Here is a 57671-nt window from a genome sequence, read left to right as displayed (position 1 = left end):
GTCGTCGCGCTCGTCGATCCGGGCCTGCTGCCCGGGACGCTGATCATGACGGCAACGGTCGTCACGATGATGGTGGTGTGGCGGGAACGCGACGCCCTCGATCTGTCGGGCACCGGGTGGGCGCTGGCCGGCCGGGTGCCGGGCACGATCGCGGGTGCGTTGCTGCTGGTGGTGCTGCCGGAACGGGGGTTGTCGCTGCTGCTCGCGGCCGTGGTGCTGTCCGGGGTCGTCTTCGCGACACTGGGCTGGGCACCGCCGCCGCGGCGCCGGAACCTCGCCGTCGCCGGCGCCGCGTCGGGTCTGCTCGGCACGGCCACCTCGATCGGCGGACCGCCGATGGCCCTGGTGATGCAGGGGTCGAAGGGGGCGCAGCTGCGCGGCAACATGAGCGCGTTCTTCCTGGTGGGCTCCACGCTGTCGGTCGCCGTGCTCGCCGCGACGGGGTCGGTGCACCGCGAGTCGGCGGTGATGTTCCTGCTGCTGATCCCGGCGACGGTGCTCGGCTACGTGGCGTCGAGGTTCGTGAACCGCCACCTGGACGCGGCACGCCTGCGCCGGGCGTCGATCACGGTCTCCTGTGTCGGTGCGTTGATGCTGATCGGACAGCAGCTTCTCTGATGCAGTGTCTGCATCGTTCGATGCTCAACAAGTCTTGGACATGTATCGATCGGGCCACTTAGAGTTTGGGTTGTGAGGCGCCTCACGGGCGTCGCTGCGCTGTGAAGGAAGGTTTCGGAAGATGAGTACAACAAGCACCCCGGTCGTCACCGACATGCGAGTGGTCCCGATCGCGGGCCACGACAGCATGCTCCTGAACCTGTCCGGCGCGCATGCCCCGTACTTCACCCGGAACCTGGTGATCCTCACCGATTCCGACGGCAACACCGGTGTCGGCGAGGTGCCCGGCGGTGAACCGATCCGCCGTACCCTCGAAGACGCCCGTGCGATCGTGACGGGACGCAGCATCGGCGAGTACAACGGCGTTCTCGCCGATCTGCGGCGCACGTTCGCCGACCGCGACGCCGCGGGCCGCGGCAACCAGACGTTCGACCTCCGTGTCGCGATCCACGCCGTCACCGCCGTCGAGTCGGCACTCCTCGACGTCCTCGGGCAGCACCTCGGCGTTCCCGTCGCGGCCCTGCTCGGCGAGGGCCAGCAGCGCGAGAAGGTGCAGGCGCTCGGCTATCTCTTCTTCGTCGGCGACCGCAACAAGACCGACCTCGAGTACCAGTCGGGTGCGGCGGAGTCCGACGACTGGCTGCGTCTGCGGCACGAGGAGGCGTTGACACCGGACGCGGTCGTGCGGCTCGCCGAGGCGGCCCAGGCGCGGTACGGTTTCGCCGACTTCAAGCTCAAGGGCGGTGTCCTCGCACCCCACGAGGAGGCGGCGGCCGTCACGGCGCTCGCCGAGCGGTTCCCCGACGCCCGGATCACCCTCGACCCCAACGGCGGTTGGCTGCTGTCGGAGGCGATCGAGACCTGCCGCGGGCTGAAAGACGTTCTCGCGTATGCCGAGGACCCGGTCGGCCCCGAGGGCAGCTTCTCCGGTCGCGAGGTGATGAGCGAATTCAAGCGCGCCACCGGACTGCCGACGGCCACCAACATGATTGCCACCGACTGGCGCGAGATGGGGCACACCATCCGCTCCGGCGCCGTCGACATCCCGCTCGCCGACCCGCACTTCTGGACGATGAACGGGTCCGTCCGCGTCGCCCAGCTCTGCGATGCGTGGGGCCTCACGTGGGGTTCGCATTCCAACAACCACTTCGACGTGTCGCTCGCCATGTTCACCCACGTCGCGGCCGCGGCTCCGGGCGACATCACCGCCATCGACACCCACTGGATCTGGCAGGACGGTCAGCGGATCACCAAGGACCCGTACGAGATCGAAGACGGCTACCTCACCGTGCCGTCGACTCCCGGTCTCGGTGTCGAACTCGACATGGACCGCGTCGAGGCCGCCCACGAGCTGTACCGGCAGAAGGGGCTCGGCGCGCGCGACGACTCGATCGGCATGCAGTTCCTGGTGCCGAACTGGACATTCGACAGCAAGCGCCCGGCGTTGGTGCGCGCCTGATGAAGGTCGTCGTCGGCGACCGGAACCTGCTGCCGCATCGCGAACTGTTCGAGTCGGGACTGCCGTCCGGCGCGACGGTGTCGTGGCATCGGACGTTCGACGAGCCGGCGATCGCCGCCGACCTCGCCGACGCCGACGTGTACGTGGGCGGCCGGTTCACCGCCGCAATGGCGGCCGCAGCGCCGAAACTGCGCCTGCTGCACGTCGCAGGCGCGGGCACCGACAACGTGGCGTTCGCCGCGCTGCCCGCGGACACCCTGGTGGCCAACACCTTCCACCACGAGGACTCGATCGCCGAGTACATCGTGTCGGCGGCGCTGATGCTGAGACGCGGATTCCTCCGTCACGACCGCGCACTCCGCGGCGACGTGTGGGCCACATCCGTCTACGACGACGCCATCGCGCAGTCCCGGTCGATGCGGGGCGCGCGGGTCGGATTCGTCGGCTTCGGTCACATCGGCCGGCGCTCGTGGAATGTGCTGCGCGCGTTCGGCGCCGAGGGCTGCGCAGTGACCGGGCGGGGAAATCTCGACGCCGCCGCGGAAGGCCTCGGATGGGCAGGCGACAACACGTCGCTGCTCCGGCTCCTGACGGAGTCCGACGTCGTGGTGGTGTCCGCGCCGCTGAACGATCACACCCGCGGCATGATCGGCGGCGCGGAACTCGACGCGCTCGGCCCCGACGGCATCCTGATCAACGTCGGGCGCGGCCCCCTCGTCCAGGAACAACCGCTGTACGACGCGCTCGCGTCGCACCGGATCGCGGCCGCGGCGATCGACGTCTGGTACACCTACCCCGACGCCGGCGGTCACGGCGCCCCGAGCGCGCTGCCGTTCCGCGACCTGCCGAACATCCTGATGACCCCGCACTCGTCCGGCGTCACCGACCACACGTTCGTCGGTCGCGTCCGCGACATCATCGACAACATCCGCCGGCTGGACACGGGGCAGACGGTCCTGCGCACCGTCCGCCCCGCCTAGCGTGCGTCAGTAGTTACCGCAGGTCTCGGCGATCGTCAGCGCCTTCGCGCGCCACTCGACTGCCGGTCCCTCGGTGGGCACGGTGTCCAGTCGGCTCTTCAGCTGCGGGTGCGCGTCGAGGACGGCCTGGCGGTCGGCCGGGGACTTCGAGAAGAAGTCGGCCAGCTGAGCCTTGCGCTCGGGGGCCTGGTCGAGGCGTGCGGCGAGCTGCGGAGTCACGTCGTGCATCGCCGCATCGATCTGCGCGAAGCTGCAGGTGGAGTTCACGAGGCGGGCGGAGTCGGAGTCGACCGGATCGGCGGAGGCGATGCCCGGGATCACGAGGGCGGCGGAGATCGCGCCCACGGCGGCGATACCGAAGTGCAGACGTGCTCGTGAAACATTCATGACGAGTCCTCCCATGTCGGTTGGTTTGCCGGGGCAACGATAGGGGCCCGAATTGTGACTTTTCTGAGGACCGTCTGAGAATTGGTGCGGCGAAGATGGTGCGCAACGCGAAGGCTGCACGTCAGCAGCCCACCGATCAGCGTTCGGCGTTCGACAGGTTCGTCGAGCAGATCGAACTCCGGGTCAGCCAGGCGCCGTTCCAGCTGTGTGGGGTCGTCCACAGCCCGTGGACGAGGTCGAGGGTGTCGGGCGCTGCGGTGTGACTGTTCATGACTGTGATCCTTTTGTCTCGGGTGAGGGGATGCCACGAGGTGTAGGTATCGAGAAAGGGTGAGCAGGTCCTTGCCGAGCTCGACGTTGTGTGTGTCGGTGATGCCGTGCGGGCACCCGGGTAGACCCCGAGCGCGGCGCCGTCGACCTTGTCGACGTCAGCTCGGACGCCGCGAGGTCGGTCCTGCGCTTCCCAGCTGTCCGCATTGAGCGGCCACCCGTGGCTCAGGACTACGGGCGGCCGGCACCCCAGTTCTTGTAGAGGATGTCGGTGCCGTCGAGAGTGGTGACTGCCGGTATGCCGTACTCCTCATGAAGACTCCCCGATGAAGAGTGAGTGGTAATGGGAGCGACGGTCCCATCGTCGAGCTTTCGGACCTGCGAACCGGCTCAGCGTGCACGCTTCTGATCTGACGGTGTACGCCGGGAGGAATGGCAGATCCGGCGGATTCCAGCGTGCGAATCCCCGCGACCAGGCGATTTGGAATATCGCGTGCGGTTCGCGTAACTTATTCCAAGTCAGAGCGACACGGACACCGACATTCACCACCTGGTGATGCAACGAGGTTGTACGAAGTGCCTGACCAATCCGAAGTTCACCATCGTGTATGGTTGCGCTTCAACCCCGGAATGTCTTCAGCGGGTGCCGGTTTGCGCCGGTCAACCCGATGAGATAAGCTGGAAAAGTTGCCCCGGAGCGGCTGGCAAGTGTGCCAGGAGTGATGGTGTGTGCGTGTTCTTTGAGAACTCAACAGTGTGTCGATGAATGTCAGTGCCAAATGTTTTTGGTACTCCGCATCACGGATTGCTTTCGGGGCCTTCGGGTTTCGGGGTGTTGGTGGTGTGGGTATTTGCTGGCTCTTCTCCTTCTTCCGTCGGAGGGGGGTCAGTGTTTGAAATGCTAGTTTGAGTTTTTGATTGCTAGTGATTTGACTCGATGTCTATGACTGATTGGCAGGTTCGCCTGTGAAATCTAGAGTCTTCAACGGAGAGTTTGATCCTGGCTCAGGACGAACGCTGGCGGCGTGCTTAACACATGCAAGTCGAGCGGTAAGGCCCTTCGGGGTACACGAGCGGCGAACGGGTGAGTAACACGTGGGTGATCTGCCCTGCACTTCGGGATAAGCCTGGGAAACTGGGTCTAATACCGGATATGACCTTCGGCTGCATGGCTGAGGGTGGAAAGGTTTACTGGTGCAGGATGGGCCCGCGGCCTATCAGCTTGTTGGTGGGGTAATGGCCTACCAAGGCGACGACGGGTAGCCGACCTGAGAGGGTGACCGGCCACACTGGGACTGAGACACGGCCCAGACTCCTACGGGAGGCAGCAGTGGGGAATATTGCACAATGGGCGAAAGCCTGATGCAGCGACGCCGCGTGAGGGATGACGGCCTTCGGGTTGTAAACCTCTTTCAGCAGGGACGAAGCGAAAGTGACGGTACCTGCAGAAGAAGCACCGGCCAACTACGTGCCAGCAGCCGCGGTAATACGTAGGGTGCAAGCGTTGTCCGGAATTACTGGGCGTAAAGAGCTCGTAGGCGGTTTGTCGCGTCGTCTGTGAAAACTCGAGGCTCAACCTCGAGCTTGCAGGCGATACGGGCAGACTTGAGTACTGCAGGGGAGACTGGAATTCCTGGTGTAGCGGTGAAATGCGCAGATATCAGGAGGAACACCGGTGGCGAAGGCGGGTCTCTGGGCAGTAACTGACGCTGAGGAGCGAAAGCGTGGGTAGCGAACAGGATTAGATACCCTGGTAGTCCACGCCGTAAACGGTGGGCGCTAGGTGTGGGTTTCCTTCCACGGGATCCGTGCCGTAGCTAACGCATTAAGCGCCCCGCCTGGGGAGTACGGCCGCAAGGCTAAAACTCAAAGGAATTGACGGGGGCCCGCACAAGCGGCGGAGCATGTGGATTAATTCGATGCAACGCGAAGAACCTTACCTGGGTTTGACATATACCGGAAAGCCGTAGAGATACGGCCCCCCTTGTGGTCGGTATACAGGTGGTGCATGGCTGTCGTCAGCTCGTGTCGTGAGATGTTGGGTTAAGTCCCGCAACGAGCGCAACCCTTGTCTTATGTTGCCAGCACGTAATGGTGGGGACTCGTAAGAGACTGCCGGGGTCAACTCGGAGGAAGGTGGGGACGACGTCAAGTCATCATGCCCCTTATGTCCAGGGCTTCACACATGCTACAATGGCCGGTACAGAGGGCTGCGATACCGTGAGGTGGAGCGAATCCCTTAAAGCCGGTCTCAGTTCGGATCGGGGTCTGCAACTCGACCCCGTGAAGTCGGAGTCGCTAGTAATCGCAGATCAGCAACGCTGCGGTGAATACGTTCCCGGGCCTTGTACACACCGCCCGTCACGTCATGAAAGTCGGTAACACCCGAAGCCGGTGGCCTAACCCCTTGTGGGAGGGAGCCGTCGAAGGTGGGATCGGCGATTGGGACGAAGTCGTAACAAGGTAGCCGTACCGGAAGGTGCGGCTGGATCACCTCCTTTCTAAGGAGCACATCTCCAGCAGGGGATCAACACAGGTTGATTTCTCCTCTGGCAGAGACTGTTTCGTTCCCACATGTGGAACGGCAGACGCTCATGGGTGGAACACTGACACACATTCTTTTCACTGCTGCCGGCCCGAGTGCCGGTGGGAGAAGAGTTATATCGATGCACTGTTGGGTCCTGAGAGAACACGTAAGTGTTTTTTCCAGGTAAGAACGATCCGGTTCGAATGTCAGGCAGACCGCATCATTTCGGTGGTGGGCATGGTGCTGGCGGGAGTTCGAGCGGGGTGTGTTGTTTGAGAACTGCACAGTGGACGCGAGCATCTTTGTTGTAAGTAATGAAGAGCGTACGGTGGATGCCTTGGCACCAGGAGCCGATGAAGGACGTAGGAGGCTGCGATAAGCCTCGGGGAGCTGTCAACCGAGCTGAGATCCGAGGATGTCCGAATGGGGAAACCCAGCACGAGTGATGTCGTGTTACCCGCACCTGAATATATAGGGTGTGTGGAGGGAACGTGGGGAAGTGAAACATCTCAGTACCCACAGGAAGAGAAAACAATAGTGATTCCGTGAGTAGTGGCGAGCGAAAGCGGAAGAGGCTAAACCATGGATGTGTGATAGCCGGCAGGTGTTGCATTCGTGGGGTTGTGGGGTTCATCTTGTCAATGCTGCCGTGTTGGCCGACAGTAAGAAATCATTGTGTTAGTGGAAGTGGTCTGGAACGGCCTGTCGTAGAGGGTGAGAGTCCCGTACACGAAAACATGATGACTGTCGTGATGGAAACCCAAGTAGCACCGGGCCCGTGAAATCTGGTGTGAATCTGTCGGGACCACCCGATAAGCCTGAATACTCCCTGGTGACCGATAGCGGACTAGTACCGTGAGGGAAAGGTGAAAAGTACCCCGGGAGGGGAGTGAAATAGTACCTGAAACCGTGCGCTTACAATCCGTCAAAGCCTTCGAGCAGCTTGCTGCTGGGGGTGATGGCGTGCCTTTTGAAGAATGAGCCTGCGAGTTAGTGGCATGTCGCGAGGTTAACCCGTGTGGGGTAGCCGTAGCGAAAGCGAGTCCGAATAGGGCGTTGTAGTGGCATGTTCTAGACCCGAAGCGGAGTGATCTACCCATGGCCAGGTTGAAGCGACGGTAAGACGTCGTGGAGGACCGAACCCACTTAGGTTGAAAACTGAGGGGATGAGCTGTGGGTAGGGGTGAAAGGCCAATCAAACTCCGTGATAGCTGGTTCTCCCCGAAATGCATTTAGGTGCAGCGTCGCGTGTTTCTCACCGGAGGTAGAGCTACTGGATGGTCTAGGGGGCCCACAAGCTTACCGAAATCAGCCAAACTCCGAATGCCGGTGAGTGAGAGCGCGGCAGTGAGACTGCGGGCGATAAGGTTCGTAGTCGAGAGGGAAACAGCCCAGATCGCCAGCTAAGGTCCCTAAGCGTGTACTAAGTGGAAAAGGATGTGGGGTCGCGAAGACAACCAGGAGGTTGGCTTAGAAGCAGCCACCCTTGAAAGAGTGCGTAATAGCTCACTGGTCAAGTGATCCTGCGCCGACAATGTAGCGGGGCTCAAGTACACCACCGAAGCTGCGGCATTCACACAATGCACCCCCTTGATTCTGCGGAGTCTTGGGCAGTGGTGTGGATGGGTAGGGGAGCGTCGTGTGGCCATGGAAGCGGCGGGGTGACCCAGCCGTGGAGGCCACACGAGTGAGAATGCAGGCATGAGTAGCGAAAGACGAGTGAGAAACTCGTCCGCCGAATGACCAAGGGTTCCTGGGCCAGGTTAATCCGCCCAGGGTGAGTCGGGACCTAAGACGAGGCCGACAGGCGTAGCCGATGGACAACGGGTTGATATTCCCGTACCCGTGTGAACGCGCCCCTGGTGAATCAGTGATACTAACCATCCTGAAGCGTCCTTACGCCCCTTCGGGGGCCCTGGATGTGGATGCATGGGACCTGATCTGGTAGTAGCCAAGCGATGGGGTGACGCAGGAAGGTAGCTGAGCCAGTCAGTGGTAATACTGGTGTAAGCCTGTAGGGCGAATGGTAGGCAAATCCGCCATTCATTAAGCCTGAGAGGTGACGCATAGCCGAATGAGGCGAATTCAGTGATCCTATGCTGCCGAGAAAAGCCTCTAGCGAGCTTTCACACGGCCCGTACCCCAAACCGACACAGGTGGTCAGGTAGAGAATACTAAGGCGATCGAGATAACTATGGTTAAGGAACTCGGCAAAATGCCCCCGTAACTTCGGGAGAAGGGGGGCCTCGTCCGGTGATCACTCTTGCAGTGTGAGCTGGGTGGGGCCGCAGAGACCAGTGAGAAGCGACTGTTTACTAAAAACACAGGTCCGTGCGAAGTCGTAAGACGATGTATACGGACTGACGCCTGCCCGGTGCTGGAAGGTTAAGAGGACCGGTTAGCCACTTCGGTGGCGAAGCTGAGAATTTAAGCCCCAGTAAACGGCGGTGGTAACTATAACCATCCTAAGGTAGCGAAATTCCTTGTCGGGTAAGTTCCGACCTGCACGAATGGCGTAACGACTTCTCAGCTGTCTCAACCATAGACTCGGCGAAATTGCATTACGAGTAAAGATGCTCGTTACGCGCGGCAGGACGAAAAGACCCCGGGACCTTCACTACAGCTTGGTATTGGTGTTCGGTTCGGTTTGTGTAGGATAGGTGGGAGACTGTGAAGCGCTCACGCCAGTGAGTGTGGAGTCGTTGTTGAAATACCACTCTGATCGTATTGGACCTCTAACCTCGGACCATGATCTGGTTCAGGGACAGTGCCTGGTGGGTAGTTTAACTGGGGCGGTTGCCTCCCAAAATGTAACGGAGGCGCCCAAAGGTTCCCTCAGCCTGGTTGGCAATCAGGTGTCGAGTGCAAGTGCACAAGGGAGCTTGACTGTGAGACTGACAGGTCGAGCAGGGACGAAAGTCGGGACTAGTGATCCGGCACCGGCAAGTGGAAGCGGTGTCGCTCAACGGATAAAAGGTACCCCGGGGATAACAGGCTGATCTTCCCCAAGAGTCCATATCGACGGGATGGTTTGGCACCTCGATGTCGGCTCGTCGCATCCTGGGGCTGGAGTAGGTCCCAAGGGTTGGGCTGTTCGCCCATTAAAGCGGCACGCGAGCTGGGTTTAGAACGTCGTGAGACAGTTCGGTCTCTATCCGCCGCGCGCGTTAGAAACTTGAGGAAGGCTGTCCCTAGTACGAGAGGACCGGGACGGACGAACCTCTGGTGTGCCAGTTGTTCCACCAGGAGCACCGCTGGTTAGCTACGTTCGGAAGGGATAACCGCTGAAAGCATCTAAGCGGGAAGCCTGTTCCAAGATGAGGTTTCTCACCCCCTCGAGGGAAGGCCCCCGGCAGACCACCGGGTTGATAGGCCAGAACTGGAAGTCCGGTAACGGATGCAGGTGACTGGTACTAATAGGCCGAGGACTTACCACAAAGAAGCTACGCGTCCACTGTGCAGTATCTGAAACAACACACACGTTTCAGAACAGAAGAAGAAGAACACCCACCACCGATGGTGATGGGATGTTTCTTCGCTGATGTTCCGTGTGACAGTTTCATAGAGTTACGGCGGCCATAGCGGAGGGGAAACGCCCGGTCCCATTCCGAACCCGGAAGCTAAGCCCTCCAGCGCCGATGGTACTGCACCCGACAGGGTGTGGGAGAGTAGGACACCGCCGAACATCCGTTACCGAAAGCCCCCCAACATTGTTGGGGGGCTTTCGGCATTCCCAGGCACGAACACCGATGCCGCACATGCCTTTTCACCCCGGCGCACCGCCGGCAGACGGTCGATCGGTCGGTCGGTTCCGGCAGCCACCGCCAATCGCGTGAAGTCATGCCGACGCGTCGCGGAATCGACGCGTGAAATGCGTTCGGAGACCACAGCCGAGGCGCCGGCTGGCGACAGCGAGGGATCTGTGAGGTTCGACTCGAGCCGGACCATCCCCTTGCTTTGGGGCCGATCGACGCGCGTGATCGTCGCATTTTCGGACTTGGCCGCTGGTGGCCCTGTCGATGCCCGCCCGGTCGTCGCGCTGAGGGGGACGCACGCCACGAGAATCGCCGCGACCGACAACCACCTGCCGACGCAGAAAGCCCATTAGAGGCGCACCCCACCGAGGACGAGCATGAACAAGCCGATCCACGGGGCGCCGGTACCCCCCGCGATCGCCATCAAGAGTAGGAAGCTAGCCAGGACGGGTGCCGACGAATCGCCACGGTTCGGATCGCTAATGGAGGTGAACGCGTCCATCTCGGGCGCGGAGGCAGGCTGCCAGGGTGAGGTCGGATCGGCAGCGCGATAGCGGCCGGGGCTCGGTACTCGGCGGAACGAGGCTTGGTACTCGGTGGAGACCGCGCCGAGCGCGGCCCGGATGGCGCTCCCACCGCGACGGCTGGGGAGTCGTCTCGCTACTTCGGACGGAGAGCACGGTGCGGCATCAGGTGGCCGCGTCAGGTCCGACACGCGGCGGGGTGGCGAAATGATGCGCGGACTGTCCAACGCATCTTTTTGTGTCGATCGTTCAGCGCTGCGTGAAGAGTGCCTCGACGAGCGCGGTGGCCGATGCGGTCTTCGCCGCGGTTTTCGTGGTCGCGTCGGCGGTGGCGGTGTGGCCGGCGAGGTGCACGGTGGCGGTGAACCGGGGTGCGTGTGCGGGCCCGTCGGTGCAGAATTTCCATACGGGTGGGGGCTGGTTGTTGTTCTGGGCGAGGCTCATCAGCCAGGCGGTGGGGTTGGAGAGTGCCTTGGACTTCTTTGCCCCGTCCAGGTTCAGTGCGGTCCGGTGCGGTCCGGTGCGGTCCGGTGCGGGACCTCGGAGGGATCGGGAGCGGAAATCATCGGCGCCGACGGGGGAGTCGTGGGCTGCGGGGATGGTTCGGTGGTGGGCCAGTCCGGTTCTCCGTCGGGGTGGTCGGTTCCGGTCAGCTGCGCGCGCATTGCCGCCCAGATAGCGGCCTGTTCGGCCGGCTTCTTCGCAGCCGCGGTGGCCCACGGCCCGCGAATGCCCAGATGGGTGGCGCGGGTGGCGAACAGTGGATTGTGGTCGGCACCGTTCCGCTGAATCTCGAGATCGGTGGGCGGTTGATCGGGGTGAGCCTGCCGCCACACCGACACCACGCTGGGTCCCATCTCCGGGTGGCTGTCGGCGAGGGTGTCCAGGACCCGGAGCTGTATGGGAAGCCACGTGGGGTCGTCGGCGTCGATCAGGACCGCGACGTCCGGGGCGGTCATCAGGTCGGCGTCGACGCGGCGCGCGAGCTCGGCGGCGAGTGATGCTGGGCACCTCGGCGTGGTCGACCGCCACGCACCGGCCCGCCGGGATGTCTCCGCGGCCGACGGTGACGTCGACCAGTCGACCGTCGGTCGTGATAGTGCCGGTGACCCGCAGGCTGGTCCGCGCGGCTTCGGAGGTCAGGGTGGCGGCCTGCTCGGCCGTGTCGCCGAGCATCGCAATGGTTCGGCCCGGCAGGTACTGGCTTCCACACGCGGGAACGCTTGCTCGTCGGCGACCGACCTCAGTTCTACGTCGTCGGCGAAGCCGGCGACTGCCCACTCACGGCCACGAGCGAGGTGATGACGAAGAAGGCGTCGTCTCGGTCTCGCGCGAACGCGGAGTCGATCATCAGCAGCGTGGATAGGTCGGTCACGGTCGAAGATGTCATGGTCGCTGTGACCCTTGTTTCTGCGCAGGTCCGGCGATAGCTAATCTTCGGCAGGTGCGTCCGCGACGAACACGTCATGAAACCGGCCTCGGGTACGGTTTGTTTACCGCGGTAGACAACGTGCTCGTAGTTGGGGGCCGATCGTATTGCCCCAGCAGGTGACGCGCTGCGCCGGACGAGCAATATGCCCGGTAGTTGTCACTGCGGCTCGAGAAGGTGAGATCGCTATGAGTTCCGGTCCTGGGCCTGTGCCTGACTCCGTCGCGGGGCCGCTGCGGCGGCCCGACCTGTCTCCGCGCGAGCTGGAAATTCTTCGTCTCTGGTTGCGCAGCGAATCGAGGACCGCTGCCGCCTCCGAACTGGGAATCGGTTTGGGCACGATCCAATCCACCTGACCCGGATCCGGGCGAAGTACGCCGCCGTCGGGCGCCCTGTTGCCGACAAGTCCGGGTTGTTGGTCCGGGCCTGCAGGACGGGTTGGTTACTCTCGAAGAGCTCTGACGGGTTAACTGCAGTTCTCAGGCATCCGGCCTCCGACGAGGGCATGTCATTTGGCGACGCCCCGGTGCCTGGACTACGACCGCGGGGCCCAGGTCCGGTCGTCAACCCGTGCTGCCCGGGCATTCTCATGAGCGACGATTGCCTCCTGCCAGTCCCGATCGGTCACGGCGAGGTGATCACGGGTAGCGGGAGGTGAAACCCCGAGTTCGGTAGCGATCTGCGCCCACGACCTGCCTGCCCTGAGAGCCTCGATCACCGCTCGGGTGAGGAGATCTTCGCTCTGGACGCCGCCGGAGACGGCATCGGCGCTGTCAGCGGCCACGCGCAGGCTTCCCGATCTGGCGTGCTCGATGTAGGCGCGTTGGGTTTTGCATCCAAAAGACTCTAACGGGCGAACTTGAATAGTGGTATGGGACGTCGGGTGAGTTCGTTGGCCGGGGTTTGGTCAGCTGCGCGGGTTCGTGGAGTTCAGTGTGGCGGCGACGGGTTCGACGCCGACTCAGGTTCCATTCGGCCGGGGGCGTACGCAGGGCGAGTGAACACAACGTGTAGTAACGCGCAGATCACACACAGCGATACTGAGGGCATGGTCGGGGAGACCAGGAGTCAAGATATGACCAGGCCCGTGCAACATTCGTAGTCGGAACCACATGTTTGTTGATGTTCGTAGTTGCCGGTACAGCCAGCGCATCGCCCCCGAGTCCGGCTGCCCCACGGGTTCAACCTATGTGGCTGCAACCAATCGTGGATGTGATGTGGGGAATTTGGTATCAGTGGCAAAATGGCATACCGATCCACTAGGGGGCGGGGTAAGTCCCGCGGAGTGGTGGGAATTCGGTGAGGCAGCGTAGCCGCAGCTCGGGCGTGTCGTGGCCGAGTTATGGGTGGGCCATCGCGTAGTGATGAACGAGTTACCTACCACAGTGACTCGACCAAAGGACCACGCGATGACCCACGACCATTCTGCCCTGATCACCCAGCTCGATGCACTCAAGGGTGCCGATCCCGCGAGCGTGTTCGCCGAACTGATCCGCACCGGCCTGCAGGCGCTGATCGACGCCGAAGCCACCCAGGTACTCGGCGCCGGCCGCTACGAACGCACCGCCGAGCGCACCAACTACCGCAACGGCACCCGGCCCAAGACCGTCGCGACCACCAGCGGGGACGTCGAAGTCCAGATCCCCAAGCTGCGATCAGGGTCATTCTTCCCCAGCCTGCTCGAACGCCGGCGGCGCATCGATCAGGCCCTGTACGCGGTGATCATGGAGGCCTACGTCCACGGTGTCTCCACCCGCAACGTCGACGACCTCGTCGCTGCACTCGGCGTCGAGTCGGGGCTCTCGAAATCGCAGGTGTCACGAATCTGTGCCGGGTTGGACACCGAAATCGCCCGGTTCCGGGAGCGCACGCTGACCCACACGAGCTTTCCGTACATCTTCCTCGACGCGACGTACTGCAAGGTCCGGATCGGCGCGCACGTGGTCTCTCATGCCCTCGTGGTGGCCACCGGGGTCTCGATCGACGGCACCCGGGAAGTGCTCGGCACCGCGGTCGGAGACAGCGAATCGTTCGACTTCTGGCGCGAGTTCCTTGTCGGCCTGCGGGCACGGGGATTGTCGGGGGTGCATTTGGTGATCTCCGATGCGCATGCAGGTTTGAAAGCTGCTGTAGCCCAGCAGTTCACCGGCGCTTCCTGGCAGCGGTGCCGGGTTCATTTCATGCGCAACGTGGGATCGGTGGTCTCGTCGAAGCATGTGCCGCCGGTGATGGCGGCGATCAAGACGATCTTCGCGCACACCGAACCCGATGCTGTTGCCAAGCAATGGGACCAGGTTGCGGACACGTTGGCTGAGTCGTTTCCGAAGGTGGCGTCGATGATGCGCGAAGCGAAGGAGGATGTACTGGCGTTTCGAGGGTTTCCGAGGGCGCATTGGCAGAAGGTCTGGTCGAACAACCCGATCGAACGGCTCAACAAGGAAATCAAACGACGAGCCGATGTCGTCGAAATTTTCCCGAACCCGGCCGCATTCTTACGTCTGGCGACGGCGGTGGTGATCGAAGCGCACGACGAGTGGCAAGTCACCCGCCGGTACGTCTCCGACGTCAGCATGGACGAACTCAAAGTGGTCATCGCTGCCAAACAACGCGCCGCAACCGCCGAGACACCGGCACAATCGTTGACACCAGAACTCGAACCCGCATAACCTACAACACGACTCGTTGATCACGAACCAGATGGTTCACCGATCCGAACTACACCATTCCGTGGGACGCTATCAGGGGGCGACCATGTTTGGCATTCTTACTGACTTCATCGATTGGTTAAATCCGAACGTTCTGCAGCCGACTCAGCACCTCTGGCAACCGTTGTTGCAAGCATGGATTGATTGGCGGTATTGACATGATCGGCAACCTGCCTGACCTCTGGCTGCAACCGCCCGTATGGGCATGCTTGGGTTCGTGCGGTGATCGCAACACCACTGATCAAAGGGTGTTGCACATGGCGAAATATTCTCATCGGATGGTTCCGGAGATCTTTCAGACGTTCTGGTCGGGGATGGCGGCGGGTGAGTTCATCACGGGCGCGGCCGAGGCGGCCGGCTCGTATCGCAAACAGGGTGCTCGGTGGCTTGCGGCCTGTGGTGGGGTGCGTCCCCGGCGTGGCCGCAACCTCAAGGGCCGGTGTTTGACGTTCGCGGAGCGGGAAGAGATCGCCATCGGCATCGCCGCAGGTCACACGCTTCGTGAGATCGCGAAAGCCTTGAACCGGAGTCCGTCGACGATCTCACGCGAGATCGCCCGCAATTGTGAGCCGTCCGGGCGGTACCGAGCCAGATCGGCTCACGCAGCCGCCTACCATCGGGCCTCGCGGCCCAAGCCGTCCAAGCTCGCCATCAATCCGTCGCTGCGCGAGACGGTCGAGAAATCCCTGACCGAGCGCCACTCACCCGAGCAGATCGCGGGCCGCCTCCGACTCGATTTCCCCGACGATCCACAGATGCGGGTGAGCACCGAGACCATCTACCAATCGCTCTACCAACCCTCCCGCGGCGGACTCGAACACACCCTCACTCGATCGTTGCGGACCGGACGTGGGCTGCGCCGACCCAGTCGGAAGGCCGGCCAGCGCAAGAATCGGATCCCCGATATGGCCAACATCGCGGACCGCCCCAAAGACGTGAAAGACCGTGCAGTACCGGGACATTGGGAGGGTGATCTCATTGTCGGCAAACGGAATCTGAGCGCGATCGGCACACTCGTCGAACGTTCGACCGGCACCGTCATGCTCGTTCATCTGCCCGACGGATACAAGCCCGAGCAGACCGCGCCCGCGTTGACCGAACAGCTCGAGACGCTGCCCACGAGCCTGCGCCGGACCCTGACGTGGGACCAGGGTTCGGAGATGCGGGACTGGAAGAGCGTCAGCGCGGCCACCGGGATCGACATCTACTTCTGTGATCCACACGCACCCTGGCAGCGCGGGACCAACGAGAATACGAACGGCATTCTCCGTCAGTACTTCCCCAAAGGTTCGGACCTGAGTGTGCACTCGAAAGCAGACCTGGAGTGGGTCTCACGGCAACTCAATGAGCGCCCCCGGAAACGGCTAGAATTTCGCACACCCATCGAAGAGATGGAACGACTGCTGTTGCGATGACCGCCAGAATCCGCCCATGGTTCAGCGCTCTGTGGAATGGATTCGCAGCATTATGGAATCCACTTTGACAATTTCGCGATGCAACGGTGCTCGTACCGCTTGATATTTCAAGTTATTTCAGGCCGACAGTTGTGCGTGCACCGAGTCGATAGACATTCGACTGAACCGGCGAGCACCGTGAACTCGGTGTTGCTGGTACCGAGCAGTGGTGAGGTAGACGAAGAAGTCCCGCTTCGAGAAGCCCTCGGCGTGCGCGCCTCATCCCCGTACTGGGGTCCGGGCGAGAGCAGGCGACTCGTCGAGAGGGGCGGGACGAGCGCATCGATCAGGGCGAGGCGCCCCGCAGGTCCTGCGACAGTTGCGTGTAGTCGGCGTACACGAGCGTGTTGCTCTTGGTGTCGTACATGAACCGGATCGGGCGCACGGGGGAAGTATCTCGCAGGAAGCCCAGCCAACGGCACCGAACGGCTCAGCGGATCGTGGCGATGCCGCCGCCGATGACGAGATCCGGGATGCCGCTCACACACCAACCGACTCCGCTTCGAGTCCCTGGTGGTGATATGGGAGGTCTGGACCTCAATCATGCCTTTCATCGTCGTCCTCTGATCCCTGTGCACACGTGCACCACGCCTCCGTGTCCACCTGATACACAGTTTGATCTCCATGCGGGGCCTGACTTTTCGGCCACCGGGGGATCCACTCAGCTTGACGCGACGGCCGGGCTACTTGTACTTTGCGGGCGAATCACTTCCTTCCAGAGGGATTCCGTGGCAGGCTTCTCAGTGCACTGGGGAGCCTGCCGCCTTCCATGCAGCCGCTTCACGTGAAGTTGTCCGGCCTCGAGGTGGCCTCTGGGTACGAGATTTCGAGCGCGGCCTGAGCGAGTTGGCGGCAGTGCGACGGCTTATATGCGGACTGTCGTTTGCGCATCAGATCGAGATTGAATGCTGTCGCAGCTGCCCGGATGTGCTTCGACTTCAGGACCGAACGCAGCTCGCGGATGTCGTTGACGACCAGGCATTGCTCGAAGGCGCCGCCCGACTTGTGACGATGGTCGTCGTCGAACATTATTCCGCGGGCGGCGAGGAGAACCCGGCCCCACTTGCCGGAGGGCAGATGGCGTTTGTCCACGAACAGTCGGGCGTGAATGTCACCGTGTTCGTTGTTGGAGACGGCAATGAAGAACGTCTCCAGTGTAGCCATGGAGATGCAGAAGATTCGGGCGCGGTTGGAGCTGGGGAAACAACTCACGGTCCAAAAGGTCGCCTCGGTGCGGCGGGGGAACGGAATGCAGGAAGCCGCGTATGCGTTGAGGACCTCGATGATCTCGGCGTAGCGCGGGTGCCGGCGGAGCCGTTGGAAGTCGCCTTCGTGGGCGGCGAGTTGACTGTGATCAAGCTCGACCAGGGCAGATTCGTCGGGCGCGTTGATCCCCGCGGGATCTTGCAGCCATGTGCGCTGCTCCTCCTCGCTGATCAAGACATCGAGCGTCGAGGGCCCCACATGCCCGCTGGCATGTTCCCGGTTGCGGACGGTGAGGCCTGCGGTTTGGGCATCGCGGACGAGCCGCCGCTCCACCGTCCGACGTTCCGCTTCGTTCCCCGGATGCGGCAGAAACCGGAAGGTCAGGGCGCCAGGGTGCTTCTTGCGGTGTTGGGGAAGTCGTTCGGCGACATCTTTGCCGATTCCGATATACACATCATGGTTCACGCACTCGAACACATAGAGACCGCACCGATCGGCGGGATACGCACTCTTGAACAGCTTCAACCCGTCTCGGTCCAGGCGAAACGCGGTGACGCCGAAACCACGACCGATTGCCCACTGTGCGACACGCTCGTCACCTGACCAATCGACTGAGAGGTCATCGGCGGACAGGTCCCTGGGTGACATGGACGCAGAGTGCCCCGTGGAATGAGGGTGAGCCGGGCGACGGGACAGCAGAGACGTCAGTGCCGAATGCCGCCTCATTTTCTTCCGCCGCTCGGAAGCGATCTTCTTCGCTCGTTCAGTCCGCAAGTCCGCTTTGGTGAACTGGTCGAACGGGCCCGCGTCGTCGTGCCCGCCGCTGATCACGCCCTGTTTGCGGAGCCTGTTCGAGACCGTCATCATCGACATTCCGGCAGCGTCCGCAATCTGCTCCCACGACCACCCTTCGAGGTAAACAGGCTTCAGGAGCGGGTCGATGTCCGCGTCCACTTTCGCTAACTCAGCACGCAACTCGCGGCGACGGCTCCCGAATTCGGCCAACTGATCCAATCTCTTGCGGTCAATCCGTTTACGCGTCGTCATCGCCATAACCTAGACGACGCCCTCAGCTAGTAGAGGAAGACGTGGACTCATGTATATCGCGTGAATGACACTGAGAGGAAGGATGATTGAGTGCGTGAGAGTGCTCCACGCGACTTTTGCCCAGCTGATATTTCGTCGATCTATATGCGAGTGCGTGCTTCGGCTTCCGCCACTCCTGAGGCACCTTTCAGGTGCGCCGGACGTCAGCCACATCCTCGCCTTCCAGGCTGCTGCCGGCGTTCGTCGCGATGAGATAGTCGACGTCCATGCCGCCACCCTCGCTTCTTAGCGGCTGCGGTCCGCTCGTCCGCTTCGATCTGGGCGTCGATCGAGGCCATGAGTGGGCGAAGACTCGCAGGCGGCTCGAGGGATCGGAATCTCTCGCTCGCGGCATTCGATCTTTTGATGTAGCGGTGGTGTCTGTATGCGAGGACGCAGGAGATGAGCGAACAGGGGTACCCTCCCGCCAACCACCAGCTCGATTGATGCCCGTTGAAGAGGTCGAGTAACGCAAGGATCATGAAGATACAGGTGAGGACCGCGAATGGCAGGTTCCACCATAGGATCTTCCGGGCCTTAGCTCGCCAGTGCTCGCTTTCGGAGTGATACAGCTTCAAATTCAAGGAGTGAACTTCGAGGTCCCGCTGAAACTTCTCGGCTTCGAAAATGAGCCGTTCCCAATGATCGTCGTCTTCATACATAGTGTTCCCTTCCGCGTGTGCCTCCGGCGGCCCATCAAGGCCCGCCCTGAACTGACAACCAGGGCGGGCCTCCACTGGATCTGAGCCGATGTCTGTCGTTACTCCAGCGAGGCGTCGACTTCAGCGGCGGCTGCCTCGACGACCGTGAGGAGGTCGGCAACGAAGCTGTTGTCGTTCGATGCTGCTCCCGGTACGAAGCGATCGAAGATGTCGTGGGCGATGTGGTCGGCCCGCAAGCGGGTGGAACCAGATCCGTGCAGGTCGTAGCTGCGTTCCCATTCCGGTTGCGCTGCGGTAGAGAGTCGTCCGCTGATCGGTGCGTTCACTCCGCGGGACACGGCCTGCGCGAGTTCGTTGACGATGGCGGTGTGTTCGGCGTCGTCCGGGCGGTGGCCGTTCCATCCTCGGGGCGATTCGAGTTGACGGTAGAGCTCTTCCTTGAGGAACTCCCGCAGCTCCGCAGATGGCCGGAGGGTGTCGTACTGATCGTCACTGGCCTCGGCGAAGCGTTTGTTGAGCGCCTTGATTCGCGTCCAGTGTTCCCGGGCGACAGCCTGTGATGTTTCCAGCCCAAGGATCGCGTCCCAGCGGTGGTGGAACTTCTTGACCGCTGTGACAACGGCGTGGCGCAGCTCGGCCTTGTCGTAGATCGGCCGGGCAGGGCCCAGATCGGGTCGTTCGCCGGCCTTCTCGATCACGTCGAGTAGCTTGCGGAAGGACCTGATCGAGAATCTGCCGTCAAGATCGCCAGTACTGAGCGGCTTGTCGATGCGGGAGAGGTAGACCGTGGCGCCGTCGAGTCGCCGGCGAAGTGCCTGCTCGTCCCGTTGATGGAGATCGGTACGGATGGCGGCCAGCAGATTGTTGGCGCTGCCGCGCACATGGTCGGCTCGGTCTCTCGCGGTGGCGAGGTTGTCGCCGGTGACCTCGTCGAAGTGGGTGAAACAGAATACGAGCTTGTCGACGTTGCCGGAGATGAGAATCGATCGGATCGCGGCGGCGGGAGCGGCCTGCATCGGTTGGGCGGCGTTGTCGACCAGCAGCACCACGTCGACGGTGTTGATGCGTTCCGACACCGCCATCGACAGGGCCGCCGCGGACGTCGGGGTGTGCCCGAGGCCTTCCCCGTCGATGAGCACCAGCGGGGGAACCGCACCCTCGTTCCAGGCGGGCGCGAAGGGCCCGGCGACGCGGATGCCGTCCACCAGAGGGGAGAGCAGGTGCCCGAACAGGGGCGCATAATTCGAAGAGAAGCGGTTGACGGCCCGCAGGAACGCGGTTCGATCGTCGCTCTTCCACGTCCAGCTCAGTGGCCAGCCGTTGTCGCCTCGGACGACCTGACCGACCGACAGCGCACCGAACCGCTTGTCGATCTCGATGAGCAGCGCATCGGTGATCTGATCGAACCGTGGATCAGCCCGGAGCAGACGATCCAACTCCTCCTCGAGGAGGTCTTTCAGTTCCTTTTCGTCGTCGGCGCCGTCAACGCCGAGTTCGCGTCGCGCGGTGTCGCTGTGGGTTGCCACGAGCGCCTGCAGCGTATCGATGGCTCGATCGACGACCGCCTCCGTTTCGGTGAGGTCGACCGTGGGAAGTGCTTGCGGGTCGGCGCCGAAGGTCTCAGAGCCGGCATCGGTCAGCGCTGGGCCCGGCTCGTCGAAGATATCGAAGGGGTCGTTCTCGACCACATCATCTTGCTCAGGAGCGGCCTCTTGGCGCCGGCCCAGGACATAGCTGAAGCGGAACCGTTGCTGCTCGTGATCGAGGAGGTGCTCGCGGACCCGAGAGCGGTCGAGCCCGTTGAGGATCGACACCGCGGCACGGCTCGCGCATTCCTCGAGGTGGCGGACGACCTCGTCGCGGGAGAAGAACGTGATGACGGCCTGGAACGGTCCGGGAGCGAGCACGATCTCGGTGTCCGAGACGGTGGTCTTCGCGGTGGAGGTCGACGGGAAGCGGTCGTTGTCCGGATCGGTGCCGAGCAGTTGGCGAACGACGGTGGTCTTGCCGGCGCCGGTGGTGCCGAGCAGCAGGATCTGCCGGTAGCCGTCCTCTCGGGTGGGCAGGGGTAGATAGTTCTCGCGAATCGCGGCGGTATGTCCGGATAGGGCCATGTGACTCTCCTGAGGGAGTAGGGGTAAGGGGTCTGTCGGATGGGGGTCAGCACTACGGGTGCTGGCGGGGGAGTGGTGCGCGGCGCTCCTGCGTCCGGTCGAAATTACCTGGCACGAACGGTCTGGCCGCTGGTCTCAGCGGTACTCCGCTCGTGGAGTCTCGTTTGCCGGTGGCCTTTTCCACACGATTGCAACAGTCACAGGCCCTGCGGGTTCTGTGGATCTCCGTAGATCCCGTAGGGGTCACCGGCGAGGAATGCCTGGTTCTGCACGTCGGCGCGGGCCGCTATCCGTGCGCGTTCCTGCTCGGCCAGCGCTTGCCGGTGCTGCCAGTTCCGGAACGCCTTCACTCCGATCCAGATGGCGAGCACTGTCAGTACTACCCACCAGAACTTGATCAGCAATCCGATCGCGAACAGGATGCCGATCCCTGTCAGGATCGGATGGCTGTTGCGGCGCGGCGACCGCCGGTATCCCTGGACGTTGTTTTGAATAATGTTGATCTGCCCGTGGTTCGGGCCGAAGTACATGTTTCCCATGACGCTCTCTTCTCTCGAGGAAGGACGGAACCCGCGCCGCCCCGACATCTGAATATCGGGGCCGCGGGTGGTGGCTACGAGCCGAACGGTGACCAGGGCACAGACGCCGGAGCCGGAGTGGACTGCCGCACCCAGGTGCCGCACCCGTCGGTGCTGAATCCGACGTCACTGGACTTGATCGTCACTGCGGCCGGTCCGTCCTCGATGAAGTCATTTGCGATGAGTTCGTCGAAATCGCCGCTGAGCCCGGACTGCCGCTCCCAATAGCAGTAGTCCCCACCCCCGCCGGTGTAATAGGTCCCCGGTTCGATGTCGATGCCGACCCGGTAGACGCCGTCCCCATCGATCACGGTGGCCGGCGCTGCCCAGGCAGCATTTGCCCCGGTAAGGAGGAAGCCGCCGACAGCGAGCGCCGCGACAGTGGTGTTCATGATGTTCCGCATTCATTACTCCTGGAATTCAAGTGTTGACGGGTCTTCCCGTCCGGAAAGTCCGCGCTCGCACCCGAGCCGGACAGAATGACATAAGGGTCCGACACTCGGATCCTGGTTAGCTCATCCGCTGCCAGCTGCCGCCCGATGTCTGATACGTGCCCGGCTCGATGTCCTTCCCCACCAGGTAGATCCCGTCCCTGGTGATCTTCGATCGTGCCGCTGCCTGCTCCTTGGGCAGCAGGGCCTGCTCACGGCGTCCCAGATCGGCCGAGATTTTGTCGAGTTCGGCCTGCCGGGTATCGAGCCCCCCGGACCGCGACGACAGGGCGTCCTCCCTCTGCGCGGCGGCCGTGTCGCGCTGGGCCACCTCGGCCTCGCGCTGCTCGAGTGCCACCGTCCGCTCGGCAAGGACATCACGCTCGGTGGCCTTGGCCACCGCGGTACCGATCGCGGCGCCGGCGACCAACGCCAGCACCAACGCGGTAATCCACCGCCACCTCTTCGGCGTTGCCGGTGACGTGGTCGAATCCTGCTCCGGATTCGGCAGGTTCATGTCATTCATCGTTCATCCTCAGTGCTCTGTCGAGACTGCGAGCCCGGAAGGCCCGTTCGTCGCCCCAATGAGGAGCCGCACAGAATGACAGAAGGCACCGACAAGTTCCGTCAGCGTGTCATGACGACAACGAGATCGAACTTCAGGACGAAGATCGTTGAGCATCGGAGGTCCCCAGGCTCACACGTGTCGGTGCCATGGCCTAACGTTTGCCGGCTGTCGCCAATGCAGCCCCGATTTTCGGGCGAGACGACATCCGAAATGAGTACCGATGCCCCGTATCACCCTGTTTTTGTGTGCGGCCTTGGCGCTGTGCGCCGCAGCGAGCACTGGACAGCCCGACGGTGAACAGCCAGACCCTCCCGCCGTGGTCACCCCGGATACGCACCAGCGCTTCACCGCTGCTCTGGACTCACTAGGCCTGCGGTTCGAAAGTCAGACCTCCGCAGTTGAGGTCGGGATGGCGACGTGCGATGCACTCGGCCGGAACGTAACTCCGTCCCGCGTCGCAGAACTGCTCACGCAATCCCTGCCGATCACATCCACGGAAGCGGAGCTCTTGATCCTCACCACGGTCGACGAACTCTGCCCCGAATACTTGACCGGTGGCAGGTAGCCCGCACCCGCAGGGAGAGGTGAGATTTCATGGCAGGCCGAGGACAAGCTTGGTGTCCACGCCACCGGATTAGAACTACAGGCACGCACCTTACGAAGGTGCGTGGCGCGGCTCAGAACAATGTCGGCTCGGCGCGGCTTCCCTCGCGTGCTTCGCGGACGCGGGCGCTCCACCGCTCGACGAGCCACATTTCGACGAGTTCGGGGCTGGTGCCGATGTCGGTGGCCCACCGGGTGAGGAGTTCGACGTAGCGGTCGTAACGGCGTCGGGTGAAGCCGGCGACGGAGGGGTCTTCGAGCCACCCCTCATGGATGAGGGTGGACACCCCGAACTGGTCGATCAGCTGCGCGCGCCCGCCCTTCGTGGACGCCTGGACGGCCCACAGGAACGTCGCCATGAGGGCGACCCCGACACCCGGGGTATCAGGCCACCCGGACCACGAGCCTCCGGGTTGGTCAGGGAGCCGGCGGTCGCGCACGCAGGTGTCGAGCACAGCGAGGGTTTTGGCTAGCGGGCTTTCGTCGGAGCGGGTGAGGTGCGGGTTGTGGACGTCGGGGAAGCGGCGCATGGCCTTCCGGTTGCGGTGGCTGCCCTGCCAGGCGGCGCAGAGGAAGAGCAGGCCGAGCGAGTTGTGGTCGGTCTCGACGAGGTCGGTGCCGATGCGGAGGTCGTTGCGCTGCAGAATCGCTCGGCCGCCCCCGACGATCCTCCCGTCCAGGTCACGTCCGCGCAGCCGGATGTCGTGGCCGGCGCGGTCGAGGTGGTCGTTCCACCAGCCGAGGTCGACTTCTACGCCGTCGTCGAGGACGTTCAGGTCGTAGCTCCTGAGCCGGCACCACTGCACACACGCTTTCGGCGGCGCGAATCCCTCGTCGAGTCGTGACATGGCGCCATCCTGACACCACGGACCGACATGCAGCATCGGTCGCCCCTGAGCCGTAGCGAAATCCTCCGCACGGACGATAGTGAGAACAGAGCCGCGATTGGACGCGGAGCTGGTACCTGGGTCTTGCGCCGCTTGCTGCTGTCTCGTGCGGGCGACGCCAACTCGAATTCGGAGACTGCATGTGAAGAGGATGTTTATCGTTGCGGCGCTCGCGCTGCTGACCCCTTACGGGTTGGTGGCGTGTGCCAGTGATAGCGACGCCGACCAGTCCACGCCTGCTGCGTCGACAACTTCCTCTGTCGCGAGGACGACGACGGAGTCCTCGCCTGTCCCGTCGTCGAGCCCGACTCCGGAGGCCGTGCCAATCACCTTCGAATGTGGCGACCTGTCCGTCTACGAATCAGGGACGGCGTTGTACTCAGACGGAACCACCGGCTACGAGGCGGTGTGTGACACCTACGTGCCGCCGACAACGGAAGCGCCGGCGAAGGTTCTGATGTACTGCGACTACCCGGGAACCGCCGTGTATACCGACGGAACGTCCTCGGGCACCGACCCGGCGTGCGCGACCATGCGCGCCGAGACGGAGGCGCGCATGAACGCCGACACCAACCCGAATCCTGGCGGCGGCTACCCCTACGACCCCGAGGAGGACCGGAACGGCGACGGGGTCGTGAACGGGTACGAGCGGTGCGGTGTTCGGTGCGGCAAGGCACCGACCAGTGGGGATATTCAGACGCAACACGGCTGCGAGGAGGGGTACATCAGCCGGGAGATCTGCGAGCAGTACGGCTGGTGACGAGAAGGGTGAGGTGACGTGGCCAAGTCGAACGAGGCCCTGCAATTTCTGGACGAGGTGCTCGCGCTCGGCCGACACGTTCTCGGAATCCCGGCGGACATTCGTGCGTCCATCGCGGCGGGGATTGCAGCGGAGACGGATACGCGGGTCGAGCGCCGACTCCGGGATATGCCCGTCGACTCACTGCGTCGTGCGCTGCCCAAGGGAACGAGGCTGGGCGGACTCGCTGGGTCATCGCTTCGGACCGTCGCCGACATCGCGCGGGTGTCGCCACAGACACTGGCCACAGTTCCGGGCGTCGGCCCCCGATCGGCCGCTGCGATCCATGCCGAGGCGCTGGCGCAGCAGCATCGTGTACGGGCCGAGACGCGGTTCCGCCTCGATGCGGATGCGAGGACACCGGCAGATACCGCGATTCTCACCTCACTGCTGACTCTGCGTCAGGTGGAACCGGCGATCGAGCGCCTGCGCATGTCGGTGACGACGTTGGACGACCAGGTCGAGACGTTCCGGCCGGACTGTACGCGCGCGGGGCGTCGTCTCGCGATGTTCTTCTCCGGGAGTGCGAAAAGGGCTGCGGCGCTCACTGCCGTCGAACGGATTCGGGCCATCGCGGTGGACCCGAGGATCGCGCCACTGCAGGCGGAGCTGACTGCACTGGCCTACTCGCCACCCGTCATCACCGATCCGTGGCGGGAGTACGAGCGCGACGCCGCAACGATCAACGCGCTGCTCAGCCAGTTCGTGTCCGTCGGTTCGGCGGAGGACGAGCAGTCGGCGCACGGCTACTTGACACGGGAGTTCGTCGACGAGGCCGATCGCATCGTTCTGAATCGGACGCATCTGCGGTCGTTCCTGCGCGGCTACCAGGCGTTCGGCGCCCAGTATCTGCTCACCCGAGGCAAGGCGATTCTCGGCGACGAGATGGGACTCGGCAAGACGGTGCAGGCGCTCGCGGTCGCAGCTCACCTCGCCGCCGAGGGCAAACGGCACACTCTGGTGGTGTGTCCGGCGAGCGTAATGAGCAACTGGATCAACGAGACCACCAAGCACACTGACCTGCGGGCGAGGCAGGTTTACGGCTCGGAGCGGGGGACGCGCCTGACGCGGTGGGCCGAATTCGGTGGCGTGGCCGTCACGACCTTCGACACCCTCAAGACTGTGAGGATTCCTGTCGCGCCGCACCTGCTGATCGTCGACGAGGCGCATTACATCAAGAACCCTGCTGCGCAACGAACCTCGGCCGTCCGGTCGGTGCTCGCCTCCAGTGAACGCGCGGTGCTTCTCACCGGCACCCCGATGGAGAACCGGGTTGACGAATTCCGGAACCTCGTCGGGTACGTGCAGCCCGCGGTGGCGCACCGCCTCCACGTTCGCGACGGGCTCGCCGGCGCGGCGTCATTTCGCAAGGCCGTGGCCCCCGCGTACCTGCGCCGGAATCAGATCGATGTACTTAACGAGCTCCCGGAGTTGATCGAGGTCGAGGACTGGGTGCTGTTCGGGGACCAGGATTCGGGTGCCTACCGACAGGCAGTCGCGGGTGGACACTTCATGACGATGCGGCAGGCCGCGTATTCGCCGGCCACTCGGACAGGCTCGGCGAAGCTGAACCGGCTGGTCGAAATTGTGGAGGAAGCGGAGGACGGCGGCGCGAAGGTGCTGGTGTTCTCGTACTTCCGGGGTGTTCTCGACACCATTCACGGTGCATTGCCGGGACGGGTGTTCGGCCCTGTCACGGGCTCCACCGGGACGGCCAACCGTCAGCGAATCATCGACGAGTTCACTGCGCACTCCGGCAGCGCCGTGCTGTTGGCCCAGATCGAAGCCGGCGGTGTCGGGTTGAACATCCAGGCCGCCTCGGTGGTGGTTCTGGCGGAACCACAATGGAAACCGAGCACAGAAGCGCAAGCCATCGCGCGGGCCCACCGCATGGGGCAGATCCGCACCGTGCAGGTGCACCGACTCCTCGCGAAGGGGAGCGTCGACGAGCTGATGCGGTCCGTGCTCGCCAAGAAGTCGGACCTGTTCGACCAGTACGCCCGCCGTAGCGAAGCGAAAGAGTCCGATGACGCCGCGATCGACGCCGCGTGGGATGGCGGGGTCGCACCGACGGAGCAGGACTTCGTGCGGGCCGAGCAGGAGCGGCTGGGGTTGGGCGGCGAGTGACGTTGTCAAAACAACACCTCGTCGTAAAGTGCGTCCTGTGCGTCGGGCGGTGGATGCACAACTCGGGTTGAGGCTGTTCCTCCAGTAGGGGTGCCGGTGTCCTTCAGGCTCTGCTGCTTGGTAGCGGTCCACGATGCGCATGAGGTATGGATGTCCTGCCCAAAGGCGTCGCCGACCACAGATAGAATCCTCGTCCATGAGCACTGACCGGGCCCCGTCGTTCGACCTGGCGAATCCGTCGATTGTCGACCTCTTCGCGGGCCCTGGTGGTCTCGACGTCGCTGCTCACTGGCTCGGGATTCCAGTGACTGGTGTCGAATGGGATGACGACGCTTTTGAGACCCGTACGGCTGCGCGGCTGGATACGCGACACAAGGATGTGCGCGACCTCGGCCCGTGGAGTATTCCCAGCGCAAACGTCCTAGCCGGAGGGCCTCCCTGCCAGACCTTCACGGTGGCGGGCTCAGGCACGGGCCGCAAGGCCCTCGATGTCGTGCTCGCGCTCGTCGAGAGGATGGAGGAGGGTCGATACGCTGAAGTGAAGGACGTCCTCGCGAATATGGAGGACGAACGAACAGGGCTGGTCCTGGAGCCTTTGAGATGGGCGTTGAAAGCGCTTGACGATGAGCGGCCGTACGAGGCGATCGTTCTCGAGCAGGTGCCGGCTGTCAGCCCCGTTTGGGACGCATACGCGGCAGTACTTCGGCGCAAGGGGTACGGAGTCGATGTCGGTGTGCTCCGGACGGAGCAGTTCGGCGTGCCGCAGACGCGCCGTCGCGCGATCCTTGTCGCGAGGTGGGAGAGCGAGGTCGACCTGCCGAAGCCCACGCACCGTGCGTTCCGGAAGGGTGCTGCTCAGGATTCTGGCGACGACTCCTTGTTGCCCTGGACAAGCATGGGTGACGTATTCGGGGCGGAGAAGGAGTTCGAGGTTGTCTCGAACTATGGCACGGGCGGTATACCATCTGCCCGTGGTCGGAGGAAGTCGACCGAGCCGGCGTTCACAGTGACCGGCAAGATTTCACGCAATCGCGTGATTGGCCGAGGACCAAGCCCAACAGGCCGGTTCGGAGCTGAACACGCGGGCCAGCTTCAGACCTTCCCTCGGGACTACCCGTGGAGGGGGAACGACTGGGCCCAGCAGGTCGGGAATGCCATCCCGCCGCGGCTTGCCGCGCACGTGCTTGCGTCCGTGCTGGGGGACGAGCCGCCGAGCGAGACATTCCTCGACAACGCGGTGACGGGCAGTTGGTGGGACCACGTTAACTGCGATTCGCCTCTGCCCGAGGCTGGCTAGAACCGGACGCGAGCGGGTGCGTCGTGCTCGCGGATTCACCTCGGCTCCCTGTCCGTCGAACACACGACTCCCAACTTGTCGGTGGCATCTGGCAATGTTCTAGGGCTCGGCACCGGGCGCCCGAAATGTCTGTAACGGAGGGCGCGCGTCGGTCGACATACCGCAGGCGACACCAGGTCGGGGGCGGCTGTCAACGGACCGACGAGCCAGAGGTGAAAAGCAGTGACGGAGAAATGGGCGGGCCCCGACGGAGTATTGGCTGACCATGTGCGGAGTCAGACCGAACAGTGTCTCGCGGCGTATCGGGCGAAGCCGAATCTGATCGAGCAGGACGCTGGAATCGAGCTCTCGAATGTCGAGGGTGGGTACGGCCGGAAGCAGCTCCACGAATTGGTGCAGAACGCCGCGGACGCGATGGTCCAGCGGGGCGGCCGGATCGCGCTCGTCTTGTCGAATGGCGTGCTGTACTGCGCGAACGAGGGTGCCCCGCTCACCGCGACGGGAATCGAGACCTTGATGGCGTCGCACATCTCCCGTAAGCGCGACGAGGAGATCGGGCGGTTCGGGCTGGGCTTCAAGTCCGTCCTCGGGATTTGTAGCTCCCCCGAGATCATCAGCCGTGACGTCTCGGTCCGATTCGACCGCGAGACGAGCGCCGATCTCGTGCGGACGATCGATCCGGCCGCGCCACGGACCCCGGTGTTGCGCACAGGGTTCCCGTTCGATCCGAACGAGGAGGCGGACACGGATGCGGTCCTCGCGGAGCTGATGCAATGGGCATCGACAATCGTGCGGCTTCCCCTCGTCGGCGATACGGACTGGCTTGGCGACAAGTTGCTCGCATTCCCTCCGGAGTTCCTGCTGTTCGCCAAGCACGTCAACGCGATCGACCTCAGGAACGACGACTCCGGCGATGACCAGAGCTGGTCGGCCGAGCGGGACTGCAGCCGCATCGTGCTCACTTCCGGCAACCTTCAGAGCGCCTGGAATGTCTTCCGTGCTTCGCACACGCCGAGTTTTGCCGCGCGTAAAGACGCGGGTGAGATCTCCGGCCGTGGCGTCGTTGACGTGGCCTGGGCCGTGCCGTTGAAGGGTCGCAACAAGGTCGGGTCGTTCTGGTCGTACTTCCCAACCAACTCCGGTACCAGCCTGACCGGAATCGTGAACGCGCCCTTCAAGACAAATGAGGATCGCCACGACATCCTCGACGGCCTCTACAACCGCGAGATCCTGCTGTCGGTACTGCCGGACCTTGTCGGCGCGAATCTGACCGAGCTGGTCGATCCGGAGGATCCCGGGTCCATCCTCGACCTCCTGCCGAGTCGCGGTCGCGAGGCTCGGTCGTGGGCCGACGATGCGATCAACGAGCCGATCCTGAAGGCGGCTTCACGGGTACCGTGCCTGCCGGACATGGACGGCAGGCTGACCCGTCCGGAGAAGATCAAGCTCCAGCCCAGCTTCCTGTCCGAGTTCGATTCGTGGAAGCCCCGATGGGCCTCGGTCGAGGGACGGCCCGTGGACTGGGTGCACGGGTCCGTCGACCGGACAGCGGAACGCCGGGCCAAGGCGGAACGCCTTGTCACTCTGTCCGGGTCGAAGGTGTGTGGCGTGGGTGAGTGGCTGCACGACCTGGCGGTGAGCGCTGGTGTCGTCGGGTCGCAGGAAGCCATCAAGCTTGCTCGGCTCGTGGACAGCGAGGCAGCGGAACACATGCTCGACATGCGACGCGCGAAGTTCGTCCTCGCGACCGACGGGTCCCTGCGGCTCCCGTCCGCGGGCAAGATCTTCCTTCCGGAGTCCGACAACGAGAAGGGTAGCGAGTTTGTTCACCCCGCGGTCGTCGCCGATCGAGACGCCGCAGCCGCACTCGTAGCGCTCGGGATCGGACGGCTCGATCAGCTCGGCCGACTGCGGTCACAGGTCGCTCGCATGACCGAATCGACGGTCACCGGCGCCGCCGTCGAGGAGCTCTGGTCGTTGACCCGTGGACTGAGGGTCGCGGACGCGGCCTCCGTGCTGTCCACGGCGTTCGGCGTCGGCGGTACGCCTGTGCGTACCCTGGCGCGACGCCACGCACCCGTGGCCGATGTCCTGCTGCCTGGTGTCATCGTGCCCGCTGATGGCTCGCGCGACGCGTCCCACGCGATCGACACAACCTTTCATGCGCGGGACCTGGAATTGCTCCGAGTGATTGGGGCGTCGTCCGAGCCGACGCTCGGCCAGCCGGGCAAGGGCGAGGCATGGTTCGCGGCCTGGGAGGAGGCGGCACGCGCGGCGTACGTGACCTGGGTTGCGGACCATGGCCACCGAGTCACCGCGGCACGAGTGCGATTCTTGTCCGGAACCGCCGTTCGCGGACTCGACATGGCCGAGCAGCTGAGCGACGAGGGCCGGAAGGCGCTGACCGATCACGTGCTCCGTGTTTCCACGAAGTCGTGGACGCTGGACGCGACCAGCTCGGCCGGGCTCGCCATGCCGTACACGAATCCGGCGGTGTGGTGGGTGCGTCAGCACGGCGTGGTGGACACGGCGTTCGGGTTGCGCGCGGTCCGCGACGCCCTCGCCTCGATCGCTGACGTGCCAGACACAGTCTTGCCCGTTGCGCGGATCACGCCCGAGCACTCCCAGTTGCTGGGCCTGGCCGATCACCTCGACTCGAGGGCCTGGGATCGGATCCTCGCGCGGTCCTTCCGCTTTCTCGACCAGGACCGACTCAACCTGCTGTACTCGAGTGCCGCTCTGGTGGGAGCGCCGGTGCCCGACGAGATCGGCGTGACGCACTCAGTCGCGAAAACGCTGACAGCGCCCGAAGAGACCTACGTGACCGACAATCGGCCGGACTACGACGCTCTGACCGCCTCCGGGTACCCTGTCGTCCTCGCCGACGACGAGCGCGCAATGGTCGCCTTGACCCAGCGCTGGGGACTGGTCGACGCACGGACCGTCATCAACCGGACGGTCATGGCCGCGGCATCGGGCGACTCGATCTCGTTGTCCGACAAGTTCCCGGGCCTCCGCGCGTTCGTGCCGACGGTGCCTGACGTCACGCTGACGCCGTGCTCGGAAGTCTCGGTCGAGCTTTCGACCGACAGCGGCGCCGGCAACTCCGTCACCGAACACATCCTTCTTCGGGATGGTGAGAAGTCGATCTTTTTCCGTGACGATCTGTCCGATGACCGCCTGCTTGAACTCGTCGCTGAGGAACTCCATCTCACGATCTCGCCGGCCGAGCGGAATAAGGTCCACACCATCGGTGCGCGCGGAGAGGTGAATCGGCTGCGCCAGCGAGTGAAGGCTGAAGCCAACGAGGACCGCAAGCTTGTGATGCTCGCAGGTGTGGACGCACTCGAGAAGGAGATCCCGGCGGGCGCGAAGGCGCTGGCGGAGCGGCGCCGCGGCAAGAAGCTGACGCCCGACGAGATCGCCGGGATGGCCCGCGCCTCTCGCGGTTCCAGTCTGTTGACCCGGCTCGCCCCTGCGATCGAGGAGAAGGGCGTTGTGCTCCCGAAACTGTCGGGTGGGGTTCAGGCAGCCTCGGCGGTGAAGGAACTGGGCTTGTCTCCCGACTACGCAGGTTCCAGGGTATCGGCGCCAGCGGCGCGTTTCCAGGTAATCGGACCGGTCGCGCTTCCCAAGCTCCACGACTATCAGGAGCGGGTTGTGACGAGCGTCCTGGAACTGCTCCGGCCAGGCGGAAACAACCGAGGAATCGTGGCGTTGCCGACCGGATCGGGGAAGACACGAGTCGCGGTGGAGTCGCTCATCCGCTACGTCAAGGAAACCGACACCGAGCCGTTGATCATCTGGCTCGCACAGTCTGAGGAACTGTGCGAACAGGCCGTCGACACGTGGTCCTACACCTGGTCAGCACTGGCGCCCGCCGGGGCACGCCTGACGATCAGCCGGCTGTGGGGGGCGAACGATGCGGCACCCGCGGACGACGGCGCGCACCTTGTGGTGGCCACCGACGCCAAACTGCTGTCGTTGGCCCGTCGGGGCAACCACGAGTGGCTGACGAACGCCGAGATCGTTCTGGTGGACGAGGCGCATACGTCGATCAGCAAGACGTACACGGAACTTTTCAGGTGGCTCAAGCGCGGAACGAAAGAACGCGATCGGGCCCTGCTCGGGTTGTCGGCGAGTCCGTATCGCGGCCACAACGAGGACCAGACGAAGGCTCTCATCAACCGCTACGACGCGAATCTGTTGACCGAGGATGTGTTCGACGGTGATCCGCACGAGGTGCTGCAGGAGATGCGGATCCTCGCGCGGGTGAAACACCTCGAACTCGACGGTATGACCCTGACGCCGGGGAAGCCGCGCAAGGCGTCCGAGGCGGAGGCGATGCACCTCGACGATTACCGCATCGACCTCAAAGCCGTCGCGGCGGACACTGACCGGAACCGCGCCATTCTCGACTCGCTGGAAAATCTTCCACCCGACATGACCGCGTTGGTGTTCGCGGCATCGGTTCAGCATGCGCAGGTCCTCGCCGCCGTGCTGTCCAGCGGAGGCATCCCGGCTGCGTCTATCGACGGGTACACGCCTGCACCGGAACGGCGTCGGCTGATCCAGAAGTTCCGGTCCGGCGAGATCCGGGTGCTGACCAACTACAACGTGCTGTCGCAGGGCTTCGACGCGCCGAAAGTGGGCGCGGTGTACGTCGCGAGGCCGACGTTCAGTCCCAACCGTTACCAGCAGATGATCGGCCGTGGACTGCGCGGCCCCGCGAACGGCGGCTCGGAAGAGGTCCTCATCGTGAACGTGCGTGACAACATCGATGCATTCGGGACGCAGCTTGCGTTCCACCATTTCGACGGATTGTGGAGGCGATAGTGGTGACCGAGCCGTTGGAGCTCAACGACAAGCAGCGGGCGGTGGTCGAGGCACCGATCGACGACCGGTTGGTCGTCATCGCGGGTGCCGGTCAGGGCAAGACAGAGGTCGTCGCGGCGCGGATCGGGTTCCTCGTCGAGGAGGAGCAGCTGTCTGCGTCAACGGAGATTCTCGTGCTGAGCTTTTCCCGTGCCGCGGTCTCGGCGGTCCGCACCCGGCTCGAGCTGCGCGAGGTCGCTGCCGCGAACGTGCGGACGTTCGACTCCTTCGCCGGCCAGATTTTACTGAACGCGGACATCGAGCCGGTCGGCTCGTTCGAAGCGCGGATTCGGCAGGCCACGAAGGTTTTGGAGGATTCCGACGAGACGTCGTTCGACGTGGAGTCGCTCCGGCATGTGGTGATGGACGAGGTGCAGGATCTCGTCGGCGACCGCGCGGACTTCGTGTTGGCGCTCCTACGAAGGCTGGACTCCGACGTCGGAGTCACCGCGCTTGGTGATCCGCTCCAGGGTATCTACGACTTCCAGCTCGGCGACTCGAAGAGCAAGACGTCCTCGCAGCGGGTATTCGAGGCTCTCGGATCGGAGTTCGGCGCGACGACGGTCGGTCTCGGCGAGAACTACCGTGCACGGGGTGCCGATCCCCAGAAGGTCGTCGAGTTGGGCAATCAGCTGCGCGGTATGTCGGACGCGAGCGAAGCTAAAGACGCACTGGACGAGTTCGAGTCGAATTTGCTCTCGCTGGGGGAGATAGACGAGTGGGCGGACATGCTGTCGGTCGACGGCGTCACCACTGCCGTTCTGTGTGCAACGAATGGTGAGGTTCTCAGGGTCTCGAAGTACCTCAACGAGAACGGAATGCGTCACGCCGTGCGAAGACAAGCCCAGGACTTCGGCGCGGCGAAGTGGGTTGCGCAGGCCCTGGGCTCGTTGGACGGAACGGTCGTTCGGCGGTCCGAAGTCGAAGAGGCTCTCGAGCAGCTTCTCGGCAGGGAGCGCGGTGACGATGCCTGGTATCTCCTCAAAGCTGCAGAAGGCAACGCGCGCCAAATCGATGCCCTCAACGTTGCTCGGATCAGGGCTTTGGTCAAATCAGGCACCGTGCCACTCACCTTGACTGAGCCCGACTCGAGCAACGTCATCGTGTCCACGGTTCACAGGGCGAAGGGTCTCGAATTCGATCGGGTCTTCCTCGTCGACCGCACGTATGGGTGGGCGGACGAGGATCCGTGGGCGGTTGTCCGGGCACGGTACGTGGCATTGAGTCGAGCGCGGGACACGATCTTCCGGTGCGATCTGCCAAAGACGTACGCGATGTACCAGGACATGCACTGGCTGCCCGGCCGAATCTTGGAGCGGGTCAACAAGTGGAAGTCGACGAAGAAGCGTACCAAGGCCGTCGAGTTCCAGTGCAGGGATGTTGAGGTCGAAGTCCCGGTCACGATCGGGAACGACGCGCACATCGTCCAGTCGAACCTCTATGCCCCAGATCTTGTGGGGGTGCCCGTGGAGGCGAACCTCGACGTGGAACAGTCAACGGAGGACCTGCCCTCCTACGTTCTCAGCACTGAAGACGGACGCGTGGTCGGGCGTACGAGCCAGGGGTTCAACGAGTCCTTCGTCAAGGCGTTCAGCATGAGGGGCGGATCGTGGCCGGCAACCTTGTCCGGTCTCTCGCTCGTGTCGGTCGAAACCGTCGCCGGGGATCCACGGCGTTCGCGGGAATTGGATATCAGCTTCTCCGGGCTGTGGCTCGCGCCGCGGGTCATCGGTCTGGCACAACCTGATTGGTCGAACATGGAGGAGATTTCGTGAGTTCGCGGGATATGTCCCTGGACGAGAAGTATCGGTTCAGGACGGAGATGGTCAACGAGCTGGCAGCGGATGTCGTTGGTCCCGGCGGTGGTGATTACGAGACCATCGCGGAGCCGCCGCTCGACCGGTACATCGTCGGTGCGCTGTGGCCGAGCGACGATGAACGACAGGAAACCCCGGAACCGGACGGCGCTGACGCGGATCGCGAATCGACGGACGACAGCCCTGTTGCGCAGGCCCTGATGCGATACCCGTCGTCGGTCGGCCTGACGTTCTCGGTCCGGCTTGCAGACGCTCAGGACATCACGATCGGGGTCGAAGGTGCGAGCTACGTCCGCACAGTGGTGGATGGTGACGACGCCGCCGCGGCGAAGGGCAAGCGATCTGGCGACTGGCAGCGGGTGCCCCTGGCCATCGAGCCGATCACGTTGTCGGTTGGTTCCCCCGGTGTGGTCGGGCCGACCAAGGACGTCGTCGAGGGACTCCAGCTGTACGTGTACGTGAGGCCCTCGCGGGACGGTGTATCCACGATCTCGGTGGCCCTGCGCAACACGAACGCGGTCGCCAAGGGTGAACTGCGCGACGGCAAGGCGTGGTTCCAGGTGGGGCTCAGCATCTCGACCGCGGTTCCGGCGATCGTCGACCGCACCAGTCACGTGAACATCGGCCACGACGAGGATCTCGACAGTTCGGCCTTGTTGTATCGCAACAAGCGGACGTTCGCGATCGGACACGGCTGCGCAGTGAAGTGGGAGATCGCAGCCTCAGGTGAGGCCGTGAACCGTGTCGCGACGACGTTCCTGCCCACCTACGAGGTGTCGCGGGCGCGACCGGGTCTCGTCGACAAGTCGGTGAACCTCCGGATGTCGTTCCTGGCGAACGGAACCGATGATGAGGTCATCGCCAGTCTGCGTGGATTGGCAAGCCGGTATCGCGAGTGGATCAAGGCGCTGGACGGCGACTTGTCGTCGGGTGAGGCAGATGTCCCTGCAAAGTTGCTCGGTGTGGCACGCCGGCATGTCAAGGCGGCGGATACCGCTGCCGACCGCATCGAGGCGGGTATCGATTTGCTCCGGGACGACCCTGTGAGCATGCGAGCCTTCCGCCTGTCGAACCACGCGATGCAGTTGCAGCGTGCGCGGCAGGACTGGGTTCGCGGGGGAGCGAAGGGGACGGTCGGTGACGGCGCCGAGGACGGCTGGTACCCGTTTCAGCTCGCGTACATTCTCCTGAACCTTCCGGGCCTCGCCGACAGACACCACCCGGACCGGGAGATCGCGGACCTGCTCTGGTTCCCCACCGGTGGTGGCAAGACGGAGGCGTACCTGGGTCTCGTCGCGTTCTCCATCCTGCACCGCAGGCTCGGCGACCCCGAGGCGCAGGGCGTCGCCGTCATCATGCGCTACACGCTGCGGCTGCTCACCATTCAGCAGTTCGAGCGGGCCACGATGCTGATGTGTTCTCTGGAAGCGGTGCGCAAGGCCAACAGCGACATCGGCGACCTGCCGTTCTCGATCGGACTGTGGGTCGGTAGTCCGGGCACGCCCAACACCCTGGGCGAGGCTCGCCGTTCGCTTACCGAGCTCGCCTCGGGGCGTGAGCTGCAGGAGAAGAACCCCGTGCAGCTGACGCAGTGCCCTTGGTGCGGAAGCCTGATGGACCACAACAACTACTCGATCGAGAAGTTGCCGGAACGACACCTTCAGATTGCGTGCGGAACGGTCGGCTGCGACTTCGCAAGCGGGCTCCCGGTGCACGTTGTCGACGAGGACATCTATCGGGAGCGTCCCGAGCTGATCCTCGGCACCGTCGACAAATTCGCTGCGATGGCGTGGAAGGAAGACGTCGGCAAGCTTTTTGCCCGCGACGGTGTCGGGTATCCGCCCAGCCTGATCATTCAGGACGAGCTGCATCTCATTTCCGGTCCCCTGGGCTCGATGGTCGGCTTGTACGAGACGGCGGTCGATGCGGCGTGCTCGACCGATCCCCTCGCGGAGTCGGACGACCGTGGCCGGCCGAAGGTCATCGCATCGACCGCGACGATCCGGCGGGCAGAGAAGCAGATCCGTTCCGTCTTCGCTCGTCGGGCAGCGCAGTTCCCGCCGCCGGGCATCAACCCGGACGAGTCGTTCTTCGCTGAGCCCGCACCGCGGGAGACCCACGGCACCCGCGAGTACGTCGGCGTGATGTCACCGGGCTCCAGCCACGCGACTCTGATGGTGCGCGTGTACTCCGCGCTGCTGCAGGCGGCCAAGGACATCGACGGCGACGATGCGACGCGGGATCCGTACTGGACGTTGCTCGGCTACTTCAACAGCCTTCGCGTGCTCGGCAGCGCGAACCTTCAGGTAGAGGGTGACGTCCGTGAGCGACTGCGGGTGGTGGCCAACAGGAAGGAGACCGCGGGGCGGGAACTGAAGCCGGCAAACGAGCTGACCAGCCGCGTCGCCTCTTCGGAAATTCCTCTGCGTCTCAAGCAGATCGAGGCGACGCTGGCCGACGGTGATCCGGATGACGTCGTGCTGGCGACCAACATGATCTCCGTCGGTGTCGACATCGACCGTCTGGGGTTGATGACCGTGATGGGCCAGCCTCAGTCAAGCTCCGAGTACATCCAGGCGACCAGCCGCGTCGGCCGCAAGTTCCCGGGCCTCGTCGTCACCATCTTCAATGCGGCCCGATCGCGGGACCGGTCACACTACGAGAGCTTCGTTCCGTACCACCAGGCGCTGTACCGGGCGGTGGAGGCCACAAGCGCGACGCCATTCGCGGCGCGTGCCCGCGATCGCGGCCTGCACGGGGTACTGGTGTCGTTGGCGAGATTGCTCGTGCCGGGACTTGCTCCGGACACTGCCGCGTACCTCGCCGAGGACAATTGGGATGACCTGCGCAAGATCGCCGATCTGATTGCGAGGCGGGCGGAAGTGGTCCTCGACGATCCGGCCAAGCCCGGCGACGCGGAAAGCGAACGCGAACGTGAGGACGCGATGCGACAGGTGGACGAGCTCCTCGAGGTGTGGGCTGACGCGGGTGAGGCCAAGCCGAACATGCGGTATCAGAACGCACGCAACCTCGAGGCAGCTCTACTCGTCGACCCTTCCGATGCGTTGACGAATGACCACATCGAGTACTCCCAGGAGGAGGCCCCGTGGCCGACGATGCGCAGCATGCGTGAAGTCGACGCGGAGAGCGGCCTGTACCAGATTCCGATGAAGAGGAAGTAATGACGACCGGAGCGAAGGCCCGTAGGGGTCAACTTCTCAGCACGTACGGTATCGGCGGGCTCTTCCCGTCGGAGACGACCAGTTTCATGATCGTCGGGCTGGACGAATGGCACGAGAACCGGACTCGACCGGTGAGTGAGCCGCGCCTGGCGCGTTCTCTGCGGGTAGCAGAACTGAAATCACCGCCCGCGGGTTCGCGCGACGGGCGCGATGTTCCCGTGATCCGATTCCCGCTGACTCAGGTCTGCCCGAATCCGAAGTGCCGCCGAATCGGTTCGCTGTACGACCTGGCGAAGGACTGGAACGTCGCGAAATGTGCTCAATGCAAGGACAAGCCGTTGCTGACGCCGTTCCGACTCATCACTGCCTGCTCGAAGGGCCACATCGACGAGTTCCCGTACTTCAGATGGCTCCACAAGGGCGCGGCGTGGGGCGAGGGAACAACGCATGAGATGAAGATGGTGTCCCTCGGGCGTACATCCTCGCTCGCGGACCTCGTCCTCAAGTGCAGTTGCGGAGTCGCTCCGAAGAACTTGGATGGAACCTTCGGACCGAAGGCACTCGCCGAGTTCGGCACCTGCAGCGGTGCGCGGCCGTGGCTGGGTGTAGAAGCGAAGCAGGACTGTGCCGAGACTCCGCGGGTACTGCAGCGTGGTGCGTCGAACGTGTGGTTTCCGGCGGTGCGGTCGGCGATCTCCATTCCCCCGTACTCGGAAGCGCTGGCGAAACTGGTCGACAAGCACTGGATCCTGCTCGAGGATCTCGATCCGGTTCCGCCGAAGGTGCTCGAGAAAGTCGCGAAGCTGTCCAACGGCAAATACTCGACCGCGGACATCGCCGCGGAAATAGAACGCCGACGCGGCGCCGAGGCAGACGACGACGTCAGCGAGGACGCACTGCGTCGCGACGAGTTCAGTGCCCTGATGGCGGGCCGGCAGGATATCGGGATCGAGGCAGACTTCGTGTGCCTTCCGATGCCGCGGGACCCGTCGTTGCCCGAACTGGTGACAGACGTCCGGAAAGTGACGCGTCTGCGCGAGGTCCGTGCGCTGTACGGGTTCTCGCGCCTCGACGGCGTGACGGAGCCCGGGTCCGAGGGGCTGTGCGATCTGTCACGTCAGCGGACGCATTGGTTGCCGGCGATCGAGGTGATCGGTGAAGGCGTCTTTATCGCACTGGATCGTGCCAAGCTCGCGGAATGGGCCGCGAAGCCCTTTGCGCAGGGGCGACAGCAAGCGCTCCAGACGGCTGCCGGGCGCCGGGCCGCGGAATTCGGCCGTCCCGAGGCGCCCCGTGTCGACATCGTGGAGGTCGCGGTTCACACGCTCGCGCACGTCCTGATCGACCAGCTGTCCCTGGACGCCGGCTACCCGGCGGCGTCGCTGCGGGAGCGGCTTTACGTTGACGACGACATGGCGGGGATCCTCGTCTACACGGCGAGCTCGGACTCTGCGGGCAGCCTCGGCGGCGTCGCATCGCAGGCCGCACCCGAGAGTTTCGCCGGCGTGCTGCGTGAGGGGCTGACCAGACTGTCATGGTGCTCGTCCGACCCTGTCTGCATCGAATCGACGGCGTCCGGTACCGATGCGTTGAACCTGGCTGCCTGCCACGCGTGTGTGTTGGTTCCGGAGACGTCGTGCGAGCTGAGCAACACCTTCCTCGACCGCGCACTGCTGTTCGGCACTCCCGAGGAGGGGCGCGAGTCCGAGGGTCTGTTCAGCGGATTCATTTCCCACGGCTGATCCGACCGACGGCCGGGGCGAGGCGTCAACGTCTCCCCGCCCCGGCGGTCGGTGTCATACGGGTGGTCGTCCCACGATGCCGCCCTCTCGGGGACTAATCTGACCCCGATCGTTCATTGTTCGAAGGAGTCCTGAGTGGCAGACATCGCCGCTGGTGAGCGCGTTGTGGTCCGTGACGAGGAGTGGCTCGTCCGGTCGGTGCGGACCACCGAGCGTGACGGCACGCGTGTCGAGGTGACCGGTATCGGCGAGCTGGTCCGAGACCAGGACGCCGTCTTCTTCGATTCCCTCGACACGATCGACCGACTCGACCCGCGCGGCGGCAAGCTCGTGCTCGACGAATCGGCGGGCTTCCGGCGCTCCCGGCTGTGGCTCGAGTCGGTGCGCCGCAGCAGCCCGGTGCCGGCCGGTGAGACGCGCATCGCGGTCGGCCATCGCGGCCTCCTCGACCGGATGGACTATCAGCTCCGCCCCGCGGCGCAGGCGCTACAGAACCTGCGTCCGCGGATCCTCATCGGTGACGCCGTCGGTCTCGGTAAGACCCTGGAGATCGGCATCCTGCTGTCGGAGCTGATCCGGCGCGGTCGGGGTGAACGCATCCTCGTGGTCACGCCCCGTGCGGTGCTGGAGCAGTTCCAGCACGAACTGTGGACCAGGTTCGCGATTCCGCTCGTGCGGTTGGACTCTGGAGGCATCCAGAAGGTCAAGCAGACACTCCCCAGTTCTCGGAACCCGTTCGGCTACTACAAGCGGGTCATCGTCTCGATCGACACCCTCAAGAACCCGGCGAAGTACAAGCATCATCTGAAGAACCACAAGTGGGACGCCGTCGTGATCGACGAGTGCCACAACCTGATGAATCGCACTTCTCAGAACAATCAGCTTGCGCAACTGCTTGCCGCGCAGACCGATGCACTGATCCTGGCCAGCGCCACCCCGCACAACGGTGACCCGAAGTCGTTCGCGGAGCTGGTTAGTCTGCTTGACCCGACCGCCATCGCCGACCGCACTGAATACAGCGCCAAGGACATCGAGCATCTCTACGTTCGCCGGCATAGGAACTCTCCCGATGTCAAGCTGGACGTCGCGCACAAGTGGAAGCAGCGGCGGACCCCGAAGGTGGTCGAGGTGGTGCCGAATGCAGCGGAGATCGCGGTGCTGCGGGAGCTCGAGGACACCTGGCTCCACCCGGAGAGCGGACCGGTGGTGACTGGGCAGGGGCGGCAGCTGTTTCCTTGGACGTTGTTCAAGGCCTTCCTGTCCTCGCCGAAGGCGCTGCGAGCTAGCGTCGAGCGCCGGATGAAGACTTTGGATTCCACGACGTCCCCGGAGGCCAAGGCGCTGCTGCGGCTCGACGAGTTGGCAGAGGAGGCGGATGCGAAGGCACCCTCGAAGCTGGTGAAGCTGATCGACCACCTCGCCAAGGTCGGGGTCGGCAAGGGTTCACCGACCCGCGCCGTCGTCTTCTCCGAGCGGATCGACACCCTCACCTGGCTGGAGACGGAAGTCGCCAAGCGGCTCAAGTTGCCGGCGAAGGCGGTGCAGGTGCTCCACGCCGGCCTGCCCGACGAGAAGGTGCAGTCCGTCGTCGAGAGCTTCGGGCAGGCCAGCTCCGAGATCCGCGTGCTGCTGGCGTCCGACATGGCCTCCGAGGGCCTCAACCTGCACAAGGAATGTCATCAGCTGGTCCACTACGATCTGCCGTGGTCGTTCATCCGGATCCAGCAGCGCAACGGCCGCATCGACCGATACGGACAGATGCACGAACCCCAGATCGCTGCCCTGGCACTCGCCAGCGACGCCGACGACGTACCCAGCGATCTACGGGTGGTCACCAAGCTGCTGCAGAAGGAGTACGAGGCCAACCAGGCTCTCGGTGACGCGGGTGTTCTCCTTAATGTGCGCGACGCGGAAATCGAAGAGCAGACGGTGATGAAAGCCATCCGCGACGGCAAAGATCTGGACACGGTTGTCCCGGAGGCCACCCCGGCGGCCCTGAACCCTTTCGCCGGCCTGATGGCCACCGGCGGCGGTCACGAGGGGGACCCGACGCCGGAGGAGGTGCCGCGACGGTCGCTGTTCAAGGACGACGACAACTACCTCGACGCCGCGCTCAAGGACGTCGCCGCTGAACCCGGAGGCCATGCCCTGGACGTGACCCGCGACGACGACAAGGACATGATCGCGTTCAACCCGCCGGCCGATCTGGTTCCGCGGTTCCGTGACCTGCCGTCGGAGTACCTCGACGAGCAGAAGATCGCGGACCGACTACGGCTGTCCGGGAGCAACGAGTTCTCCGAGGAGAGACTGGACCGGGCGCGAAAGTCGACGGACAGCGCATGGCCGGACGTGCACTTCCTCGCCCCCATCCACCCCGTCTTGGACTGGGCGGCCGACCGCGCCGTGTCGCGATTCGGGCGCAACGAGATTCCCGTTCTGTCCGGGAACGTGAGCGAACCGGTGTTCCTCACACAGGCGGTGTGGTCGAACTCCCTCGGCCGACCCGCAATCGCGCACTGGGGAGCGGTGCGGGGTCTGCCCGACCACCCCGAGGTGGGCGACTTCGATGAAACCCTGGATCAGGCCGGTATCCGCGAGGGCGCGAGCAACGCGGGATTCGCGACCGTCGACCTCGACGCGCTGCAATATCGCGTGGGTGCCGCGGTCGACGCCGCAACCGAGCACATCCGCGATCGTCGCGACGACTTCGAGGCCGACCTGCTGCGACGGATCGAGGAGTATCGCCTCGGGCTGAAGGGCTGGGAGCAGACAGCTCTCGGCATCGTGACCGACAGCGGGCGTCGCACCGGGTCGAGGCTCCAGATCGCGGAGACTGTCGACCAGTCGACTGCCCTCATCGATGCACTCGCCGCCAGTGGTGATCCCTTCGTTCGCGTCGTTGCCGTGATCGTGCCGAAAGCAGGTAGCTGAGCCATGTTCGACTCCATCTCCAACGTCAACGACTACCTGTCGGAGCACTGGCTCGCGGAGGTCTTCCCCAACAAGCTCAAGGATCTCGGGAAAGACTGGAAGGAACGCGCGACCCAGGGTAAAGAGACTCCGCTCAAGGGGCTGGCGACGATCAGCGGCGGCTACCTGCGAGCCCTCGGCGAGCTTCCCGACCCGACGAACCCGGACTACGCCGCAGCTGTCGCAGAACTGCATCGGGACCTGTTGCGCTCCGTGGGATTCGAGACGACCGAAACGATCCTGGAGACCTTCCAGGGAGAAACTCCGATCGCCGTCCCGCTGCTCGCCCGCGTCCCGGGCGTCGCCGATACCGATGCCCTGCACATTCTGCAGGCCGTTCCGGCGGCCGACGCGGACTCCCTGTTCTCCGACGACGCCGAGTTGCTGCACCCGTTGCAGTTGACGATCACCAGTGAGAAGACGGAACCGCTGGCATCGGTATCGAAGGCGGTCACCCAGCTGTTCGTCAGCGACCATGCACCGCGATACCTGCTCGTGGTCGCCGGCGGCACGGTGCTGCTCACCGACGCCGCCCGGTGGTCGGAGGGGAGATACCTCGCCTTCGACGTCGCGACCGCGCTGGATCGCAAGGATGAGAAGGCCGCGGGCGAGCTCGCCCACCACGCCGGACTCTGGTCGGCGGACGTGCTGTTGCCCAACGACGACGGCAAGGCCACGCTCGACGCGTTCAGCGAGGACTCCGAGAAGCACGCCGTCGGCGTCAGCGAGGATCTCCGCGAAGGCCTGCGCATCTCCATCGAGAAGATCGCCAACGAGGTGCTGGCACAGAGGCGCGCGGCCGGCCTGCCCGTCGAGGGGATTCCGGAACTCCCGCGTGACCTTACGATCCAGTCGCTGCGGTTCCTATACCGAATTCTGTTCCTGCTCTTCGCCGAAGCCCGCCCGGAGTTGGGTATCCTCCCGGTCGGCGCACCCGAGTACGGGTCCGGCTACGGCCTGGACCGGCTGCGCGAGGTCATCCAGGTACCCCTGACCGGACGCTCCGCCGAGGGGCATCACCTGCACGAGTCGCTCGACCTGCTGTTCCGGCTCGTCAACGACGGTCACAGCGCAGGTACCGAGGACGGCGACGGACTGGTCTTCGAAGCGATGCGCTCCGACCTGTTCGATCCCGCCCGCACTCCGCTGATCGACGAGACCCGAATCAGCAATCGGGTCCTGCAGGAGGTGCTCACCCTCCTGCTGCTGTCGAAGCCGTCGAAGAACAAGAACAAGCAGCGCGGCTACATTTCCTACGCCCAGCTCGGCATCAACCAGCTAGGTGCCGTGTACGAGGGGTTGATGTCCTACTCCGGCCTGATCGCCGACGACGACATGGTCGAGGTCGCGAAGGACGGCAATGCCGACAAGGGCTCGTGGCTGGTGCCCTCCACCAAGTCCGGCGACTACGCCGCCGAAGACATCGTGTGGCGCGAGGACCGGCTCACAGGACGCAAGGACATCGTCCGGCATGCCAAGGGCAGCTTCGTGTTCCGGCTATCGGGCCGTGACCGCCAGCGCAGTGCCTCGTACTACACGCCCGAGGTGCTCACCAAGACCGTCGTCAAGCATGCGCTCGCGGAACTGATCACCGACGAGACCACCGCTGCGCAGATTCTCGAGTTCCGCATCTGCGAGCCCGCGCTCGGCAGCGGCGCCTTCCTCAACGAGGCGATCAATCAGCTCGCGGCCGAGTACCTGATCCGCCGGCAGAACGAGCTGGGGGAGCGGATCGACCCCGAGCAGTACACCACCGAACTGCAGAAGGTGAAGGCCTACCTGGCCCTGCACCGCGCCTACGGCGTGGACCTCAACGCCACCGCCGTCGAGCTGGCCGAGGTGTCGCTATGGCTCAACGTGATGCACCGCGGACTGCAGGCACCGTGGTTCGGACTGCACTTGCGCCGAGGTAATTCGCTGATCGGTGCGCGCCGCGCCACCTACGACTTCACCTCGCTGGGCAAGGCGAAGAAGAACTGGCTTGCCACCCCGCCCACCGACCGCCCGCTGTCGGAGGGGCCGATCGGAGACGGCGAAATCCACCACTTCCTCCTGCCTGCCAGCGGGTGGGCCGCCGTCGCCGACGCGAAGCAGGCCAAGGAGCTGATGCCGGAAGCGGTTGAAGCGCTCAAGAAGTGGCGCAAGGAGGTGACGAAGAAGCCCGACAAGAAACAGCTCGATAGGCTGCGAGCCCTGTCGCGGCGCGTCGAGCGCCTGTGGGAACTGACGCTGCGCCGGCTCACGATCAGCGAACGCGAAGTGTCCCGTCAGATCGACGTGTGGGGAGCAGATCTGCCCGTTGTCGATACCGCTGTTGAGCGCGAGAAGGTCGAGTCGGAGCTCCTGGACCCTGAGGGCCCGTACATGCGGCTTCGGCTCGCGATGGACGCCTGGTGCGCCATGTGGTTCTGGCCGCTGACCGGGTCGGTCGAGGACTCGGACGACGACAGGGACAACCACCCAGGCCCGCCGAGCCTGGACGAGTGGATCACGACGCTCGAAGGGCTGCTTGGTTTCGATGGCGTCCGAAAGGGTGACGAGGACCAGGCGATGTTCCACGAAACGGTCGACAGCTTCGGTCAACTGTCGAAAATGGATGAGCTCGAACGGGACTTCTACGGTATGAGTCCCGTGTGGAAGTTGGTATCGAAGCAAAAGTGGCTCGGAACGGCTCGCGGCATCGCTGAGGAACAGGGCTTCTTCCACTGGGACCTGGACTTCGCGCAGATCTTTCAGCGCGGCGGATTCGACCTTCAAGTGGGTAATCCGCCATGGGTGAGACCGGACTGGCTAGAGGCGACAGTGCTCGCCGACTCGGACCCGTACTTCCTTCTGCAGGAGAAGATCCCTGATCGGGTTTTCAAGGATCGTCGCGGCGACCTGCTATCGACTCAGATTATCCGCACGCGGTATGTCGGCGACTTGGCTGCCTGGGCGGGTGTTGCCGCAATGCTTGGCTCGGCAGTCGAACATCCTCTGCTAAAAGGTGTGCGAACCAACCTCTATACGAACTTTATGGAGAGGGTCTGGCGGACGTCATCGGATGTGGGTGTAAGTGGGCTGATACACCCCGAGAGCCATTTCACCGACCCGAAGGCGGGATTGTTGCGTCAGCAGGCGTATGCGCGTCTGCGGCGGCATTGGCAGTTCGGGAACAACCTGTTGTTGTTCTCTGAGATTGACAACAACATCACATTTGGCGTGTCCGTCTACGCCACACCCAGCCTGACTCGATTCCTGAATATGTGCACGGTGCAAGACCCGTCGACGGTTGACGGATCACTTTCCGACGACGGAGGTGGTGAGGTTCCTGGAACGCAATACCCCTGGGGTGGATGGGATCTCAGGCCACATGCATCACGAGTAACCATCATTGATGATGCCGTGCTCGGAGACTGGGCGCTTCTGTTTGATCAGGTGGGTACGCCGGGCACGCAAGCGCGTATAGTGCGTCCCTTGACTCGAGAGCACATCGAGGTTCTCGCGCGGTTCGCTCGTCAAGAGGTGAGGCTCGGCGACATCGGGTACCGGTGGTCCAGTGTGTGGAACGAGAAGATCGCCAAAGAAGATGGGTACATCGAGTGGGGAACCGGCAACCAGGGTTCGCTCACTGAAGCCGTCTACCAGGGTCCTCACTTCACAGTTGCGAATCCGCTCGTGCGCCAGCCTAATAACCCATGCAAGTCGAACAAGGACTGGTCGGCAATCGATCTGGAAGAGCTGCCAGACACTTTCATTCCTAGCACCAACTACAAGCGTGCCTGCGACCGTGAGGACTATGACGCGGGGATTCCGCAGTGGGATGACCGCCCCGCAACGGACTATTGGCGTATCGCGTGGCGCAGTATGACCCAGCCGGGACTGGAGCGGTCGCTGCATGCGGCGTTGATTCCGCCTGGTGCAGCACACGTCGATACCGTGCACACGTGCACGGTATCGACGTGTGCTGCACCCGTCCATACCGGTCCGAACCTGTCGGTTCGAGCCGAGGATTCGAGAAACACGGCACTGGTTGCAGGCCTGTGGGCGTCGCTTCCTTTCGATTACCTGGTGAAGGTCAGCGGTATGAGCCACGTGCATGCCGAGCTGATCGACAGGTTCCCTGCGCCGATCGAGCATCCCGCGTGGCCATACCTTCTTCTTCGTACGCTCCGGTTGAATTGTCTCACTCACGATTACGCGACTCTGTGGAAGGGTCTGTACCAGGGCTCATTCGCAGGCGATGCCTGGACCCCGGCATTCGCGACGTCTTCCGGCCTCGGCGTCGGTGAGCGAAGCTGGACGATGAACACCCCACTGCGAACCGAGTTCGAACGTCGCGCCGCGCTGGTCGAGATCGATTCTCTCGCGGCACTAATGCTTGGCCTGACTGCGGACCACCTGGCGCTGATGTTCAGGGCGCAGTTCCCAGTGCTTCGCAAGTACGAGTACGAGATGTACTTCGATGCCAACGGCCGGAAGATAGCGAAGGACCACCACGCCCAGGGTGTGAAGCAACAAAAGGACGACTACAAGCTCCTCCGAGCATACCTCGAAGGCGACGACTGCGGCGACCTGCTCGACCGCTACACGCCGTTCCCGCCGGACGAGAACCACGACAAGCCATGGTTCTACAAGCCCGACCGCGAAGCCGAAATGCGTGCTGCTTACGCCGAGTTCGAGCGGAGGCTCGGTCTGAATGGATGACATCGCAGCGCCGACCTTCCCGTCTCTGCTTGCCGAGGAAACGAAGGACTCGATCACCGAGTACCTTTCCACCACCTTCGCGCTCGCCGACCCGAACGCAGGATCTGCTCTCAGTGATTTCCTGCGGCACCCGGACACCGGTATCTTCCGCGGCCCCTACTTGAAAGTGCGCACGCCCTACCAGCAGGTGCCGGCGAAGTGGACGTCGCCACTGGAATGGATGCCTAAGGGGTTTCGCCCGTTTCAGCATCAGGCCACCGCATTCGATCGGCTCTCCACCCGCGACGGTGCCGCACATCCCACGATCGTGACAACCGGAACCGGCTCGGGTAAGACCGAGTCGTTCCTCGTCCCGCTCCTCGACCACGCGCGCAGGGCAGCGGCGCGCGGCGAGCAGGGGATCAAGGCGATTGTCCTGTACCCGATGAATGCGCTGGTCACCGACCAAGCGCGTCGTCTCGCCAACTACCTGCACGACGACCCGCATCTGAGTGACGTCACTGCCGGCGTCTACATCGGTGGCCAGGGCCGGCGCCGCACACCGACGCGCAACCAGCTCGTCGACAACCGCGATGAGCTGCGTAAGAACCCACCCGACATCCTGCTCACCAACTACAAGATGCTCGACCTCCTGCTCCTGCGCGCGGGCGACAACCCATTGTGGGACAACGCAGCCTCCACGCTTCAGTACCTCGTTCTCGACGAGTTCCACACCTACGACGGCGCGCAGGGCACCGACGTCGCGATGCTGATCCGCCGGCTCGGCGCCCGCATCGGCGTGGCAGAAGCCGGCCGCCCGCTCGGCCGCGTCACCCCCGTTGCTACCTCCGCGACACTCGGCGGAGGAAGCCGCTCCGGCGAGCTGCGAGCCTTCGCCAAAACCGTCTTCGGGACCGAGTTCCCACCCGAATCCCTCGTCACCGAAACATCACTCACCGCAGCCGATGTCGTCCCGCACGTCGATTTCACCCTCGACATCCCGACTGTCGAGGTGATCCTCGCCGCGCCGACGCCCGACGCGGCCACTGTCGGATCATGGGAACCGTTGGCGCGGGCCGTCCTCGAACCGGCCGCAGAATCCGGCGCCCACGCCGCGGACATCGACTACACAGACCCCGTCGCGATCGGCGACTCGCTGCGCACCCACTTCCTCACCCGAGCCGTCATCGACGCCCTCAGCGGTGAACCCCTGACCCCCGCCGAGGCCGTCACCCGCATCACCCAGGCCGGGGTCCTGCCGTGGGGCGTACACAACGCCGGCCGACCCGCTGAGGTGCAGCAGGCCCTGCTGAAGTTCCTTGCCCTGCTGTCCCTCGCCCGCATCCGCGACGACCACGGCTCAGTCCGTCCCGTGCTCAACGTGCAGGTTCAGCTGTGGGTCCGTGAACTGACCCGGATGCTGCGCCAGGTGTCCCAGGAACCGAGCTTCGATTGGTGGCACGACGGCCCACCCTCCGACGGCACTTTCCTCCCCGCGGTCCACTGCCGAGTATGCGGGCACTCCGGCTGGATGACAGTCACCACCGAACTCGGGGACTCCTTCGGGCACGACCCACAGGCGATCTGGCGTGCCAGCGCCCGCCACACCGACCGACACAAGACCCGCACCCTGCTCCTCGCCGACGCCGCCGACCAGAACGTAAGCTTCATCGACGCGGACACTCTCAAGATCGCCTCCACGCCGAACGAGAACACCGTCTCGGTGCACTGCACGGCCGACGAGGAGCAGGCGGCCGAACAGACATGCCCGGCGTGTGGTGCGCGCAACGCGATCCGCTTCCTCGGATCCAGCGTCGCGACCCTCCTCAGCGTCGGCCTCACCAGCGAATTCGGTTCCCCATTACTCGCGGACGACGAGAAGAAGACCCTCGTGTTCACCGATTCGGTGCAGGACGCGGCCCACCGCGCCGCGTTCATCGAGGGCCGCGCCTTCCAGTTCAACTTTCGTTCCGCGCTCCTCGCGGCCACAGGCGGCGAACGCACCACGCTCCAGGCCGCGGCGCAGCGGTTGTTCTCCGACACCCCGGTGGCACAGCTGTACTCGATTGCCCCACCGGACTTCGTGCGCCGCACCGGCGTCGAAGGTGCCTGGCTCGACCACGATTCCGACGGATGGCTGCGCGATCTGCTCGACGTGCGGATCGCGTTCCAGGCGCACCTCGAGACCGGGCTGAACGCCCGCATGGGCCGCACACTCGAACTGACCGGTGCGGTCGCCGTCGACATCGACATCGACCTGGACCACTTCGCATCCCTGGCTCGCGACATCCACCAGAACCTGCCGCAACTCAGCCTCACCCTGAGCCGAGGCCCCGCCGAGCAGCTGAGCCTCGATGTGCCCGACGGAAGGGCGACGCAACTCGCGATCGACACCGCCGCGGATCTCGGCCCGCGCTACGACATCTGGATCCTCGGACTGCTCGAACAGCTGCGCACCACCGGTGGCATCCACCACCGGTGGCTCACGCGCTACATCCGCGACGAGGGAAAGCGCTGGTCCATCTGGGGCGGCAGCGCCGAGGGGATGCCGAAGTTCCCCGCCGGACGGCCTGCGCCTGGCTTCCTCACCACCGGCGCGGCCGGTGACACCGACTTCATCGCCCTGGGCCCACGCGGCGAATCTCGGCTGACCGACTGGACGCGGCGGAGCCTCGGCGTCACCGCGCCGGAGGCTCGCGCCCTGCTCGCCGACGTCGTCGACGTCCTCGCAGGCGACGACGGCCCCCTCGAACGCCGCAGCGGCGAAAAGGCATCTAAGGTATACGGGCTCACCGCTGACCGCATCATCCTCGATCCCCACGGCATCGAACGCCTCCAATGCCCGGTGTGCCACCACGTGCAGCCCGCCGCCTCCAACCGCGCGGCATTGTGGGACGGCGCACCCTGCCCGCGGATGCGCTGCCCCGGCGCACTGGCACGCGTCGAGGTCGAGGAGACGAACTTCTACCGGACCATGTACCAGTCCGGTCGCATCCGACGCATCGTCAGCGAGGAGCACACCGGCCTGCTCGACCGAGAGGAGCGAGAGGAAGTCGAGGCCCGGTTCAAGCACGGCGGCTCGCCCGTGGACCCGAACATCCTCGCCTGCACGCCCACACTCGAGCTCGGCATCGACATCGGTGACCTGAGTACCGTCGCTCTGGCGTCGTTGCCGCGGTCAACCGCGAACTACCTGCAGCGGATCGGCCGCGCCGGTCGCTCCACCGGCAACGCATTCGTGCTCGCGGCCGTGCCCAGTTCGCCGCGGGACCTCTACTACTTCGCCGAGCCGAGCCACCTGCTGGCCGGTGAAGTGCTGCCGCCCGGCGCCTACCTCAACGCCACCGAGTTGCTGCAACGGCAGTTCTTCGCGTTCGCGCTCGACGGCCTCGCCGCAGGCGGGTTCGGCACTCTCCCAGCGATGCCGTCCAAGCTTGGCAGCGCGCTCGGTGGGGGCATGGACGACGGGGCCTGGCTACGGTCGGTGGTCGACGCAATCACCGCGGACGCAGACACACTGAGCACAGCATTCCTCGCGCTGTTCGGGGACAACCTTGCCTCCGAAGCACAACACACCGTGCGACTGTTCGCGGCAAGCGGTGTCCGGGACGAAGCGGCACGGGTCGCATTGACCTGGCAGACCGAGACCGACGAGATCCGCACGCGGCTGAACGAACTCGCCCAGACCGTCGCCGAACTCGACAAGCACGGCCACCTCGACGACCAACAGAAGGACGACCGCAAGCGCTGCATGGGGGAGTCGAGGGCGCTCGGTGACCAGCTGCGTGAGCGCGGGCGACAGGAGACGCTGACCGGCCTCAGCGGCGTCGGCCTCCTTCCCAACTACAACCTCCTCGACGACGCCACAACCCTGGACGTGCACCTGTGGTGGACCGCGAACGAGGGAGGCCAGTCGCCCGAACCCCAAGCCCTCGACCTCACCTACGAGCGCAGCAGCAGCACCGCCCTCACCGAACTGGCGCCGGGCGCCTACTTCTACGCCAACGGCAAACGGGTCCAGGTCGACGCCGTCGACGTCGGTCCGCTGTCCCAGCCGCTGTGGTCCCGGACCCGGCTCTGCCCGTCCTGCGGGTGGGGAACCACCAATGCAGACGCGCCGCTCACCGCCTGCCCGCGCTGTCACAGCAGCGCGGTCACCGACTCCGGCGCCGTGCACAAGGTGCTTCCGCTGCAGAAGGTGTCGGCGGTGCACCGGCTCGACGACGTGCTCATCGACGACGATGCCGACGACCGCACCCGAACCTTCTTCACCAAGGTCACCGGCGTCGACATCGACCCCACGGACATCGTCGACGCGTGGAAGCTGAAGGCAACGGTGTTCGGCGCCGAATACGCACGATCAGCTGTCGTCCGCTCGATCAACGTCGGGCTTGGCGACGTACCCGGCAGCGAGACGATCATCGCGGGAGAGACGGTAACCGCCGCCGGGTTCACCACCTGCTCGCACTGCGGTGTCGTCGCCACCCGGCCGACAGAGACGGACCGCACCCGGCACCGCGGGTTCTGCGCCACTCGGCGCGGCACGAAGGAAAAGTGGGAACGTCTGCTGCTCTCCCACGAACTGCGCACCCAGGCCGTCCGGCTGCTGTTGCCGGTGTCGCTGCTGCACTTCGAGACGACGATGACGTCGTTCAAGGGCGCGCTGCTGCTCGGGCTGCGCCGCGACTTCGGCGGCGACCCCCAACACCTCGACGTCGTCGCATCCAGCATGAGCGACGGAACAGGAGCGGTGCGTAGGTTCCTGGTGCTCCACGACACGGTCCCCGGCGGCACCGGATACCTCGACCGGTTCGGGACACCGGAACGGCTGCGTGGCATCCTCACTCTCGCCCGCGACGTGCTGGCCACCTGCCCGTGCCGGCTCGAAGGTCGTGCGGCCTGCCACCGCTGCCTCTACGGAGTGCTGCGATCTGGCGAAATGCCTCACGCTTCCCGCGAATCCGCGCTCGCCCTGCTCAACGATTTCCTCGGCGACTGGGACGTGGAGACGATCCCGACCGTCAGCACCGTCGACATCGCCAAGGTGCAACTGAGCGAGCTCGAGCTGCAGTTCCGGGAAGCGCTCAAGGACCGCATCGCAAGCAGGGAAGGGTGGACCGTGGAGACCGCGCTCGGGTCGAAGGGCGAGGAACTCGACCTGCGGCTCGCGAACGCCGCCGGAGAGCCGCGCCGATGGCGCATGCGTCCGCTCGTCGATCTCAAAGCCAGCTCGATCACCACACAGCCCGACTTCCTGTTCACCCGCAGTGACGCCCAGGGCTGCGATGTCGCCGTCTACCTCGACGGCCAGAAGTACCACGCGAGCGTCGACCACAACATCACCGCCGACGACGCCCGGAAACGGGACGCGCTGCGCCGCGACGGTCGCCGGGTGTGGTCGATCGCCTGGGACGACGTCCAGTCGTTCGTGTCGAAGTCGATGAAGGCCGCAGTACCCGATCTGCTGCACCAGCAGATGCAGAATGCTGCGAGCGCCGGAGTCGACGACCCGCGGTTGAAGGCGCTGTGGGGCAACCCGATCGACTTCCTCATCGAATACCTCGCAGATCCCGATGCGGAGGTGTGGGGAAGCGGCGCCGACGGGACGGTGCTTGCGATCGTCAAAACCGGCAAGCACGGGTCCGATGCGGCGATCATGCTCGCACCCGGATCGCTTGTCGCCGGCCTGAACTCTCTCCTCGCCGGGCAGGCTCCGTCGCCGGAGCCCACCGGGTCCGTGATGATAGTGCCACGCGTCGGATTGAGCGGCGTGCCGCTCGTGATCGTCGCGGACCCGAACGATCACGTATCGACACTCGGGGTGCTGTGCGTGCTCGACGACCACCCGTCCGAGGTTGGCGGTCCGGCGCACGTCGCGCACTGGCGTGACTGGCTGCGGTGGTCGAACGTCCTGCAGTTCCTCACCCGCCCCCGGTTCGGGCACGATCTGCCGATGCGCATGGCGGAAATCTGGACCCGGAGTTCAGATGACCCGTTCGCCGGCGCGATGATCCCGTTGGCTGGGCCGGTTCCCGGCACGGTGGCGGATACGGCGATCGAGTTGGGCCCCGAGTGGTCGCTTGTGCGCGAATACACCGACCCGGTTCTCGCGCCCGTCATCGAGATCATGGCTGACGGCGGACTCGATGTACCCGAGGCAGGGGCGGAAATCGGTCCCGACGAGTCCATCTGGCAAGTGGAGATGGCCTGGCCGGATATGAAGGTAGTGGTCGTTGTCGACTTCGAGTCCGACCGTGACGAGTGGCTCGAGGAGAACGGGTGGACGGTGGCCTCCGCGGAGGGAGGGTTCGAGCCGGATACGCTGGCACGCGAGATCGAGGACGTGGTGAAGGGGAGTACGCAGTGAAGGCCGAAGTGCGGATGCACGACCTGTTCGACAGCTCCTACGACAAACTCGAGGGCAGCGTCAAGCAGCGCGTCGTGGACTTCATCATGAAGATCCAGCGTGATCCCGAAGCTCCCGGCCTCGACTACAAGATTCCGAAGCTGGCGCAGAACAACCGGGTGCGAACAGCCCGCGTGACGGACCACTACCGCGCCGTGCTCATGGTCGCCGGCGAAGACGACGGCACAAGCATCCTGTATCTCGTGGCGGTCAAGAAGCACGACGCCGCATACGACTACGCCAGCAAGCTGACACTCCAGGTCAACGCGAAGACCGGCGCCGCCGAACTGTTCGACGCCATCGCGCTTGAAGAAGCGGTTGACAAGGCGCGCAACGCGCAGCCGGGAGAATCTGCCGCCAAGCCGATCATGCCCGCGAAGGTGAAGCAGAAGGATCTCGAACGGTTCGGCGTCGATCCCGCGATCGCGGAACAGCTCACCAAGGTCACCGACGAAGACGACCTGATGGCGATCGCGGATGCGTTGCCGTCATCGCAGGGCAACGCGGTGCTCGACCTCGCCTACGGCAAGAGCCCCGACGACGTGTGGGCAGACCTCGTCATCGAGGATCCGGGCCCGGTCGACGTCGACGACATCGAGACCGCGCTGCAGCGTCCGCTGTCGCGGCTCAGCTTCACCACCTACGAGGGGGACAACGAGGACGAGCTGCGCGCTGTTCTCGAAGGCGATTTCGCGAAGTGGCGGGTGTGGCTGCACCCGTTGCAGCGCAAGCTTGCCCAGCACACCGGCTGGAACGGACCGTTCCGGGTGACAGGCGGTGCGGGCACCGGCAAGACGGTGACCGCCATCCACCGCGCACGGCACCTCGCCCGCAGGCTCGAAGCGGACTCGTCTACCCAGAAGGTCCTGTTCACGACCTTCACCAAGAACCTGTCCCGCACGATCGAGGCCCAGCTGAAGCAGCTCGCCGGCCCGACGGTCGGCGACCGGGTCGACGTCGTCAACATCGACTCGCTCGCTCGCCGGGTTGTCAATGCGTCGGACGAGCGCCGCAAGGCCGTGAGTTCCGTCAAGTTCGTTACTGCGGAGGCCGAGGAGGTTCGCGAGCTGTGGTCGAGTGCCTCGCTGGTCGCGGTCGGCCAGTGGGACGCCGGGTTCCTCGCGGACGAATGGTCGCAGGTCGTGCTTGGCAACGCGATCGTGGACGAGGCAGGCTACCTCCGCGTCACCCGGAGTGGGCGCAGTCAGCGACTGACCCGGCCGCAGCGCGCCGATGTGTGGCAGGTGATCGAGCAGTTTGAACGACTCATGCGCTCACAGGGTTTGATGACCTTCACCCAGCTCGCCGCACAGGCGGCGGCACTGCTTGCCGCCGACCCCTCGCTGCGGGAGCAGCTCGGCTACCGCCACGCCGTGATCGACGAGGCGCAGGATCTGCATCCCGCGCACTGGAAATTGCTGCGCGCTCTCATCGCGCCCGGCACGGACGACCTGTTCATCGTCGGTGACGCGCACCAGCGCATCTACGGCCGCCCGGCACCGCTGTCCCGATACGGGATCGAAACCCGGGGACGTTCGCGCAGGCTCACCATCAACTACCGGACCTCGAAAGAGATCCTGAAGTGGTGCCTGCAGGTCGTGGATCAGGACGTGGACGACCTCGACCTCGCCTCCGACACCTTGGCCGGCGCGCGGTCGGTGTTCGGTGGCCCCGACCCGGAGACGGAGGAGTTCAAGCGCCAGGCCGACGAGGACAAGGGCATCGCTGCGCAGATCAACGAATGGACGAAGGAAGGCATCGCGCCGTCCGGCATCGCCGTCTTCGCATACGACAAAAAGGCCGTCAGCGAGATCGCAGAGTCCCTCGAAGCCAGTGAAATCTCCAGCGTCGTCGTCAACGACAAGTCCGATGAGGGGAAGCTCGGTGACGCCGTCCGCGTCATGACCATGCACCGCGCCAAGGGCCTCGAGTTCCGGGCTGTCATCCTCGCCCGCCTGGGCTCGGACTCCTTCCCTCCTTACTACGTCCAGAAGATGACCGGACCCGAGCGGGAGCTGGAAGAGAACAAGCTGCGGAACGTCCTCTACGTCGCGGGGTCGCGGGCGCGGGAAAGGCTGGCGGTGGTGTGGACGAAGGAGCTGTCCACACTTGCCGCCACCTCCGGTTAGCGCTATCGAACGGCGTCGATCGCCGAGTATGCAGACTTGATGAGTGGGCTCGACCCGTCGAGCCCACTCAAGCGGATGCGCTGCGCGCTGAGTATGTCCTGTCTTGGCTCACTTCTCGGTGAGGAATGACGTTCCAATCTCTTGACCTGGCACTTCTCGTGTCTACGGCGGCGGTTTCACGCACTAACGGCGCCGGTCTACCCTCGTCGGGTGACGTTCATCAGGCGGGTCCGGACGAAGTCCGGGGCCACAGCGGTGCAGGTCGCCCGCTATGTCAACGGCCGGCAGGAGATCGTCAAGCACATCGGGTCAGCGCACACCGATGTCGAGCTCGGGATGCTTCTCGAGCGGGCCCGAGCGTGGATCGAGCCCGATCAACAGGCCCTCGACCTGGGCGTCACCCCGCAAACACCGGCGGCGAGCGTCCTGGCGGCGGGCCAGGGCGTGTTGTTGCCAGCCGCGGATGACCGGCCGGTCGTCGATGCGCCGGGGCGGACCGCGTCGACGGGGTCGGTGGTACTGCGGCAGATCCTCGAAAGTCTCTACGACCAGCTCGGTTTCGGAGTGCTCGGCGACGAGGTGTTCCGGGATCTAGTGATCGCCCGAATCGTCGAGCCCGGCTCGAAACTCGACGCCGCCAGGGTGGTTCGTGACCTCGGGAAGGCCCCGGCGAGCTACGCCACGATCAAGCGGCACCTGCGGTGGATCGTCGACCGCGACTACCGGGACCAGATCGCGACGAAATGTTTCGAGCATGCCGCCGAAACAGGTGGCCTGTCCCTGATCCTCTACGACGTCACGACCTTGTATTTCGAGGCGGAGAAGGAAGACGAGCTCCGCAAGGTCGGCTACTCGAAAGAACGCCGCGTCGATCCGCAGATCGTGGTCGGTCTGCTCGTCGACCGGACCGGATTCCCCTTGGAAGTCGGATGTTTCGAGGGGAACAAGGCCGAAACCCACACCATCGTCCCGATCATCCGGCAGTTCCAGACCCGCCACGACATCACCGGGGTCGAGATGGTCGTCGCCGCCGACGCCGGGATGCTCTCCGCCGGTAACTTGAAGGACCTCGACGACGCCGGCCTGAAGTTCATCGTCGGCTCCCGCGTCACCAAAGCACCCATCGATCTGTCGAACCATTTCCATTGGAAAGGAGACGTTTTCGTCGACGGACAAGTCATCGACACCGTCACGCCGCGGCATGCGAAGAGCACCGTCAACAACATCCGTCACCGCACCGAACCGGTCTGGGATCCGGCCAGGCACCCGAAGTCGTGGCGGGCGGTCTGGCAGTACTCGAAACGCCGCGCGGTCCGCGACAACCAGACCTTGAACGCCCAGGAAACCCGAGCCCGCGAGGTCGTCGACGGGGCGAAAGCCCCGAAATCGACCCGGTTCGTCAAGACCACCGGCAAGGGA

27 protein-coding genes, 3 rRNA genes and 1 pseudogene (2 of these 31 only partly in view) are annotated in these 57671 nt (G+C 64.3%); 21 read left to right on the top strand and 10 right to left on the bottom strand.

The window, feature by feature from the left end:
• The 3 genes from WKC72_RS02560 to WKC72_RS02550 form a co-directional block, all read left to right on the top strand.
• Window positions 1-618, top strand: partial view of a sulfite exporter TauE/SafE family protein gene (locus tag WKC72_RS02560; RefSeq protein ID WP_370181653.1) — the 3' portion only. It extends 99 nt beyond the left edge of the window; 618 of the gene's 717 nt are visible here — the last part of the coding sequence; the start codon falls outside the window, past its left edge; its stop codon occupies window positions 616-618.
• 121 nt (window positions 619-739) lie between these two features.
• Window positions 740-2077 carry a glucarate dehydratase gene (gudD, locus tag WKC72_RS02555; RefSeq protein WP_265146855.1) on the top strand — a complete coding sequence of 446 codons (1338 nt, stop codon included), beginning with the start codon at window positions 740-742 and terminating at the stop codon, window positions 2075-2077.
• Complete coding sequence (locus WKC72_RS02550) at window positions 2077-3057, top strand: 2-hydroxyacid dehydrogenase (protein WP_370181652.1); 981 nt, start codon at window positions 2077-2079, stop codon at window positions 3055-3057. The genes gudD and WKC72_RS02550 overlap by 1 nt, the downstream gene beginning before the upstream one ends.
• 6 nt (window positions 3058-3063) lie before the next feature.
• Here WKC72_RS02550 and WKC72_RS02545 read toward each other — a convergent pair whose 3' ends face one another.
• Entirely contained in the window at window positions 3064-3444 is a 381-nt protein-coding gene (locus WKC72_RS02545; protein WP_025431617.1) for a hemophore-related protein, read from the bottom strand.
• A gap of 136 nt (window positions 3445-3580) precedes the next feature.
• The gene (locus tag WKC72_RS02540; RefSeq protein WP_255221603.1) at window positions 3581-3715 is read right to left on the bottom strand and encodes a hypothetical protein; all 135 of its coding nucleotides are present in this window, start codon (window positions 3713-3715) and stop codon (window positions 3581-3583) included.
• Window positions 3716-4696: 981 nt separating this feature from the next.
• On the opposite strand from WKC72_RS02540, the gene WKC72_RS02535 reads away from it, so the two are divergent.
• The 3 genes from WKC72_RS02535 (at window position 4697) to rrf (ending at window position 9926) form a co-directional block, all read left to right on the top strand.
• A 16S ribosomal RNA gene (locus WKC72_RS02535) occupies window positions 4697-6215 on the top strand.
• A gap of 331 nt (window positions 6216-6546) precedes the next feature.
• Window positions 6547-9678 (top strand): 23S ribosomal RNA (locus WKC72_RS02530).
• A gap of 131 nt (window positions 9679-9809) precedes the next feature.
• Window positions 9810-9926: ribosomal RNA gene (rrf, locus tag WKC72_RS02525) — 5S ribosomal RNA — on the top strand.
• Together the 16S, 23S and 5S rRNA genes form the textbook arrangement of a ribosomal RNA operon.
• A gap of 843 nt (window positions 9927-10769) precedes the next feature.
• Here rrf and WKC72_RS02520 read toward each other — a convergent pair.
• Both WKC72_RS02520 and WKC72_RS02515 read right to left on the bottom strand, forming a co-directional pair.
• A pseudogene (locus WKC72_RS02520) lies at window positions 10770-11910 on the bottom strand (putative dsRNA-binding protein).
• A gap of 574 nt (window positions 11911-12484) precedes the next feature.
• Complete coding sequence (locus tag WKC72_RS02515; RefSeq protein WP_247251899.1) at window positions 12485-12733, bottom strand: hypothetical protein; 249 nt, start codon at window positions 12731-12733, stop codon at window positions 12485-12487.
• Between the two features lie 625 nt (window positions 12734-13358).
• Here WKC72_RS02515 and WKC72_RS02510 point away from each other — a divergent pair.
• A complete protein-coding gene (locus tag WKC72_RS02510; RefSeq protein ID WP_370180023.1) occupies window positions 13359-14615 on the top strand; it encodes an IS256 family transposase in 1257 nt (418 codons plus the stop codon).
• A 296-nt stretch (window positions 14616-14911) separates the two neighbouring features.
• A complete protein-coding gene (locus tag WKC72_RS02505; RefSeq protein ID WP_011596741.1) occupies window positions 14912-16069 on the top strand; it encodes an IS30 family transposase in 1158 nt (385 codons plus the stop codon).
• A gap of 819 nt (window positions 16070-16888) precedes the next feature.
• Here WKC72_RS02505 and WKC72_RS02500 read toward each other — a convergent pair.
• The 5 genes from WKC72_RS02500 to WKC72_RS02480 all read right to left on the bottom strand — a co-directional run bounded on the left by WKC72_RS02500 (window position 16889) and on the right by WKC72_RS02480 (window position 22711).
• Window positions 16889-18361 (bottom strand): hypothetical protein, encoded by a 1473-nt coding sequence (locus tag WKC72_RS02500; protein ID WP_370181650.1) that lies wholly within the window; start codon window positions 18359-18361, stop codon window positions 16889-16891.
• A 799-nt stretch (window positions 18362-19160) separates the two neighbouring features.
• The gene (locus tag WKC72_RS02495) at window positions 19161-21176 is read right to left on the bottom strand and encodes a hypothetical protein (RefSeq protein WP_370181649.1); all 2016 of its coding nucleotides are present in this window, start codon (window positions 21174-21176) and stop codon (window positions 19161-19163) included.
• A 197-nt stretch (window positions 21177-21373) separates the two neighbouring features.
• On the bottom strand, window positions 21374-21715 hold the full coding sequence (locus WKC72_RS02490; protein ID WP_370181648.1) for a hypothetical protein: 342 nt from the start codon (window positions 21713-21715) through the stop codon (window positions 21374-21376).
• Between the two features lie 74 nt (window positions 21716-21789).
• The gene (locus WKC72_RS02485; RefSeq protein ID WP_370181647.1) at window positions 21790-22146 is read right to left on the bottom strand and encodes a hypothetical protein; all 357 of its coding nucleotides are present in this window, start codon (window positions 22144-22146) and stop codon (window positions 21790-21792) included.
• Between the two features lie 118 nt (window positions 22147-22264).
• Window positions 22265-22711, bottom strand: coding sequence for a hypothetical protein (locus tag WKC72_RS02480; protein ID WP_370181646.1), 447 nt, complete (start codon window positions 22709-22711; stop codon window positions 22265-22267).
• A 262-nt stretch (window positions 22712-22973) separates the two neighbouring features.
• Between WKC72_RS02480 and WKC72_RS02475 the strand changes: the two genes are divergently transcribed.
• Window positions 22974-23318 carry a DUF732 domain-containing protein gene (locus tag WKC72_RS02475; RefSeq protein ID WP_370181645.1) on the top strand — a complete coding sequence of 115 codons (345 nt, stop codon included), beginning with the start codon at window positions 22974-22976 and terminating at the stop codon, window positions 23316-23318.
• A gap of 112 nt (window positions 23319-23430) precedes the next feature.
• Here WKC72_RS02475 and WKC72_RS02470 read toward each other — a convergent pair whose 3' ends face one another.
• On the bottom strand, window positions 23431-24204 hold the full coding sequence (locus WKC72_RS02470) for a hypothetical protein (RefSeq protein WP_370181643.1): 774 nt from the start codon (window positions 24202-24204) through the stop codon (window positions 23431-23433).
• A 358-nt stretch (window positions 24205-24562) separates the two neighbouring features.
• Here WKC72_RS02470 and WKC72_RS02465 point away from each other — a divergent pair, with 358 nt between their 5' ends.
• The 12 genes from WKC72_RS02465 to WKC72_RS02410 all read left to right on the top strand — a co-directional run.
• Entirely contained in the window at window positions 24563-25003 is a 441-nt protein-coding gene (locus tag WKC72_RS02465; RefSeq protein WP_370181642.1) for a hypothetical protein, read from the top strand.
• 18 nt (window positions 25004-25021) lie between these two features.
• Window positions 25022-27169, top strand: a complete 2148-nt coding sequence (locus tag WKC72_RS02460) for a DEAD/DEAH box helicase (RefSeq protein WP_370181641.1) — start codon at window positions 25022-25024, stop codon at window positions 27167-27169.
• Between the two features lie 196 nt (window positions 27170-27365).
• Entirely contained in the window at window positions 27366-28466 is a 1101-nt protein-coding gene (locus WKC72_RS02455; RefSeq protein WP_370181640.1) for a DNA cytosine methyltransferase, read from the top strand.
• Between the two features lie 222 nt (window positions 28467-28688).
• Entirely contained in the window at window positions 28689-33302 is a 4614-nt protein-coding gene (locus tag WKC72_RS02450; protein ID WP_370181639.1) for a DEAD/DEAH box helicase, read from the top strand.
• Between the two features lie 2 nt (window positions 33303-33304).
• Window positions 33305-35116 carry a UvrD-helicase domain-containing protein gene (locus WKC72_RS02445; RefSeq protein WP_370181638.1) on the top strand — a complete coding sequence of 604 codons (1812 nt, stop codon included), beginning with the start codon at window positions 33305-33307 and terminating at the stop codon, window positions 35114-35116.
• A complete protein-coding gene (locus WKC72_RS02440; RefSeq protein ID WP_370181637.1) occupies window positions 35113-38340 on the top strand; it encodes a helicase-related protein in 3228 nt (1075 codons plus the stop codon). The genes WKC72_RS02445 and WKC72_RS02440 overlap by 4 nt, the downstream gene beginning before the upstream one ends.
• Window positions 38340-40082 (top strand): DrmB family protein, encoded by a 1743-nt coding sequence (gene drmB / locus WKC72_RS02435; protein WP_370181636.1) that lies wholly within the window; start codon window positions 38340-38342, stop codon window positions 40080-40082. Before WKC72_RS02440 ends, drmB begins: the two co-directional genes overlap by 1 nt.
• Window positions 40083-40217: 135 nt before the next feature.
• Window positions 40218-43013 carry a DEAD/DEAH box helicase gene (locus WKC72_RS02430; RefSeq protein WP_370181635.1) on the top strand — a complete coding sequence of 932 codons (2796 nt, stop codon included), beginning with the start codon at window positions 40218-40220 and terminating at the stop codon, window positions 43011-43013.
• 3 nt (window positions 43014-43016) lie between these two features.
• Window positions 43017-47738: a restriction endonuclease subunit M gene (locus WKC72_RS02425; RefSeq protein WP_370181634.1), complete on the top strand. Its 4722-nt coding sequence runs from the start codon at window positions 43017-43019 to the stop codon at window positions 47736-47738.
• Complete coding sequence (locus tag WKC72_RS02420; protein WP_370181633.1) at window positions 47731-54084, top strand: DEAD/DEAH box helicase; 6354 nt, start codon at window positions 47731-47733, stop codon at window positions 54082-54084. The genes WKC72_RS02425 and WKC72_RS02420 overlap by 8 nt, the downstream gene beginning before the upstream one ends.
• Complete coding sequence (locus WKC72_RS02415) at window positions 54081-56252, top strand: UvrD-helicase domain-containing protein (protein WP_370181632.1); 2172 nt, start codon at window positions 54081-54083, stop codon at window positions 56250-56252. Before WKC72_RS02420 ends, WKC72_RS02415 begins: the two co-directional genes overlap by 4 nt.
• A gap of 210 nt (window positions 56253-56462) precedes the next feature.
• Window positions 56463-57671, top strand: the 5' portion of a protein-coding gene (locus WKC72_RS02410; RefSeq protein WP_370180103.1) for an IS1634 family transposase. It continues 420 nt past the right edge of the window; only the first 1209 of its 1629 coding nucleotides appear in the window; the start codon lies at window positions 56463-56465; its stop codon lies beyond the right edge, outside the window.

The sequence above is a fragment of the Rhodococcus wratislaviensis genome (assembly GCF_041228765.1).
GTDB lineage: Bacteria > Actinomycetota > Actinomycetes > Mycobacteriales > Mycobacteriaceae > Rhodococcus_F > Rhodococcus_F wratislaviensis.
Note: the sequence above shows the minus strand (reverse complement) of the source record. Positions and strands in the feature narration are given on the sequence as shown.

Coding starts and splice junctions, on each gene's coding strand:
- gudD (WP_265146855.1), top strand. CDS start 740: ATGAGTACAACAAGCACCCCGGTCGTCACCGACATGCGAGTGGTCCCG.
- WKC72_RS02550 (WP_370181652.1), top strand. CDS start 2,077: ATGAAGGTCGTCGTCGGCGACCGGAACCTGCTGCCGCATCGCGAACTG.
- WKC72_RS02545 (WP_025431617.1), bottom strand. CDS start 3,444: ATGAATGTTTCACGAGCACGTCTGCACTTCGGTATCGCCGCCGTGGGC.
- WKC72_RS02540 (WP_255221603.1), bottom strand. CDS start 3,715: ATGAACAGTCACACCGCAGCGCCCGACACCCTCGACCTCGTCCACGGG.
- WKC72_RS02510 (WP_370180023.1), top strand. CDS start 13,359: ATGACCCACGACCATTCTGCCCTGATCACCCAGCTCGATGCACTCAAG.
- WKC72_RS02505 (WP_011596741.1), top strand. CDS start 14,912: ATGGCGAAATATTCTCATCGGATGGTTCCGGAGATCTTTCAGACGTTC.
- WKC72_RS02500 (WP_370181650.1), bottom strand. CDS start 18,361: ATGACGACGCGTAAACGGATTGACCGCAAGAGATTGGATCAGTTGGCC.
- WKC72_RS02495 (WP_370181649.1), bottom strand. CDS start 21,176: ATGGCCCTATCCGGACATACCGCCGCGATTCGCGAGAACTATCTACCC.
- WKC72_RS02490 (WP_370181648.1), bottom strand. CDS start 21,715: ATGGGAAACATGTACTTCGGCCCGAACCACGGGCAGATCAACATTATT.
- WKC72_RS02485 (WP_370181647.1), bottom strand. CDS start 22,146: ATGAACACCACTGTCGCGGCGCTCGCTGTCGGCGGCTTCCTCCTTACC.
- WKC72_RS02480 (WP_370181646.1), bottom strand. CDS start 22,711: ATGAATGACATGAACCTGCCGAATCCGGAGCAGGATTCGACCACGTCA.
- WKC72_RS02475 (WP_370181645.1), top strand. CDS start 22,974: ATGCCCCGTATCACCCTGTTTTTGTGTGCGGCCTTGGCGCTGTGCGCC.
- WKC72_RS02470 (WP_370181643.1), bottom strand. CDS start 24,204: ATGTCACGACTCGACGAGGGATTCGCGCCGCCGAAAGCGTGTGTGCAG.
- WKC72_RS02455 (WP_370181640.1), top strand. CDS start 27,366: ATGAGCACTGACCGGGCCCCGTCGTTCGACCTGGCGAATCCGTCGATT.
- drmB (WP_370181636.1), top strand. CDS start 38,340: ATGACGACCGGAGCGAAGGCCCGTAGGGGTCAACTTCTCAGCACGTAC.
- WKC72_RS02425 (WP_370181634.1), top strand. CDS start 43,017: ATGTTCGACTCCATCTCCAACGTCAACGACTACCTGTCGGAGCACTGG.
- WKC72_RS02420 (WP_370181633.1), top strand. CDS start 47,731: ATGGATGACATCGCAGCGCCGACCTTCCCGTCTCTGCTTGCCGAGGAA.